The organism is Arthrobacter sp. PvP023 (genome assembly GCF_017832975.1).
Lineage (GTDB): Bacteria > Actinomycetota > Actinomycetes > Actinomycetales > Micrococcaceae > Arthrobacter.
Genome location: NZ_JAFIBI010000001.1, coordinates 3,542,282 through 3,599,952, shown reverse-complemented (window position 1 = coordinate 3,599,952; position 57,671 = coordinate 3,542,282). Strand labels below are relative to the sequence as shown.

Genomic DNA, 57,671 nt, shown 5'->3' with positions numbered 1-57,671 from the left:
TGGGAGTGAAGTTCGACGTCGACGGCGGCGATTTCGCCCCTGTGATGCGCGCGGACCTGAAGCACATCAACGACCGCCTGCTCGGCTTGGCGCGGAAGCAGTCCGAGGACATCCGCGCCGGCCTGGAACACCAGGGCGTGCGCATCCTGATCGGCTCCGGCAAGCTGCTGGACAGCCACACCATTGAGGTCCTCACTGTGGACGGCACCGAAACGGTGGAAGCGGACACCATCCTGCTTGCGGTGGGCGCCCACCCGCGTGAACTTCCCACCGCCCGGCCTGACGGCGACCGGATCCTGAACTGGGCGCAGATCTACAACATGGACGAGCTCCCCGAAGAACTCATCGTGGTGGGTTCCGGTGTGACCGGTGCGGAATTCGCCTCCGCCTACAACGGCCTGGGCTCTAAGGTCACCCTGATTTCCAGCCGCGACCGCGTGCTGCCGGGCTCTGACACCGACGCCGCCGAGGTCCTGGAGGGCGTCTTTGAACGCCGCGGCGTGAAAGTGCTCTCCCGTTCACGCGCTGAAACAGTGGAACGCACGGAGGACGGCGTGGTGGTCACCCTGGGCGACGGCTCCCAGGTCACCGGCAGCCACTGCCTGGTCTGTGTCGGGTCCATTCCCAACACGGCCGGTATCGGCCTTGAGGAAGCCGGCGTGGCACTCACCGAGAGCGGCCACATCAAGGTGGACGGCGTCTCCCGCACCACGGCTCCGAACATCTACGCCGCCGGCGACTGCACCGGCGTCCTTGCGCTCGCCTCCGTCGCTGCCATGCAGGGCCGCATCGCGGTGGCCCACTTCATGGGCGACAGCGTGACCCCGCTCAAGCTGCACCAGGTGGCTTCGAATATCTTCACCTCGCCCGAGATCGCCAACGTCGGCGTGTCCGAGGCCGAGATCGACTCCGGAAAGTACCAGGGCGACGTGGTGAAGCTGTCGCTGCGCAGCAACGCCCGGGCCAAGATGCGCAACCACCGGGACGGCTTCGTCAAGATCTTCGCCCGCAAGGGCTCCGGCACGGTGATCGGCGGTGTGGTGGTGGGCCCGAACGCGTCCGAGCTGATCTTCGCGATCTCCATCGCGGTCACGCAGAAACTGCACGTCGACGACGTCGCCAGCACCTTCACGGTGTACCCGTCACTCAGCGGTTCCATCTCGGAAGCGGCACGGCGCCTGCACGTTCATATGTAACGTCAGGCGGGCAAGGCGCCCACGTGCTCAGTGGACACCGCGGCGCGGGTCATCCGGGCCGCCACAAGGAACAGCAGGCCGGTGATCAGCGGGATCACGCTGACGGCGGAGAGGGACACCACCCCGGCGAGGTTCCCCAGGGCCGAGAAGGCTATCGGGCCCAGGCCGAGGGCCAGCAATAGCCAGCCCGCCGTGGCTGTTCGTTTCAGGCCCAGGACGGCTGCAGGGAACGCGAGGACCAGCACGGCCACGGCCCGGACCGGGCCGTTGGCGTTCTCGAACTCGCGCCACGACACGGAATCCAGGGCGAACCATATCCCCGCCACGACCAGCAACGCGGTCAGCAGGGCCAGTACCGGTGTGGCCCACGAAGGACGGAGCCAGGCAAGCACGGCCAGGACGGCCAGGGCAACGGCCCACCACAAAACCAGCATGATTCCCTCGGCGCCGCCGGGATCAGTCAGGGCATAGCCGCTGACGAACAGGCCGGCGAGGACCGTGAAGGCCGTCATGATGGCGGCTGCCGTCCACACCAGTGCCCGGGCGCGGACGGAACGGTCCGGCCGCCGCAGGGAGACGATGCCCATGACGGCGGCAGCAACGATGAGCGCGGCCGCGGCCAGGAAGATCGTGACGCTGAACATGGCAACCCCTCGGATCCACGGACTCTGGCTTCCATGACACCCCGGGGCCGTGCGAGGGACAAGGGGCATAAGTCCCTTGGAGGGGTCAGCGGCGAAGCCATGCTTCCCGGCGCACCGGGCGAGCCGCCATCACATTACGTCAGGCGGCTGCTGCCGCCTGGAAGTGTTTTTCGATGATGTCCTTGATGTCGGAGTGGCAGCCGCCGCAGCCCGTGCCCGCGCGGGTGGCGCCGGAAACCTCAGCCACGGTGGAGCAGCCGTCAGCAACAGCGTCTTGGATCTTGGTGCCGCTGACCCCGGCGCACCGGCAGACGGTGCGGGCGGGGTCGCTGCTTCCCGGGGCTGCCAGCTGGTCCGGTCCGTCAAGGCGCAGCAGGAGCGACCTGTCGGCGGGGAGCTCGTCGCCGCGCTCGAACAGGGACACCAGCTCCGCCGCAGTGCGGGGCATGCCCACGGCCACGAGGCCCTCCAGGACTCCGCCGCGCGTTGTCATCTTGATGTAGCGGCCGTGTTCCGGATCCGCCCACTGCGCGATCTGCAGGCGCGGACGGCCGTTCACCGCACCGGCCGTCAAAACCTCGTCGTCCCACGGATCGGCGGCATTGTCGCCGGCCACGGCCATGTTCAGGCCGCGGGCCTTGAGGACGATAACACCCGGCTTTTCCATCGGCAGCTCGGGCAGGGAATCCGCCACGTCCGCCGGCCCGGCGTCGCCGGAACCTTCGCCGAATCCCGCAGGGGACCCCTCGGCGAGGAGCGTCAGGTACTCGGCGAGCCACTCCGCCTGCCGCCAGCCCGGGCCCACCAGGCCGGAGGGGCCGGGCGCGGTGCGGCACTCACTGCAGGCCGGATCCGGGCAGCGGACTTCGGCGCAGTCTCCGATCGCGAAAATGTGGGGCTCGTGGTGTGCCCGCAGCTTGTGGTCCACCAGGATGCCCGCGCCGGTGGACAGCCCGCAGCCTTCGGCCAGTTCCACGCGCGGCCGGACGCCGCAGGACAGCACCAGCAGGTCGCCGTCGATCGCTGAACCGTCATCCAGCAGCAGGGCGGAGAAGCCGCCGTCGGGAGCGTTGTGTTCAATCCCGGTGGAGCGCGCGTTGCCGGCCATCCGGACGCCGCAGTTGCGCAGGCTGGCGGCCAGCACCGCTCCGCCGCCGCGGTCGATGTTCCGGCCCAGCGGGTGCGGTCCGTTGTGGACCACGGTCACCGTGGCACCCTCTTCGGCGGCGGCCAGGGCTGTCTCGAGTCCCAGGACGCCGCCGCCCAGCACCACAACGCGCTTGCCGCCGGAAACAGCCTGGCGGAGCACCTCGGCGTCGCGCAGGTCGCGCAGCGCGGTCACGCCGGCGGGCAATACCGGGTGGGCCGGGTCCGGGTTGAGGCCGGTCAGGTTGGGGATGACCGGACGCGAACCGGTGGCAAACACCAGCCGGTCATAGCGGGGCTTGGTGCCGTCCGTGAGGATCACCTGCTGGCGGGCGCGGTCCACCCGGCGGACGCGGACGCCGAGCCGGACGTCCACGCCGTCGGCGATCAGCGCGGCGGCGTCGGACAGCGCCAGCGCGCCCGCGGTGGTGCGCCCGACGCCGAGGTCGGCCACCAGCACGCGGTTGTAGGCGGCGTCCGCCTCCTCGCCGATCACGGTCAGGCGGGCCAGTCCGCTACGGACCGCGGGCAGCAGCTCATCGACCAGCCGTGCGGCAACCGGACCAAAGCCAACAATTACTATCTGCTCACTCATGAGGCCTCCGATGTCTGAAGAACGCTGTGCTGAAGTCCGTTGGCGGCCGCCCGGACCCAGACTTTGTTGGATTTGAACTCCGGCATCCCGGAGATGGGATCGGTAGCGGCCTCCGTCAGCCGGTTGGCGCTCTCGAGCTCCGGGAAGTGGAACGGCAGGAAGACAGTCTCGGGCCGGATGGCGGTGCTGAGTTCCGCCCGGCACAGTACTTCGCCGCGCTCGTTGGCCACGGATACGAACGCGCCGTCGGTGATGCCCATGGACGCCGCGGCCGCGGGGTGGATCTGCAGCTTTGCCTCCGGCTGGGACTCCAGCAGCTCGGACACGCGTCGGGTCTGCGACCCGGACTGGTAATGCTCCAGCAGGCGGCCGGTAATGAGCGTCATGGTCTTGGCGCCTGAGGCTGTGTTGTCCCGGGCGGGGTTCGCTGCCGGAGTGCGACGGCGGCGGGGCGCCACCGGCGTCATGACCGCCTTGCCGTCGGCATGGGCAAAACCATCCAGGAACAGCCGCGGCGTGCCGGTGCTTCCCACGGGGTAGGGCCAGTAGGCGGCCTCGCCGCGGTCCAGCATCGCGTAGTCGATGCCGGAGTAGTCAGCGAGCCCGCCGGCGGAAGCCAGGCGCAGTTCCTCGAAGACCGTCTCGGGATCCTCGCTGTAGGTGGAAGGGGCGTCGAGCGCTTCGGCGAGCCGTGCCATGATCCAGAGTTCGCTGCGGGCTCCGGCCGGCGGCTGCAGGGCACGGCGGCGGCGCAGCACGCGCCCCTCAAGGTTGGTCAGCGTGCCTTCCTCCTCCGCCCACTGAAGGACCGGCAGGATGAGGTCTGCTTCGGCGGCCGTTTCGGAGACGAAGAAATCGCAGACCACCAGGAAGTCCAGGCTGCGGAGGCCCGCAATGACTGCGTTTGCATCGGGGGAGGCCACCGCGATGTTGGAGGCGTGCACGAAGAGGCAGCGGACGCCGTCGGGCTGTCCGAGGGACTTCAGGAGCTGGACGGCGGGGAGTCCGGGCCCGGGAATCAACGATTCCGGCACGCCCCACACCTTGGCCACGTGCGCGCGGGCCGCGGGGTCGGTGATCTTCCGGTAGCCGGGGAGCTGATCGGCCTTCTGGCCGTGTTCGCGGCCGCCCTGGCCGTTGCCCTGGCCGGTGAGGGTGCCGTAGCCGCTGCGGGCGGAACCCGGCAGTCCGAGCAGCAGGCTCAGGTTGATGGCGGCGGTGGCGGTGTCCGTCCCGTCGACGTGTTGCTCCACGCCGCGGCCCGTCAGGATGTAGCTTCCACCCTGCGCAGCGCCGTGGGCCAGCCTGCGCGCCGTTTCGCGGATAAGGTCGGCGGGAACCCCGGTCAGGGACTGGACCCGCTCGGGCCAGAAGGCGTTGACGCTGCGGACCAGGGCGTCGAAGCCGCTGGTGCGCGCCTGGATGAAATCGGTGTCGGCCAAGCCTTCGTGGATCACTACGTGGGAGAGACCCAGCAGCAGGGCGAGGTCGGTGCCCGGCAGCGGCTGCAGGTGCAGGCCGCCGCCGTCGGAGGTGAACGCGGCAGTGGCTGAACGGCGGGGGTCCACCACAATCAGCCCGCCGGCGTCGCGTACTCCCTGCAGGTGCTGCACGAAGGGCGGCATGGTCTCGGCCACGTTGGAGCCGAGCATCAGGATGGTGCTGGCGTTGTCGAGGTCTTCGAGCGGGAACGGCAGTCCGCGGTCGACGCCGAATGCCCTCATGCCGGCGGCGGCCGCGGAGGACATGCAGAACCGGCCGTTGTAGTCGATCCGGGACGTGCCCAGGGCGAGGCGGGCGAACTTGCCCAGCATGTAGGCCTTTTCGTTGGTCAGGCCGCCGCCGCCGAAAACGCCGACGGCGTCCGCGCCGTAGCGGGACCTGGTCTGCTTGACGGCTGCGGTGATGAGCTTCAGAGCGTCATCCCAGCTCACGGGACGATGGACTCCGTCGGAGCCCTTCAGCATGGGCTCGGTGACGCGCCCGGGGTGGCTCAGCAGGGACGCGGACGTCCAGCCCTTGCGGCAGAGGCCGCCGCGGTTGGTGGGGAAGTCGCGTCCGGATACCTCCAGGACAGGTTGAGCCGGCACGGGGTCTGACCCCGGCTGGACAGCCGGGGTCAGAGCCGCTGGGGACTTCAGCGTCATGGCGCACTGCAAGGCGCAGTAGGGGCAGTGCGTGTCGGCGCTTGTGGTCATGTTAGACGTGTCCCATCGCATTTCGGTTGGCGTTGCGGATGTAGCAGGCCCAGCAGACCGCGAGCATCAGGACGTATGCCCCGACGAAGCCGTAGAAGGCGGGGGTGTACGAACCGCTTGCCTGGTTGGAGGCGTTCAGCACCTGGGGGATAACGAACCCGCCGTAGGCGCCGATAGCCGAGATCAGGCCCAGGGCCGAGGAGGCCAGGCGCTGGGTTGCCACCGAGCTGGCGCCGTTGCGGGCTGCCCTGCTGTTGGTGGCGAAGATGATGGGGATCATCCGGTAGGTGGCGCCGTTTCCGAAGCCGCTTGCGGTGAAGAGCATCAGGAAGAGCACCAGGAAGAGCCAGAAGTTCTTCAGCGGCAGGGTCCAGATCATGGTCAGCGTGATGACGGCCATGGAGGCGAAGGCGGCAACGGTCATGCGGGCGCCGCCCATTCGGTCAGCCATGCGTCCGCCGTAGGGGCGGGCCAGTGAACCCACCAAAGGTCCGAGGAAGGCGAGGGACAGTGCCACCGTGCCCACTCCGATGGAGGAGAAAGCGGGGAAGTAGTCCTTGATCAGCTTGGGGAACACCCCGGCGAAGCCGATGAACGAACCGAAGGTGCCGATGTACAGCAGGGCCATGATCCACAGGTGCGGTTCCTTGAGCGCTGCGATCGAGCCTGCCACGTCACCCTTGGCGCTGGTGAGGTTGTCCATGTATTTGAAGGCGCCGAACGCTGCGAGCAGGATCAGCGGAACCCACATCAGGCCTGCGACCGGAAGGTTGACGGTTCCGGCCGCCAGGAGCGTGATGGCGATCGGGACAGCGAGCTGTGCGACGGCGGCACCCATGTTGCCGCCGGCGGCGTTCAGGCCCAGGGCCCAGCCCTTTTCGCGGGCCGGGTAGAAGAACGTGATGTTGGCCATGGAGCTCGCGAAGTTGCCGCCGCCGAAGCCGGCCAGGGCAGCGACCAGGAGCATGACGCCGAACGGTGTCGCCGGGTTGGAGACACACAGCGCCAGCCCAATGGAGGGGATCAGGAGCAGCAGGGCCGAGACGATGGTCCAGTTGCGGCCGCCGAACTTGGGGACCATGAACGTGTAGGGGATGCGGAGGGTGGCACCCACCAGGCTGGGCATGGAGATCAGCCAGAAGATTTCGGACGTGGAGAAAGTGAAGCCTGCTGCGGGGAGCTGGACCACCACGATGGACCAGAGCTGCCAGACGACAAAGCCGAGGAATTCGGCGAAGATGGACCAGTTCAGATTGCGCCGGGCGATGGAACGGCCCTGGGACTCCCACTGCTCCTTGTTCTCGGCATCCCAGTTGGCGATCCAGCGGCCGGGGCGGACTTCAAGGGCGGGGGCGTGAACGGTGCGGGTAGTTCCGGGCTGTGCGCCGGCCTCTGCCGTGCGGTCAACAGTCACGGTGTACCTCCTTCGGGGGGTTTGTTGTTCTTCAAAGGTAGGGATGGCGCGTTTCGTCAACCGTCGCCGTTTGTTAACGTGCTGTGAAGTTTGCCTATCGGGGCATTTGTGACGGCGTGAGGCGCCGCTTTGTGAGACAAATCGAAACGTCCGCATACTGGACCCTTTGTCCAGTCGCTGGACGGCGGGAACTATTATTGAGAGATACGTATCCCTTAGCCGGGCAGTCTTTTGGGGCACCCGCCCGGTTTCTCACGAAAGCGTTACTACATGTCATCCACTGCCACCTCACCGCAGCCGGGGTCAGCCAAGCAGGTTAACTCGCGCGGGCGCGTGATCGTCGCCAGCCTCATCGGGACCACCGTTGAGTTCTACGACTTCTACGTCTACGCAACTGCCGCTGTGCTCGTATTCCCCAAACTGTTCTTCCCGGGACAGAATGAGACCACCCAGCTGCTGAGCTCCTTCGCCGTGTTCGGTGTGGCGTTTATCGCCCGGCCGCTCGGTTCCGTGGTCTTCGGCCACTTCGGGGACAAATTCGGCCGCAAGGGCACCCTGGTGGCATCGCTGCTGACCATGGGCATCGCAACGTTCCTGATCGGCTGCCTCCCCACGGCGCTGGTACCGGGCTGGGGCTTCTGGGCGCCGGCACTCCTGGTGGTCATGCGCTTCGCCCAGGGCCTGGCCCTCGGCGGAGAATGGAGCGGCGCGGCCCTCCTGGCCACCGAGAACGCACCCGCCAACAAGCGGGCCATCTACGGCACGTTCCCGCAGCTGGGTGCGCCCATCGGCTTCATCATTGCCAACGTGATCTTCCTCGTGGCCAGCTACCAGCTCTCCCCGCAGGCGTTTGAAGCCTGGGGCTGGCGAGTGCCGTTCCTGCTCAGCGCCGTCATGGTGATCATCGGGCTCTACGTCCGCCTCAAGCTGATTGAAACGCCGGCCTTCACCAAGGTCCTGGAATCCAACGAAGTGGCCAAGCTTCCCATCGGCCGTGTCTTCAAGACCAGCTGGCGCCCGCTCATCCTGGGTACGTTCATCATGCTGGCCACGTACGTGCTGTTCTACCTGATGACTACGTTCACCCTCACCTATGGAACGCGCCCCGCCACGCTGGACGCCGCGAGGGCCGCTGCCGAGAAGGCCGGAAAGCCGATGACCGAGGCCGCAGCCGCGGCGTTCGTCCCCGGCCTGGGCTACACGCGCAACGACTTCCTCTGGATGCTGATTGCCGGCGTCGTGTTTTTCGGCATTTTCACCCTTGTGTCCGGCCCGCTGGCAGAGAAGTACGGCCGCCGCAAGATGCTCCTCGCAGTCACCGCGGGAATCTTCGTCTTCGGACTGCTGTTCGTCCCCCTGTTCAGCGGCGGCTTCGTGGGCACCATGGCCCTGCTGATCCTCGGCTTCACCCTGATGGGGCTGACCTTCGGACCCATGGGTGCGCTGCTGCCCGAACTGTTCCCCACCAACGTCCGCTACACGGGGTCCGCCGTGAGCTACAACGTCTCCAGCATCCTGGGTGCGGCCGTGGCCCCCTTCATCGCGGTGTGGCTGTGGGAAATGGCTAAGGGCAGCCCCGTGCTGGTGGGCGTGTACCTCAGCGTCATGGCCGTGCTGACGCTTGTGGCACTCTTCCTGAGCAAGGAAACGCGGGACCTGGACTACGAGAACAACGTAGCCTGACCCGGTAATCCGACACTGGAAATGCCCGGCACCCTTCACGGGGGTGCCGGGCATTTGTCATTTGTGGCCGCTACCTTGCGTAGCGCTCGACGAAGTTGCTGAGGATTTTCATCGGCTCCGCCGCAATGAACTGCCGGGCGTTCTCCATCAGCGCCTCCGCCGACTCCGGCGGGAAGTAGCCGGCGTGGCGGTAGATATCGATCCGGGTGACCAGCCCGTCGGCGTCGAGCTCCGGGTGGAACTGTGTGGCGTACAGGTTGGCCTTGATCCGGAACATGTGCACCGGGCAAGCCGCGGAACTGGCCAGGAGAACGGCGTGGGAGGGGAGGACACTGACGGCTTCCTTGTGGCCGGTAAACGCCGTGAAGCTTTCCGGCAGTCCGCGCAGGAGGGGATCCTGCAGGCCTTCCGCTGTCAGCTTGATGGTGGTGCCGCCCAGGCCTTCACCGTAGGTCCGGTCAATGACCGCGCCCTGGTGCAGGCCCAGCGTACCGACCCCGTAGCAGGCGCCGAGGAACGGGAAATCCGCCGGCACAATGCGGTCCAGCAGCAGGCGCAGGTCACGCTCCACCCGGTGCTGGGCCGGGCTTTTGTGGTCCGCCGGGTCGCTGGAGGTGAAGGGGCTGCCGCCTACGATCACCCCGGAGTAATCGGAGAGGTCCAGGTCCGGCATGGGCCCGGCTTCCATTCGGATGCGGCGCAACTGTGCGGGCTCAAGTCCGCAATAGCGCAGGTAGGCCTCGTATTCTTCCTCGGCAGCCTTGTCCTCGGCGCGTGAGGCAAGCAGTAGAAATGGCTTCACACGCTAAGTCTGCATGGAGCCGCCCCCGGGCGCCATGGGCGCGCCGGGGGCGGCGGGCATTGCTGTGCCGGCGGGCCGGGAAGGAGCCGGCGGAGGCTTAGTCCTCGATCGTGGCGATCACGGCACCGGCGGAGACCGTCTCGCCCGCGATGGCGACCAGGCCGGTAATGGTGCCCGCACGGTGGGCCGTGAGCGGCTGCTCCATCTTCATCGCTTCGAGTACGACGACGAGATCACCTTCGGCGACAATGTCGCCTTCCACAACTGCCACCTTCACGATGGTCCCCTGCATGGGGGAGGTCAGCGAGTTGCCGCCCGCAGCAGCCGCCGGTCCGCCGGAGCGGGAACGCTTCTTGGCCTTGGCCGGTTTGCCCGAGCCGCCGCCGGTGCTGAACGAGCCGAGTGACGCCGGAAGGACCACCTCAAGGCGTTTGCCGCCCACCTCGACGACAACGCGCTGGCGATCCCCGGCGTCGGCAGCCTCACCTTCGGCGCCGTCAGGCGTCCACGCCGGAATGTCGTTGACGAACGCCGTCTCGATCCAGCGGGTGTGGACCTTGAACGGGCCCTCGGCCGGGGCGAAGTCGGGGTTGGTGACCACTGCGAGGTCGAAGGGAATGACGGTGGGGATGCCCTCGACCACCATCTCCTCCAGGGCCCGGCGGGAGCGCTGCAGTGCCTGCTCACGGGTGGCCCCGGTGACGATCAGCTTGGAGAGCATCGAGTCGAAGTTGCCGCTGATGACGTCGCCCTGCTCTACGCCGGAGTCAACCCTGATGCCGGGGCCGGTGGGGTTCTTCAACGTGGTGATGGTGCCCGGGGCGGGCATGAAGTTGCGGCCGGGGTCTTCGCCGGTGATGCGGAATTCGATGGAGTGTCCGCGCACCTCGGGATCGTCGTAGCCCAGCTTTTCGCCGCGGGCCAGCCGGAACTGTTCGCGGACGAGGTCGATTCCGGTGACTTCCTCGGAGACACAGTGCTCCACCTGGAGGCGGGTGTTGACCTCAAGGAACGAGATGGTGCCGTCCTGGCCCACCAGGAACTCGCACGTTCCGGCGCCGAGGTAGCCGGCCTCCTTGAGGATGGCCTTGGACGACTCGTAGAGGCGGCGGTTCTGCTCTTCGGTCAGGAAGGGAGCGGGCGCCTCCTCCACCAGCTTCTGGTTGCGGCGTTGCAGAGAGCAGTCGCGGGTGGAGACCACCACGACGTTGCCGTACGCGTCCGCCAGGCACTGGGTTTCGACGTGCCGCGGGGCGTCCAGGAAGCGCTCGATGAAGCATTCTCCGCGCCCGAACGCAGCGACGGCCTCGCGGACGGCCGATTCGAACAGTTCCGGAATCTCCTCGCGCGTGCGGGCCACCTTGATGCCGCGTCCACCGCCGCCGAAAGCCGCCTTGATGGCCACCGGCAGGCCGAACTTGTCCACGAACTCGAGGATCTCTTCTGCGGATTCCACGGGGTCGGCGGTGCCGGGGACCTGCGGTGCGCCCACCTTTTCGGCGATGTGCCGTGCCTGGACCTTGTCGCCGAGGGCGGAGATTGCCTCCGGGGAGGGGCCGATCCAGGTGATGCCCGCACCGATGACCATGGCGGCGAACTGTGCGTTTTCGGCCAGGAAGCCGTAGCCCGGGTGGATGGCGTCGGCGCCGCTCTGGTGCGCCACTTCGATGAGCTTTTCCATCACCAGGTAGGACTCGGCAGCGGTGTTGCCGCCCAGTGCGTAGGCCTCATCCGCCAGGCGCACGTGCAGGGCGTCGCGGTCCGGGTCGGCGTAGACGGCCACCGAGGTGATGCCTTCGTCCCGGGCGGCTCGGATGATGCGCACGGCGATTTCACCGCGGTTGGCGATGAGGACTTTGCTCAGCCGCTTGGAGCTCGTCAGGGCGGCACCTGCGTGGCTTGGGGCGGTGGACTGCTCTGGACTTGCGGACTGCTCCGAATTTGCTGACAAGGCGTCTCCTTCTTTCCTTCAGGGAGCCTAGCGCGATTTTGAGGGTTCCGCCGATATTACTTGCGGATTCCGCGTGTAAAGCTCCTGTCCTTTGTAGGGATGCTACAAAGAGCTGCGAATTGCCTCACTCCGAGCGGACATCGGCGGGGTCAATGGCGCCGCCGGTCCACAGTTCGGTGATGCCTACCTGCGCCTGGCCCAGCAGCCCGCGAAGGGTGGAAATGGAAAGTCCGACGACGGTGTGGGGGTCGCCGTCGACCTTCCGGATGAAGGCACCGCCGTAGCCGTCGATCGTGAATGAGCCGGCGCACTGGAGCGGCTCGCCTGTGGCGATGTACGCGTCGATTTCTTCGACGCTCATGTCCATGAAATGGACTTCGGCGGAGGTCACGGAGCCCAGCGTGGCGCCGGAGCCATTGGAGCCGCCGTCGTCGGGCTCGGTATCGCGGCAGTCCACCAGCCAGTGGCCCGTGTGCAGCACGCCCATGGCGCCGCTCATCCGCAGCATTCGCTCCCTGGCGACCTCGGCCGTGTACGGCTTGCCGTGCGCCTCGCCGTCGAACTCGAAGACGGAATCGCAGCCGAGCACCAGTGCGCCGTCTGCCTCCGGCAGCGAGGCGACGGCCTCCGCCTTGGCGCGCGCCAGCAGCAGGGCGGTGTCGTGCGGATCCGTGACGCCGTAGCGGGCCTGGACGGCATCTTCATCCACGTCCGATACCAGGATCTCGTGCCGGATGCCGGCGTGGCTCAGCAGTTTGGTGCGTGCGGGGGACTGGGAGGCAAGAATGAGGCGGGTCACCGCTCCAGCCTAGTTCCCCCTGAGTCTCATTGTCGCGGGGTCTTTTCGCTCAGGATTTCTCGCTCGGGCTTATTGTCGGAGGTCGGCGGGATAGTTGGTTCATGGACGGGAACCAGGGATCGGAAGCGGCACGGACAATGGCCGGACGTGATGGAGACAACCTCCGCGGCGTGGTAGCGATGTGCTTGCACGCGCTTCAACAGATTAAGGTGCCTGAGGGCGGTGCCGAGCAGATCGAATTCTGTCGGCGGCTGGAGGAGCTGGGCGCCGCATTGGCTCCTGTCATAACGCGTCTTGAGGTGGCGGCTGTCCTAAGTCGTGCGCCGATAGCTACGACCGGAGTGGGCACGTCCCCAATGGCACACGAAGCGGGCGACCGGCTCCTGTTTGCCCTCATTAATGTCGTAGCCCAAAGGGACACTTGAGCCATGGAAGGATATCCCGGGCCGGAAGCGGCGCTGGCAGCACGCCAGGGTGATTTCCGCTGTGCTTGCAGTTGCGGTCAACGGCCGGTTGCGGAAGATGCGGTCATTGACCTGAATGGTGGCATGCCTGAGGAGGACGGCGCTCGCTTGATTGATGAGATTCGGGCGTTGGAGGACAGGAAATCTGCGTTGTCTGCCCGTCAGGCCCGGCTGACTGTCGCATTTGACCGGCAGCAGCGCCGCCAACAGTCTGACGCCGGAGTACCCGCAGACCAATGCGGGGCAGGCGTCGGAGCGCAGATCGCGCTCGCCCGTCGCGAATCCCCGTCCAAGGGAGACAGGTTGCTGGGCCTGGCCAAGGCTATGGTGACCGAGATGCCCCGAACCCTCGCCGCGCTGGAGACCGGGCAACTGAATGAGTGGCGCGCAACGTTACTGGTCAAGGAGACGGCGTGCCTGTCGGCGGAGGACCGCTGCGCCGTGGACGAGGAACTCGCGCCCGACACTGCCGCCTTTGACGGGGTAGGTGACCGGGGAATCATCGCTGCCGTCCGAGCCGCGGCTTACCGCCGTGACCCCCGTTCTGTCACCCAGCGGGCCAGCCACGCCGCAGCCGAGCGTCACGTCAGCCTCCGCCCGGCTCCGGACACCATGTGCTATCTGACCGCCCTGCTGCCCGTCTCGGCCGGTGTCGCCGTTCATGCTGCTCTTGTCCGTAACGCGGAGTCTGTCCGCAGCGGCGGAGATCCTCGCTCCCGCGGACAAATCATGGCCGATGACCTGGTCGAACGCGTGACCGGGACGCCGGGCGGCTTTACAGGCATCGAAATCCAGCTCGTCATGACTGATCGGACCCTCTTTCAAGGTGACAGCGAACCGGCACGCCTTCCCGGCTACGGTGTGGTCCCAGGCGGCTGGGCCAGAAGCATCATTGACCGTGGCGGAGCTGCGCCTTCTATCCGGGATCAAGTCTTCAACACTTGGATCCGTCGTCTGTACACGGCCCCTGCCACGGGCGAGCTGGTGGCGATGGATTCCCGCGCCCGGCTTTTCCCCGCGGGACTCCGCCGCTTCATCGAGGCACGCGACGACACCTGCCGCACGCCCTACTGCGACGCACCCGTCCGCCACCTGGACCACATCGTCCGCTGGCACGGCGGCGGAGCTACAACACTGGACAACGGCGCCGGGCTCTGCGAAGCCTGCAACCACACCAAGGAAGCGCCGGGCTGGACGGCTCACCCTTTGACCGGACCACATGTTCCCGGCGGGACCAGGCATGCCATCCGACTGACAACCCCAACCGGCCACAGCTACCAATCCACTGCACCGCCGTTGCCGGGAACTCAACGCTGGAGCCCGGCCTTGGACTCCGGCCGCCTGGAAGCAGTACGTCAGCGGAAAGAACTCCGCCACCACGCCAAGATTCGCAGGCGTGCCCTCCGCTATGCTCCATTCGCGGCGTAGCCGGGTCACGGACAGCAGAAATTAACTGCAGAAAAGGGACCGCCCGCCGATCAAGTGATCGGCGGGCGGCCCCTAAGGACTCCGAAGCGCTCTGTCAGCGTGCGCCGACCTCTTCCGCTTCTGTTACGACTGCGGTCTCATCCTTCCGGAGTTTCGTGCCCTCGACGTCGACGTCCGGCAGGATGCGGTCCAGCCAGCGCGGCAGCCACCATGCCTTTTCGCCGAGCAGGTACATCACAGCCGGGACGATCGTCATACGGACCACAAAGGCATCAATCAGCACGCCGAATGCCATGGCGAAGCCGAGCGGCCGGACCATGTTCAGGTGCGAGAAGATGAAGCCGGCGAATACGCTGACCATGATGATGGCGGCCGCGGTGACCACGGCAGAGGCATGGCTGAAGCCGCTCCGGACGGCGTGCTTTGCCGACTCCCCGTGCATGAACGATTCACGCATGCCCGAGGTAATGAACACCTGGTAGTCCATGGCGAGTCCGAACAGGACACCGATCAGGATGATGGGCAGGAAGCTGAGCACAGCGCCCGGATTTTCGACGCCGAACACCATCCCGAGCCAGCCCCACTGGTAAACGGCAACGACCGCCCCGAACGCAGCGGCAAGCGAGAGCAGGAAGCCGCCGGTGGCCAGCAGCGGCACCCAGATGGAACGGAACACGAGCAGCAGCAGGATCAACGAGAGACCCACCACGATCGCCAGGTACGGCGGCAGCGCGTCGCCGAGTTTGGCGGACACATCGACGTTGCCGGCGGTTTGTCCGGTGAGGCCGATGCTGACGCCGGTGGAGTCCTTGATCTGGTCCTTTTCGGCGCGCAGTTCGGAGACCACCTGGACGGTGCTCGCACTGGCCGGGCCTTCATTCGGGATGACCTGGAACACTGCGGTACGGCGGTCCTCGCTCAGGGCCAGGGGAACGGCGGCCGTGACGTTCCCGGTCTCGCGCAGGATGTCCGCGACGTCGAACTGCTTGGCCTGAGCGTCGGCTTCGCTGAGTCCCTCGGGGAGGTCGCCCACTACGATGATCGGGCCGGTCATGCCCTCGCCGAAGCTCCGCTTGGTGACGTCGTAGGCCTTGAATGCCTGTGAGGCGACCGGTTCGGAACTTGCGTCCGGCAAAGCAAGCCGAAGCTGGGCGGCGGGCAGGGCCACCACACCGAGCAGGACCACTCCGGCCAGCAGGGCCAGCCACGGGTGGTTGGTGACGATGCCGCCCCAGCCGTGACTGCTGCGGTATTCGTCCTTGGCGCGGTCCTCGGTTTCGTGGCCGGGAGCGGCGTTGTGCCTGGCCGCCTTGGCCCAGGCCCGCTTGGAGATCAGTTTCCGGCCCACGAGGGAGAGTACAGCCGGCGTCAGGGTCAGGGCCACGACGACGGCGACGCCCACTGTTGCGGCGGCCGAGAGACCCATCACGGCCAGGAACGGAAGGCCCGGGACAACGAGGGCCGCGAGGGCGATGATGACGGTCAGGCCGGCGAAGAGCACGGCATTGCCGGACGTGCCCGTGGCCAGCGCCACGGATTCCTCGGGGTCCATTCCGGAGAGCAGCTGGGAGCGGTGCCGGTTGACGATAAACAGGGAGTAGTCGATTCCGACGGCGAGGCCGAGCATCAGCGCGAGCATCGGGGAGATGGAGCTCATGTCCACGGCCCCGCTCAGGGCGAAGGTGGCGCCCACGCCGACGGCGACGCCGACGACGGCCATAAGCAGCGGAAGCCCGGCAGCGATCAAAGTTCCGAGCATGATGATCAGGACCAGGGCTGCCACGGCGATGCCGATGATCTCGGCTGTGCCAAAGAGTTCGGAGATGTCTTCGCTGATTTCCTTGCTGGGCAGCGCGGTGACGTTGGCGGCGGACACCTCCTTGACGATGTCCTGGACTTCCTGGCGGACCTCGGGGTTGAGGCCGTTGATCGACGTCTTGAACTGGACCTGCGCGATCGCGGCCTTGCCGTCCTCGGAGACGAAGCGGAGGCCGTTCGAGGCCTCGAGCTGGCGCGTACCAAGGGCCAGCTTTGCCTCGCCGGCTTCCAGTTCCTTTGTGCCGGCGTCGAGCTTTGCCTGGCCTTCGGCGAGCGCTGCCTTCTGTTGGCCGAGCTGCGCCTCGATCGCGGCGGGCGGCATTCCCGCGGCCACCATCTGCTGTTCGGCAGCTTCCAGCCGGGCCTTCCCAGCGGCGAGCTCGGCCGCGGACTGCTCCAGCCGGGTCTTGCCGGCAGCAGACTGTTCCTTGCCTGCGGTGAGGTCCGCGGCGGCTTTGTCCAGCTGTGCCTGGGTTGCGAACGGGTCGACGGTGCCCTGGACGTCGGGGAGGGTCTTGAGCTTGGTCAGCGCAGCGGTGACGGCGTCCTTCCCGGCCTGGCTGAATTGTGCGTCGTTGGCTTCGAACACAACGCTCGCCGAGCCGCCGGAGGACGAGGGGAGCTCGTTCTTGAGCTTGTCCGCCATCCGCTGCGTCTCGGTTCCCGGGATCTGGAAGTTGTTGGACAGGGTGCCGTGGAAGGATGCAGCCGCGCCACCGACGGCCAGCATGACGGCGAGCCACACGGAGATGACAAGCCAGCGGTGCCGGTAGGAGAACTTGCCGAGGCGGTAAAGCAAAAGTGCCATGTCAGAGCCGATCTGCGAAAGGGGTGGCGGTGGAGTTGTTGGCCATGGTGCTGGCCCGGGGCCTTGCGGGGCGGGCGAATCCGGAGCCCAGCAGGCTCATGGAATCGATCAGGAGCTGCCTGAGGATGGAAAGGGACTCCGGGGTCAGGGATCCGCCGCATCGGGCGAACCAGACGTCCATTGCAGCCTTACCGCAGGAGATGAGGGAACCGGCCAGCGCGCGCAGATAGAGTTCGTCGAATTCGGCGCCGGGAGTTTGGGCGAACCGTTCACGGGCAGCGTCGATGATTTCCGCGGTGCAGTGGTCCCATGCTTCCAGTTCGCTGCGGTTGAGCTGCGGATTGGACTGCGCCAGGGTGTACAGCTCGGCCATGGGGGCCACGGTCATGGGGTCGGCAAGCTGAATCAGGGCCGCCCGTGCCGACTTTAGGATGGGCTCGTCGGCTGGCCGCAGCCGGAACTGCGCCAAGGCGTGGTCCAGGAAACCGTGGGTCACCGCTGCCAGGGCCGCTTCCGTGCTGCTGAAGTAGTTGAAGAAAGTGCGCCGGGAAATGGCGGCGGCATCGGCAATGTCCTCGACCGTGAAGTTACCCGGGCCCTTGCTCCGCAAGAGCTGGAGGGCGGCATCGGTAATGGCCTGGCGTGTTGCGGCCTTGTTGAGTTCACGGCGCGACGGTGTTGCGGGCGCGGCGTTGGCGCTGGAAGCCTGGCCGGGGGCGGTCTGGGTAGGTGGCACGGCATTACACTACGTGCATTTTTACACTCTGTGCAAGTTTGTTGTGGAGTCCGATTCACAGCTTCCTGACAGCTGGATGACAGCATTTACTTAACCGGGTGCCGCATTCTTGGGGAAGGTAGGCGAACTGTAGCTACCAACGGAAGCAGCAATGTTGCTGCGGCAGATCGAGGAGACGTGCCATGTCAAGCAGGAAGAAGTTGGGCCTCGGCCTGGGCGCCGCTGCCCTGGTTGTCGGGGCCGGGATCGGCGTCAGCGGGATTGCGTCGGCGGCAACCACGCCCACGCCGTCGCCCAGTGCGTCGGCCACTACGAATGCGGACGGCCACGACCGCGGGCACAAGGGCGGCCGGCACGGACACGGAGGGGGCGTGCAGGCATCGGAGTTAGCTGCCAAGCTCGGTGTCGACGAGGCCAAGGTCACCGAGGCGCTCAGGGCGTTCCGTGAGGCGAACAAGCCGGCCACTCGTCCCGCAGAGGGAACGAAGCCGGACAGGGAGGCCATGGAATCGGCCCTGGCCAAGTCCCTCGCGGAGTCACTCGGCATTGAGGAATCCAAGGTCACTGCCGCACTTGAGGAGCTGCGCACGGAGGCGCAGTCTGAGCGCGCTGCGGCCCTCAAAACGCGGCTGGATAAGGCAGTCGCGGAAGGCAAGCTCACCCAGGCGGAGGCGGACGCTGTCGCCAAGGCCGTAAAGAACGGCGTGATCGGCGGCGGGGGCCACTAAGGCGTACCGGCGGCCGAACATACCCAAACGCCGCAGCCCCCCGGGAAGATCCCGGGGGGCTGCGGCGTTTTAAGCCAAGCCTGGTGTCAGGCTTTCGTGTCGGTCAATTCGCGGCCGTCCACTGCAGCCGCCGTCGGATCGGCAACCACCTCGGTGGAGTCGTCTGCGAACGGGTCTCCGTTACGCGGTGCGTTGTAGAGCGACTCGTCCAGGATGCCCTGGCGCTTGGCAACGATCGTGGGGACGAGCGCCTGCCCGGCGACATTGACCGCCGTGCGGCCCATGTCCAGGATCGGATCGATCGCCAGCAGGAGGCCGACGCCGGCCAGCGGCAGTCCCAGCGTGGAGAGCGTCAGGGTCAGCATGACGACGGCGCCGGTGGTGCCGGCAGTCGCTGCCGAGCCCAGCACAGAGACGAGTGCGATCAGCAGGTACTGGCTGAAGTCCAGCTGGATGCCAAAGAACTGGGCCACGAAGATCGCCGAGATGGCCGGGTAGATCGCGGCGCAACCGTCCATCTTGGTGGTGGCGCCCAGCGGCACGGCGAAAGAGGCGTAGGCCCGGGGGACGCCCAGGCTGCGCTCGGTGACGCGCTGGGTCAGCGGCAGCGTGCCCACGGAAGAGCGGGAAACGAAGGCCAGCTGCACAGCGGGCCAGACACCGGAGAAATACTGCTTGACAGACAACCCGTGGGTGCGGACCAGGACCGGGTACACCACGAACAGCACCAGGGCCAGGCCGACGTAGATGGCAAAGGTGAACTTGCCCAGCGACCCGATGGTGTCCCATCCGTAGACGGCCACGGCGTTGCCAATGAGCCCTACGGTGCCCAGCGGGGCGATCCGGATGATCCACCACAGCACCTTCTGGATGACGGCGAGGGCGGAAGCGTTAAGGGTCAGGAACGGCTCCGCTGCCTTGCCCACCTTCAGGGCGGCCACGCCGACGGCGATCGCGATCACCAGGATCTGGAGGACGTTGAAGCTGACCGCGGTGGTCACGGCGCCTGATTCAGCAACGGTGGAGCTGGCACCCAGGCCCAGGAAGTTCTTGGGGAAAAGCCCCACCAGGAACGCCCACCAGTCGCCGGATTTGCCGGAGTACTTGGCCTCCTGGGTGATGCCGGTGCTGGCGCCGGGCTGCAGGAGCACACCCAGGCCGATGCCGATCAGCACTGCGATCAGGGACGTGATGGCGAACCACAGGAGCGTGTTCCACGCCAGCTTTGCGGCGTTGGACACCTGGCGCAGGTTCGAGATCGAGCTGACAACCGCGGTGAAGATGAGTGGGACGACGGCGGTCTGCAGCAGCGAGACGTAGCTCGAGCCGATGGTCTGCAGGGTGGCGCCGAGGGCATTGGGGCTCGCCTTGGTGCTGCCCGTGTACTTGGCCAGGAGGCCGAGGCCCAGGCCCACGATCAGGGCGGCGATGATCTGGAAGCCGAACGAACCGGCCCATTTGGGCAGCCGGAAGCCGGTGTTTCCTGCGGGGGAGGGGGTGCTGGTTTGAGTGCTCACCCGAACACGCTAGGACCGGTTCACTTATCACGACGAACGGATGTTGAGAAATGTTACGGGAATAGATTCCAAGGGTAGCCGGAAAATCCCTAGAAAATGGCGTAGGTAGGCACTTTTGTGAAGTTATTCCCGGGGTCGGTGTGGCAAACGTCTCGCCTTCACAATGAGTTTTTGTCCAGATAACGCGACTTCCAGGGCGGTTTGCTCGCGTTATCTGGACAAAAACTGGACAGGCGGAAGGCACTTACCCCAGCAGCGCCCGCTTGAGGGTGTCGAGCCCCACGGAGCCGATGTTCAGGGCCTTGGTGTGGAAGGCCTTCAGGTCGAAACCGGGGCGGGCTTCCAGCTCGGCGCGGATCTGTTCCCAGAGGCGCTGGCCCACCTTGTAGGACGGCGCCTGGCCCGGCCACCCCAGGTAGCGGGCGAACTCGAAATTGAGCTGTCCCTCACTGATCGCCAGGTTCTCTTTCAGGAAGCCGTACCCCTTGTCCGGCGTCCAGGTGCCGCCGCCCCAGCGTTCCGGAACCTCCAGCTCCAGGTGCACGCCGACGTCGAACACCACGCGCGCCGCACGCATGCGCTGCATGTCCAGCATGCCCATGTGGTCGCCCGGGTCCTTGAGGTAACCCAGTTCCTGCATCAGTTTCTCGGCGTACAGTGCCCAGCCTTCACCGTGGCCGGACGTCCAGCAGACGTTGCGGCGCCACTTGTTGAGCAACTCCCGGCGGTAGACGGCCGTAGCGATCTGGAGGTGGTGTCCGGGTACGCCTTCGTGGAACACCGTGGTGGTCTCTGCCCACGTGGTGAACGTGTCCTCGCCCGCCGGTACGGACCACCACATCCGGCCCGGCCTGCTGAAGTCGTCGGAAGGGCCGGTGTAGTAGATGCCGCCTTCGTCCGTGGGGGCGATCAGGCATTCGAGCGTCTTCATGATGTCCGGGATCTCGAAGTGGACACCGGCGAGATCCGCCACGGCCTTGTCCGAGAGGTCCTGCATCCAGGCCTTAAGGGCGTCGGTGCCTTTGAGTTGCCGGGCGGGATCGCTGTTCAGGATCTCCTTGGCTTCCGCCACGGACGCGCCGGGCCGGATCTCGTTGGCCACGCGTTCCTGTTCGGCGATGAGCCGCTCGAGTTCCTGGACGCCCCAGGCGTACGTCTCGTCGAGGTCCACCGTCGCGCCGAGGAATGCCCGGGATGCCAGTGCGTAGCGGTCCCGGCCCACCGCGTCCTTGGCAGGTGCCACGGGAAGCAGCTCGGCGGACAGGAAGTCGGCCAGTTTCACGTAGGCTGCGCTGGCCGCGGCAGCGCCGTCGTCGAGTTTTGCCTGCAGTTCCGCGGAAAGCGGGCCGTCCTTGGTCTTTGCGCCGGCGGCCATCTTCGCGAAGAAGCCGTCCCCGGCGGCGTATTTGGTGGCCTGCTCGATGACGATGGCCACCTGCCGGGCAGCGGAGACCTTGCCCTGCTCCTTGGCGGAACGCAGCGACTCGATATAACCGTCGATCGCTCCGGGGACGCTGTGGGCACGGCCGGCGATGTGCTCCCAGTGTTCGGCGGTGTCGGTGGGCATCAGGTCGAAAATCGAGCGGATGTTCTGCGCCGGCGATTCAATGTTGTTCAGCTCGGCGGCGTCCCAGCCCGATGCGTGGATTTCCAACTGCAGTCCCAGCCGTTCGCGCATGGCGTCGAGCGTTACGGCGTCCACCTCGTCCACCGGCTCCAGGCCGTCAAGTGCGCTGAGCGCCTCCCTGGCCGCAGCCATGAATCCTTCGATGCCGGCCGGCGAGAAGTCCTGGAACTCGGTCTCGTGGCCCGGTACGCCCAGCACTGTGGCGAAGCTCGGATTGAGCCGTATCAGGGTGTCCGTGTAGCCGTCGGCGACGGCGTCGATGGCTGTATGGGGGCGCGCGGAGGCGGCGGATTCGGTAGTCACCCCACGAGACTAACGGGGCAAACCCGGTTATGAAAGACTCACTGAACTTTTCGGTGTGTCAGCGGACCGCCGCTGCGGCGGCCACCCCGGCTCCGCCTCAGCCGCGGCTGCGCTTCCAGGCTCCCGGCCCGGGGGCGGGGGCCAGGCGCAGCTGCTGCCGCCGCACCCAGTGGCGGACACTGGGCTTCGCCTTGCCTTCCGGCTCGGCGCTGCCGAGGGAGAGCACGACGGCGGTCAGCGCCGCGAGCTCGACGTCTGTCGGTTCGCCCTTCACCACGGAGAACAGCGGCTCGGCGGCCTCGGCGCCGTTTCCGCCGGGGGTCTGCCCGGGCTCAACCGCCGCCTTCGCGGCCGGCTCCACGTCCGGGCTCACAGCGGAATGTTTCCGTGCTTCTTGGCGGGAAGGCTGGCGCGCTTGTCCCGCAGGGCACGCAGGCCCTTGATGATCTGCACCCGGGTCTCCGAGGGTGCAATAACGGCATCCACATAGCCAAGCTGGGCCGCCTGGTAGGGGTTAAGGAGCTCTTCCTCGTACTGCCGGATGACCTCTGCGCGCTTGGCCTCGACGTCGCCGCCGGCTTCCGCAACAGCGGCAAGCTCACGGCGGTACAGGATGTTGACGGCGCCCTGCGCGCCCATGACGCCGATCTGGGCCGTGGGCCAGGCCAGGTTAAGGTCGGCGCCAAGCTTTTTGGATCCCATCACGATGTAGGCCCCGCCGTATGCCTTGCGGGTGATGACCGTGAGCTTGGGGACGGTGGCCTCAGCGTAGGCATACAGGAGCTTGGCACCGCGGCGGATGATTCCCTGGAATTCCTGGTCCTTGCCCGGCAGGAAGCCCGGCACGTCCACCAGCGTGATGATGGGGATATTAAAGGCGTCGCAGTGGCGGACGAAGCGCGCGGCCTTTTCCGATGCCGAGATGTCCAGGGTGCCGGCAAACTGCATGGGCTGGTTGGCCACGACGCCTACGGTGTGCCCTTCGATCCGGCCGTAGCCGATCATTACGTTCGGAGCGTACAGGGCCTGCATCTCAAGGAAATGGCCGTCGTCCACGATCTGCTCAACGACCTTGCGCATGTCATAGGGCTGGTTGGCGGAATCCGGAATGAGCGTGTCCAGGGCCAGGTCGTCGTCGTCGACCTCCAGGTCCTGCTGGTGTTCCAGGACCGGGGCCTCGGCGAGGTTGTTGGAGGGCAGGAAGTCCAGGAGTTCGCGGACGAACTCGATGGCGTCCGCCTCGTCCGAGGCGAGGTAGGTGGACGTTCCCGTGTTGGCGTTGTGCTGCCGCGCGCCGCCCAGGGTTTCCATGTCCACGTCCTCGCCGGTGACGGTCTTGATCACGTCCGGTCCGGTGATGAACATGTGAGAGGTCTTGTCCACCATGACCACGTAGTCGGTCAGGGCGGGGGAGTAGGCTGCTCCGCCGGCGGAGGGGCCCATGATGAGGGAGATCTGCGGGACCACGCCGGACGCATGGACGTTGTTGCGGAAGATGTCCGCGAACATGGCCAAGGAGGCGACGCCTTCCTGGATGCGTGCGCCGCCGCCGTCGAGGATGCCTACCACCGGGCAACCGTTGCGGAGCGCGAATTCCTGCACCTTGACGATCTTCTCGCCATTTACTTGGCTGAGGGAGCCTCCGTAGACCGAGAAGTCCTGGCTGTACACGGCCACGGGGCGGCCGTCCACCGTGCCGTATCCGGACACCAGGCCGTCGCCGAGGGGCTTCTTCTTCTCCATGCCGAAGGCAGTGGAGCGGTGGACGGCCAGGGCGTCGAATTCCACGAAGGAATCCGCGTCCAGGAGGAGGTCGATGCGTTCGCGCGCAGTGTTCTTGCCGCGGGCGTGCTGCTTTTCGATGGCCTCGGGCCCGGATGGCTGCTCGGCACGCGCCTGGCGGTCGCGGAAGTCGGCAATCTTTCCCGCTGTCGTGGTCAGATCGTGGCTCATCAAGTGTCTCCGGCTCTGTAGCTGATGGTCGCTGGCACTGTGTCGCAACGGCGCTTAAGTAGCTTCCGCACAAAAACAGGACCCTGTTGGCTAGTCTAGTGACGCTATTGGCCCGGACCGCTGTAGAAAACCTACAATTTTCTGCCCTTGGGAGGCAGCGACCAGTATGTTACTCGCCGGTAACATGCTTCGGCTAGAGTGTCCTTATGACTTCAAGCAACGATGCTTCGGGCACCGCCGCAGGGCCGTACCAGGCCGCCGGTTCCCTTCAGGGCCGCACCATTTTGATGTCGGGCGGCAGCCGCGGCATCGGCCTGGCCATTGCCCTCCGCGCCGCACGCGACGGCGCCAACATAGCGCTGATGGCTAAGACCGGCCAGCCGCACGCGAAACTGGAAGGTACGGTCTTCAGCGCCGCGGAACAGTTGCTCGCGGCAGGCGGCCAGGCGCTCCCGATCGTGGGCGACGTGCGCAATGACGACGACGTCGCCGGGGCGGTTGCCGCCGCCGTCGAACGGTTTGGCGGGATCGACATCGTGATCAACAATGCCTCCGCGATCGATCTGTCCAAGACCGACGCCGTGGACATGAAGCGCTACGACCTGATGCAGGACATCAACGTCCGCGGCACGTTCCTGCTCTCCAAGCTCGCGCTTCCTGCCCTGCGCCGGTCGGCGTCCGCCCACATCCTCACCCTGTCACCGCCGCTGAACCTGGATCCCAAATGGGCCGGCATGCATCTTGCCTACACCATGGCCAAATACGGAATGAGCCTCACCACCCTCGGCCTGGCCGAGGAACTGAAGGAAGCCGGGATCAACGTCAACTCGCTCTGGCCCTGCACCCTGATCGATACCGCAGCCATCCGCAACATGCCCGGCGGCGAGAACATGGTGAAGGCCGCCCGCGGACCGGAGATCATGGCGGATGCGGCGCATGCGGTGCTGACGGGAGGCAACCTGCATGGCGGTGGCGGCTCGCCGAGCGGCAATTTCTACACGGATGAACAGGTGCTCGCCGCGGCGGGGGTGGCCGATTTTTCGCCGTACAGCCTGGGCGCGCCGGAGGATCGGCTGGTCCCTGACATTTTCCTCTGAGAACACTCCGGGCCGCCGCCGGAGCCGCGCCAACTCGGTAGGATTCAACTATGGACGCCCCACAGCCTGCCGACGGCCAGGACCCGAACAATACGCAGTCTTCCGAGACCGGCCCGGAGCGGCAGAACACTGACGTGCCTTCCGTTGCTCAGCCGGACGCTGTTCCCCGCGTCGGCCTCAACAGGGCCGAGTTGGGCAATGCGGAATTCCTCTCCGCCAACGGCATAGCGCAGCTCACGGTGGTGGACTCGACAGGCTCCACCAACGCGGACCTCCTGCAGGGGGTGACTGTGGATCCCCGCGCCTGGCCGGACCTTTCAGTGCTGACGGCCGAGCACCAGACCGCGGCCCGCGGCCGGCTGGACCGCCACTGGGAGGCGCCGCCCCTGAGCTCCGTTTCCGTGTCGATCGTTCTCCGCCCGGTTAATGCCGAAGGACGGCCGCTGCCCACGAACAGCTACTCCTGGTTCTCGCTCCTGGCCGCGCTTGCCCTGCGTGAGGCGCTCCTGGAAACGGCAGGCATCCCGGCCGAAATCAAATGGCCCAACGACGTCATGGTGCGCGGCCGGAAGATCGCCGGCATCCTGGCGCAGCTTGGACCCATGGGGGACGGCTCTGTTCCGCCGGTGATTCTGGGCACGGGCCTCAATGTGACCCTGACTGCCGGGGAACTCCCCGTTCCCACTGCCACGTCCGTGCTGCTGGAGAATGCCCGGACTGTCGACCGGACGGCACTCCTCAAGAGTTATCTTTCGCGCTTTGCCGCGCTCTACCGGAACTTCTGCAACGCGGACGGCGACCCCGCTGCCGGGATGGCCGGCGGACCCTCGCTGCACAAGCGGGTCGAGTCGGTCATGAGCACCCTCGGCAAGCAAGTGCGCGCGCAGCTGCCGGGGGATCACGAGATCATTGGCCATGCCTCCCGCCTGGACGAGTACGGCTCCCTCCTGGTGGTCGATTCAGCCAGGCACGAACACGTTGTGACGGCCGGTGACGTCGTCCACCTCCGGCCGTGGACCCCGCCGGGCGCAGGCAGCGGAACAGGAACCGAAACGGGTACCGGCGCCGCCGAAAGCGGATATGCGTAAAGACCTCCTGCCGGGTGAACAGGTCATCACTGTGACCCGGCCGCAGCCCCGGAAGCTTTTCTTTCCGGGGCTGCTGTTCATCGTTGCCCCCGCCCTGGGTGCCTTTGCCAGTGCCTGGATCGTGAAAGGCGAACCGGCCAGGCTGGTTCCGCTGATCACTGAAGAATGGACGATCTGGCTCGTCGCAGTGTGCGTCGGGGCTGTTGCGTGGATACTGTTGGGGTACTGCCTGCCTCGCGTGCTGAGGTGGCACGCAACGCAGTACGTGCTGACCAGCCGGCGGATAGTTGCCCGTTACGGCATGTTGCGCAGGCGGGATATGCAGATCCCGCTCGCTTCCGTGCATCACATCGGCGTCAGCCAGTCACTCTGGCAGCGCATATTGCGGTCCGGGAATATATCGTTGGATACCGGGCAGGGTGCCGATGCCGTCATCCCGGATGTGCCGGAGGCAGTGAAGTTCCGCAACTTCGTCCTCGATGCCATCGATGACTTGCCGCCCGGCGCGGTCTTCGAGGCGGACCGGGCGCAGCAATTGGCCGGGGACGCGCAGTACTACCGGCCGCGGGACATGGGAGAGCAGTGGGATCCGAGAGAAGGTGGAAGAGATGAGCGTTGAGAATCCCGGACCCGTGGACGAGGCCGAGCGGTCCGAGATGCCCTCACCACCGGACGCAGTAGTGGAAACCGCCACCCTTGAAGCCGCTGTGCTGGAAACGGCTGCGCTGGACACAGTGTCGGTGGAGGCGCCCGTGCTCGAGACCTCCGTTGCCGGGGACTCCGCCGACACGCCGGTGGCAACACACCGGCCGATACCCCACGACCCCGCCCCGTACGATCCGGCTCCGGGGGGCCGGCCGGCGGGAACATCCCCGTCAGAGGCACCCGCCACCGGGACACTCTCCGCCGAACGGCTCGCAGCCAAGGCACTCGAAGCCAGGCTCCTTGGCGGTGAGCGCAAGCTCCGCCGCCGTGAGGTGGCAGCCGGTGCCGGACTGTCCCTGCTGTCCGCCCGTAAGTTGTGGCGCGCCCTGGGCTTCCCGAACCTCGGAGACGAGGACGTCGCCTTCACCGAGCGCGACCAGGCAGCTCTGTCCACCGTGGTGGACCTGGTCCGCGCGGGGAAGCTCACCGAAGAGGCGGCCATCTCGGTGACCCGCGCCATCGGGCAGATGACTGACCGGATGGTGGTGTGGCAAATCGAAGCCCTGGTGGAGGACATGGTCCACCGGCAGGGCGTGTCGGACGCCGTGGCCCGCAAGCGGCTGGTCAACCAGCTTCCGTCCCTCGTGGACGCCCTCGAGGAAATGCTCGTTTACTCCTGGCGCCGGCAGCTCAACGCGGGTGTCCAGCGACTCGCCGTGCGGGCCGAAGCCGGACTGCAGGCGAGTGAAGAGGGCCGCGAAGGCGATGAGGATGACGCGCCGTTGCCCCTTGCGAGGGCAGTCGGCTTTGCGGACCTGGTCTCCTACACCAGCCTTTCCAGGCGCATGAACGAGAAGACGCTCGCCCAGCTGGTTCAGCGTTTTGAAAACAAGTGCGCCGAAATCATCTCGGTAGGCGGCGGCCGGCTGGTGAAAACAGTGGGCGACGAAGTTCTCTATATTGCCGAGACGCCCGCGGCGGGCGCCGAAATTTCCCTCGCCCTGTCGCAGGCCTTTACCGAGGACGAGATCCTGCCCCAGGCCAGGGTTGCCATGGTGTGGGGGCGCATCCTTTCGCGCCTGGGCGACATCTACGGGCCCACCGTTAATCTCGCCGCCCGGTTGACCGCACTGGCCGACCCCGGCACGGTGCTGGTGGACTCGATGACCGCCGCAGCCCTGGAACAGGACGAGCGGTTTGTGCTGGTGCCGCAGAAAGCCGAGGAGGTCCGCGGCTTCGGCGAAATCCACCCGGTCCTGCTCCAGCGCGGAAGCGGCCGGGGCCTCGTCTTAGACTGAGTGCCCGGACCCGGGGTTTCTACATTTGATGGTCTTATGACATAGTCGGATTGACCCGGCTACGTTTCCAGTGGGTCTTAGCGTGCCCGGAATGCATTTCTCGTGGGGGAAGACCAGTAATGAAACGGCCATCTCGATCCGTGACGCCCAACGCGGAACCGACGCCGAACCATCGGCGTGCACGGATTCTTCGAGGCACCGCTTTTGCGGTGGCGGGTGCTGCTTTGGTGGCTGGTGCGATTATTTATCCGGGGTTCAAGACCACTGAGGTGGAGTTGAACGACGGCGGTGTGTGGGTGGTCAGTAAGACCAAGAACGCTGTTGGGCGGTTGAATTATCCGTCGCGGGTGCTGGATGGTGCGGTGACGCCGGCGAGTACTACGTTCGATATCCTGCAGAACTCCGGGAACGTTTTCGTTGATGATGAGACCGGCTCGACTCTGAATCAGGTCTCGCCGGCGAATATGCAGCTGGGCGGGGATAAGCAGTTGCCGGGGTCGGCTGATGTCAGTTTCGGTTCTGCCGTGATTTCGGTGACGGATGCGGCCAAGGGCAAGGTGTGGGCTCTGTCGCCGTCAACGGTCAACGGCTTCGATGAGGAAGCTACTGAACCGGCCGTGGTCGGTTCGGAGGGCCTGGTGTCCGCTGTCGGGACGGATGACCGGATTTACAGTGCGGATCCGAAGACGGGTGTTGTGACTGTGACGGCTGTTGATGCCAATGGTGAGACGACGTCGTCCGAGTCGGGCACGTGGGACGGTCTGAAGGGTGCGGGTGATCTGCAGCTGGCTGTGGTGGGGGATAAGCCGGTGGTCCTGGATGCGGGGCGGGGGAAGTTGTTCCTGCCGGGCGGTCGTGGGCTGGATCTGGAGAACGCGCGGGATGCGAAGTTGCAGCAGTCCGGTCCGGCGTCGGATGTGGTTGCGGTGGCGACGCAGAAGGCGTTGTTGAAGCAGCCGTTGGATGGTTCGTCGGCGAAGACGGTGTCCTTTGATGGTGAGGGTGTTCCGGCGGCTCCGGTGCAGCTGGGCGGGTGTGTTCATGCGGCGTGGTCGGGGGCGAACAAGTATGTCCGTGATTGTGTGAATGATGCTGATGACAAGAACGTTGAGGTGCCGAAGGCGAGTGCGTCGCCGTCGTATGTGTTCCGGGTGAACCGGGACCTGGTGGTGTTGAACGATGTGAACTCGGGCAATGTGTGGCTGGTGAACCAGAACATGCAGCTGGTCAACAACTGGGACGACGTGATCCCGCCGCAGCAGACCTCGGACGACGCGGACAAGGACTCCGCCGATGAAGTGCAGCAGACCGTCCTGCCGGACCGCACAAAACCTAACAGCGCGCCGGTTGCCAAACCTGACACCTTCGGAGTCCGCGCGGGCAAAACCGCCATCCTCCCCGTCCTGGACAATGACACCGACCCCGACGGCGACATCCTCACGGTCCGCGCCCCGGACCCCATCAACTCCGGGGTCCTGGCCCCGATCTACGGTTCCACCGGTTTCCAGGTCAGCGTGCCGGCGGACAAGACCGGCTCCGAGACATTCAAATACTCCGTGGACGACGGCCGCGGCCTCAGCGCCTCCTCGGATGTCACCCTCCACATCATCCCGCCGGGGGAGAACTCGGCCCCCCGCCGGAAGCCGACCCGGAACACCTCCCTGGTGGTGCAGGCCGGCAAGCTCGTCAGCCAGAACATCCTGACCGACTGGATCGACCCTGACGGCGATGACCTGTACGTCGTCAGCGCCTCCAGCAGCGATCCCCAGGACCAGGTCAAAGCCCGGCCGGACGGACTGCTCAGCTTCCAGGACGGCGGCTCCGAGCCCGGCCGCAAAGTAGTCACGGTTACGGTCTCGGACGGCCAGTCCACTGCCGAGGACAAGGTCACCGTGGATGTGCGGGCCCCGGGAGCGCTTCCGCCGATCGCCAACGCCGACCACATCGTCGCCGTCGCGGGCGTGGACACGGTCATTGCGCCGCTGAAGAACGATTCGGACTCGCAGGGCGGAGCGCTCCGGCTCGCCCAGGTCACTCCCGACGGAAACTCCACTGCCACCATGGGAGCGGACCAGCAGACCTTCACCTTCACCTCCACTGCCGAGGGCGCCCACTATGTGACCTATCTCGTGACCAACGGCCCGGCCAGCGCACAGCAGCTGGTCCGCGTGGACGTCGTTCCCGGCAACGGCGACGGCGCCCCCGTCGCCGTCCGGGACACCGCCCTGCTGCCCAGCGGCGGCAGTGTGCTGGTGGACGTCCTCGGCAACGATTCGGACCCCTCGGGCGGCGTGCTGGTGGTCCGATCCGTCACAGCCGCCGAGGGCCAGCCGGTCAGCGCATCGGTGCTGAACCACTCGGTCATCAGGATCACCGACATTCGGGCAGAGGGGCAGCTTAACGTCAAGTACACGATTTCCAACGGCAAGGCGTCAGCGAGCGGAGACATCGCGGTGCTGGTGGTTCCAGCACCGGCCAAGCTCCAGGCCCCGCAGGCCAAACCTGACGAGGTATCGGTCCGGGCGGGCGACGTTGTCACCATTCCGGTGCTGGAGAACGACACCGACCCCAACGGCGGCAAGCTCACCCTTGAACCCGAACTGGCGCAGAAACCCGACGACGCCGACGGCCGCATGTTCCGTTCCGGCGGCACCCTGCGCTTCATCGCCGGGGACGTTCCCAAGACGGTCTATGCGATCTACAAGGTCACTAATGAATCCGGGCAGTCGGACTCCCAGCAGGTCACCATCCGCATCCGTGCCCGCGACGACGAACGGAACACCCGTCCCGAGCCGAAGAACCTGACCGCACGCGTGGTCGCCGGCATGGTGGTACGGATTCCCGTGCCGCTGGACGGGATCGATTCCGACGGCGACTCCGTCCAGCTGATCGGCGTGGACAAGGCCCCGGCGATGGGAACTGCGGTGGTCAAAGACGGCTATCTCGAGTTCACCGCCACCGGAACGGCCGCCGGCACTGACACGTTCACCTACCGTGTCCGGGACCGGATCGGCGCCGAAAACACCGGCACCGTAATAGTCGGAATTGCCCCGCCGGAGGCCAATAACCAGAAGCCCATTGCCGTGGACGACGCCGTGGATGTCCGCCCCGGGCGCCAGATCGCCGTCGACGCGCTCAGCAACGACTCGGACCCTGACGGGGACCCCATCGGCCTGGTGGCCAACGGCTTCGAGGCGCGCCCCGAACTCCGGGTCGAGAGCGCCGACGGGGGCAAAGTGCTGCTCACGGCACCCGGCGCCGCCGGCAACGAGAGCGTCAGCTACAAGATCCAGGACGACAAGAAGGCCCAAGGGAGTGCCGTGATCCGGGTACGGGTCAGTCCCGATGCCGCGCTCAAGTCCCCGGTCGCGCAGGACGATGTGGTCACTCCGGCCGAGACGCTGGGCAAATCCGCCGTCGACGTCCCGGTTCTCAAGAACGACTCGGACCCCGACGGCGTCGCCGCCGATCTCAAGGTCACCCTGCCGGACGGCAACCCCAACGCGCGCGTCGGAGGTGACGGCAGTGTCGTCGTGTCCCTCGTCCCGAATGACCAGCTGGTTCCGTACACCGTCACCGACGTCGACGGCCAAAGCGCGACGGCGGTCGTCTGGGTTCCCGGACAGGGAGAGCAGTACCCCACCCTGGCCCGCACCGACGTCCTGGAAGTGATGGCAGGGAAGGAAGCCGCCATCGACCTGGGCGAGTATGTCCGCGTCCGGGACGGACGCACCGCCCGGATCACCCAAGCGGACAAGGTCCGCGTGCAGGGTGCGGACACCGGGAACGTGATCGCCGGCAACGGAAATGCGCTGCGCTACGCTGCGCTCAAGGACTACGTGGGACCCGGCTCCATCACCTTTGAAGTGACTGACGGTTCCGGTCCGGACGATCCCCAGGGTCTGAAGTCCACCCTGACCGTCATCACCCGGGTGGTTCCGGATCCCAACGCCAACCACGAGCCCACCTTCAGCGGAACCGACCTCGAGGTGCCGCTGGCCGAAACTGCCAGCCTGGAGCTGGGCAACCTGGCAAAGGACGTTGACGACGGGGACCAGGAGAAACTTGCCTTCGAGCTGGACGGCACACTGCCGGAAGGTTTCAAGGCAGCCATTGAGGGGCAGACGCTCAAGCTCAGCGCTGACTCCGGCGTGGCCGCAGGCCGCAAGGGGATCATCCCGCTGAAGGTGACCGACGGCCGCTCCGGCCCGGTCAGGGCCGCGGTGACGGCCACTGTCGTCGCCTCGAGCCGACCACTGCCAACCGCCAACGAGGATGTCATCGACAAAGCCAATGCCGGCCGGACCGAGACCATCAACGTCCTCGCCAACGACTTCAATCCTTTCGGTGAAACCCCGCTGAAGATCATCTCTGCCACGGTCGAAACCGGTTCTGCTGCCGGTGCTCCTGCCGTCAACGGGGACTCGATCACAGTCACTCCCGCCGATGGCTCCAAGGGAGTCATGGTGATTCGCTACACCGTGCTGGACAAGACCGGGGACCCCTCCCGACAGGCGAGCGGCCGTGTGCGCATCACGGTCCGGGACAAGCCGGATGCCCCCTCGGCACCGACCGCCACGGATGTTCGCAGCCGCACTGCCGTGCTCAAGTGGGCTCCGCCGTCGGACAACGGCGCATCGATCACCAAATACACCGTTCGGTCCAACGGCTTCAGTCAGGACTGCCCCACCACCACCTGCACACTCAGCGGCCTGACCAACGACGTCAAGTACGTCTTCACTGTCACCGCCACCAACGAAGTCGGCGAATCGGAATCGTCCGCGGCATCCAACGAGATCAGGCCGGACGAGAAACCCTCGCCTCCGGAGGCACCCACGGTGAAAGCCGGCGACAAGAATATGGTTATTGCCTGGCCTGCGGCGAAGACCGAGGGCTCAGCCGTCAAGGGCTACAATCTGGAGATTTCGCCGCCGCCGGCCAACGGGGTTGCCGTGAAGAACGGGGTCACCGGTTTGAACTACACCTGGCCGGGACTGACCAACGGCGTGCGATACAAGGTCCGCGCCCAGGCCGTCAACGAGCTTGGCCCCTCCGACTGGGGCATCTACTCGTCCGAAGACAACCCTGCCGGGGTGCCCGCGGCTCCGGCCGCGCCGACGTCTGCCGTGGCCTCAGCGGTCGGAACCACGAACCAGTTGCGCGTTAACTGGTCGGAACCCGACACCAATGGTGATCCGATCAGGAACTACTTCGTCACGATGAGCGGAGGCGGCGGAGCGCCGCAGACCCAGACGATTGCGGGCACAGTGCGCACTGCAAACTTCACGGCAAACAACTCCGAAGCTGAGTACACCTTTACGGTGCAGGCCGAAAACAAAGCGGGAAAGGGGGCCGTCAGCCCGCCTTCCGCGCCGCGGCGCGCCACCGGCAAACTCGGCCAGGTCTCCGGGGTCAGCGTTACCCCGGCAGACACCGGGGGAGCAGGGCGGAAGGTGACCATCAACTTCAAAGAGCTGACCGCTGCCGAACGCAACGGCTCTGCCTACGGTGAAGTCAGCTACAGCTACAACGCCAGCACCGGCCAAGGCGGCCCCATCAAGCCCGGGCAAACCGTGGGAGGCTTCACGAATGGTGACGCCACGTCCATCACCGTGGTGGCCAACTCCACCGTGGCACCAAGCTCCGACGCCAGTACCGCAGCCAGGGCCACGCCATACGGAGCGCCGGGCACGCCGTCGGCGTCGGGCCAGAACGGCGGCCAGAACCAGAAGTCCCTTAGCTTCAGCTGGTCCTCACCGTCGACGGCGACGAACGACGTCGCTAACACACGGATCAATATCGACGGCCGGGGCTGGGAAACTGTCGCGGCGTCCGGAACACGGACGGTGAACACCGGCGGCTTTGACGAACGGCACTCGATTCAGGTGCAAACCAGCAACTCCGTCGGCACCGGCGGGCCCGTTGCCGAAGCCACGGCCCAGTCCGGCCCGGCCAAGACAAATTGGGATGCCGCGGTCAACGGTTACCGCACGTGCACTGACGCGCCTGCCTCAGGGCAAACCTCGTGGCGGTCACCGACGAACGCGGAACATACCTGCGACGGTGTCATCCGTGGCTATCCCTGGATCTACGGCTCCGGCCCGTCCTTCACGGTCAACTGCTTCATGTGGCGCACTGTGCCTGACGCCCGCGGGACCTATAAGTGGTACCGCATCAATACCCATCCTGACGGCCGCTTCGTGGGCCGCGCCATCCAGGTCGGCAATACCACCCTGGGTGAACCCGAAAGTCACGGAATTCCGCAATGTTCATGACGGGCGTAACCGCAGGTCAGGCGGTTGGGGAGTGCTCCCCATCGCGGTCCCGCGGCGGGTTGGGTAGGCTATCGCGGGAAACAGAGAGCCCGGTACCGGGTCTTTGGAAACGCTGCCCTGGGGGCGGCTGCGATTTTGAGGGATTTGAGAACTTGTGACTACTCTGTTCGGCAAGCTGGGTCTCAGGGATCGCCGCAGAAAGTTGGTTTCGGGCACCGCTTTTGCGGTGGCGGGTGCTGCTTTGGTGGCTGGTGCGATTATTTATCCGGGGTTCAAGACCACTGAGGTGGAGTTGAACGACGGCGGTGTGTGGGTGGTCAGTAAGACCAAGAATGCTGTTGGGCGGTTGAATTATCCGTCGCGGGTGCTGGATGGTGCGGTGACGCCGGCGAGTACTACGTTCGATATCCTGCAGAACTCCGGGAACGTTTTCGTTGATGATGAGACCGGCTCGACTCTGAATCAGGTCTCGCCGGCGAATATGCAGCTGGGCGGGGATAAGCAGTTGCCGGGGTCGGCTGATGTCAGTTTCGGTTCTGCCGTGATTTCGGTGACGGATGCGGCCAAGGGCAAGGTGTGGGCTCTGTCGCCGTCAACGGTCAACGGCTTCGATGAGGAAGCTACTGAACCGGCCGTGGTCGGTTCGGAGGGCCTGGTGTCCGCTGTCGGGACGGATGACCGGATTTACAGTGCGGATCCGAAGACGGGTGTTGTGACTGTGACGGCTGTTGATGCCAATGGTGAGACGACGTCGTCCGAGTCGGGCACGTGGGACGGTCTGAAGGGTGCGGGTGATCTGCAGCTGGCTGTGGTGGGGGATAAGCCGGTGGTCCTGGATGCGGGGCGGGGGAAGTTGTTCCTGCCGGGCGGTCGTGGGCTGGATCTGGAGAACGCGCGGGATGCGAAGTTGCAGCAGTCCGGTCCGGCGTCGGATGTGGTTGCGGTGGCGACGCAGAAGGCGTTGTTGAAGCAGCCGTTGGATGGTTCGTCGGCGAAGACGGTGTCCTTTGATGGTGAGGGTGTTCCGGCGGCTCCGGTGCAGCTGGGCGGGTGTGTTCATGCGGCGTGGTCGGGGGCGAACAAGTATGTCCGTGATTGTGTGAATGATGCTGATGACAAGAACGTTGAGGTGCCGAAGGCGAGTGCGTCGCCGTCGTATGTGTTCCGGGTGAACCGGGACCTGGTGGTGTTGAACGATGTGAACTCGGGCAATGTGTGGCTGGTGAACCAGAACATGCAGCTGGTCAACAACTGGGACGACGTCGTCCCGCCCAAGAACCAGTCCAACGACCAGGACCAGGAGTCCGCGGACAACAACACGATCAACATCCTGCCGGACCGCACAAAGCCCAACCGCCCGCCGGAAACCAAACCCGACACTGTCGGCGTGCGGCCCGGGCGCACCACCATCCTCAGCGTGCTGGATAACGACTCCGATCCCGACGGCGACGTCCTGACGGCATCCGTGGGCGGTTCCGGGCCGACGTCGGGCACATTGCAAAGCATCTACGGCGGCACGGCCTTCCAGATCACGGTACCGGCCGACGCCAAGCCCGGCTCTGAAACGTTCAGCTACAACGCGGCGGACGGACGCGGGCTCTCCGCCGGCGGGCAGGTTTCCCTGAACATCGTCGGCGCTGACGAGAACAAGCCACCCGTCTTCAAGCGGGGCGACCCCACCACCATGCTGGTGGAGCAGGGCAAAACCGTCAGCCAGAACATCCTGACCGACTGGACCGACCCCGACGGCGACGACCTCGTGCTGCTGGACGCCAAGGCGGACAATGAGCAGGACCAGGTCAAGGTGCGCCGCGACGGGCTGCTTACCTACCAGGATTCCGGGGCTGCACCCGGCAAGAAGACCGTCACGGTGTCCGTGTGGGACGGCCGTGACACCACCACCGGGCAGGTGGTGGTGAACGTGCAGCCGCCGGGCGCCCTGACGCCGGTGGTCAACGCAGACCACGTCACCGCCGTCGTCGGCCAGGACCTCGTGATCGCACCGCTGAAGAACGACGTCGACCCCAACGGCGGAGCCCTCCGGCTCGCCCAGGTGGAAGCGTCCGGCCCGGCCGAACTCGGCCCCGTGACCGACGGCGGCACGTTTACGTTCCGCAGCGAGACCGCCGGTCCCGTCTACCTCACATACATCGCCAGCAATGGTCCGCAGAGCAGCCAGGGACTCATCCGTGTGGATGTGGAATCAGGCAAGGACACCGGCGACCCCGTCGCAGTCCATGACGTTGCCCTGATGCCCACGGGCGGCAGCGTGCTCCTCGACCCGCTGGCCAACGACTCCGATCCCTCCGGCGGGGTGCTGGTGCTCCAGTCGGTCCAGCTTCCGGAGAACACCACGGCCTCGGTCAGCGTGATCGACCACAGCGTGCTGCGTATCACCGACGTGCTGGGCACCAAGGACCCCTTCCTGTTCCAGTACACGATGTCCAACGGCAGGAAATCCGCCACCGGCAGCGTCTCCGTGGTCCCGGTGCCGGCGCCCGCCGTCGTGGAAGCACCCCAGCCGAAACCGGACGAGGTGAACGTCCGCGTCAACGACGTCGTCACCATTCCCGTGCTGGGCAATGACACCCATCCGCAGGGCCAGAAACTGACGGTGGATCCGGTGCTGCCGCAGGCAGTGGCGGAAGCGGACGGCAAGAGCTTCGTTTCCGAAAACACGCTGCGGTTCATCGCCGGACCGCAGCCCAAGACGGTCCGGGCCATCTATAACGCCGTGGACCCGCAGGGCCAGAAGAGCGCCGCGGCCGTCACCATCCACATCCTGCCGCTGGAAGGCGCCGAGAACTCCAGGCCGCAGCCAAAGAACCTGACGGCCCGGGTGGTGGCCGCCGGGTCGGTCCGCATTCCGGTGGACCTGGACGGCATCGATCCCGACGGCGACTCCGTCCAGTTGACCGGCATCGACAGCACCCCCAACATGGGTACTGCCACTGTCGGCAGCAACTTCATCGACTTCACCGCGGCGGGCGACGGCGCGGGCACTGACACCTTCCGTTACAAGGTGGTGGACCGGCAAGGCGCCGTCAATACCGGCACGGTCACCGTGGGCATCGCACCCCGCGGCGATGCGAACCAGAAACCCACTCCCGTTGACGACGACGTCCAGGTCCGTCCGGGCCGCCAGATTGCGGTGGACGCGATCGGGAACGACACCGACCCCGACGGCGACCCCATCGGCGTCGTTTCGGACGGAATCGAGGCGCCCGCAGAACTCCAGGCCACCGTGAGCAAGGCGAGCGGCCGCATCATCCTGCAGGCGCCGGCGAGCGAGGGGACGGTCAACGTCCGCTACACGGTGGTCGATGACCGCGGTGCCTCTGCCCAGGCCACCATCCGGGTGAACGTGCGGAACGACGTGCCGTTGAAGGCACCCATCGCGAGGGACGACCGCGTGACCTCCGCGCAGACACTGGGCAAGACCGCCGTGGACGTTCCCGTGCTGAAGAACGACGAAGACCCGGACGGTGTGGGCGAGAACCTGAAGATCGCCACGGATGCCACCACTGCCCGGCCGGGAACGGACGGCAACATGGTGGTGGAACTGACGGAGCAGCCCCAACTGATCCCCTACACGGTCGAGGACGTGGACGGCCAGAAGTCCACCGCCATCATCTGGGTGCCCGGCATCGGACAGCAGGTACCGACGCTTGCCAAGGACGATGTGCTCGAAGTCATCGCCGGACAGTCCGTGACGGTGGACCTGAAAGAGTGGGTCAAGGTCCGTGACGGACGGTCGCCCCGCATCACCCAGACTGACCGGATCAAGCTGATCGGCGCCGACGGCGGTGACCCTGTGGCCGGAAACGGCACGGCGATCAACTACGCGGCCGGGCAGGACTACGTGGGCCCGGGCTCCATCAGCTTCGAAGTCACCGACGGCAGCGGACCGGATGACCCGGCCGGCCTGAAATCGACCCTTAGTATCCGGACCAAAGTGCTGCCGGACCCGAACCGGAACAACCCGCCCACGCTGCTGGGAAGCTCCGTTGACGTGCCCAAGGGCGAGTCCGCGGAGATCGACCTGGGCCGGCTGACCTCGGACCCCGACCGCGATGACGTGGACAACATGAAGTACGAGCTGGCGGGGGACAGCCCGGCCGGTTTCAATGCCCGCATCGACGGCAAGACGCTTAAGACATCCGTGGACGGGGCCATGGCCACCGGCACCTCGGGCACCGTGCAGGTCAAAGCGAAGGATCCGCGGGGACTGGAAGCAACGGCTACCTTCCAGCTCGCCGTCACGGCCTCCAACCGGCCGAAGCCGGTGGCCAGCGACGACGTCGAGCCCAACGCGGCGGCGGGTAGGCCCGTGACCGTGAATGTTCTCGCCAACGACTCCAACCCGTTCCCCGAGACGCCGCTGAAGATTGTGCAGGCGTCCGTCGAAACCGGGCTCGGCAACGTGGAGGTCGCCGGCAGCAACGTCACCGTCACGCCTGCTTCAGGCTTCACCGGGACCCTGATTGTGGTCTACACGGTGGAGGATAAGACGGGGGAGACCTCCCGGCACGCCACTGCCAGGGTCCGGCTGACGGTCAAAGACAAGCCGCTGCCTCCGGCCACGCCGCAGGCCCAAAGCGTGGGCGACCAGACCGCGCTGCTAAACTGGACGGCACCGGCGGACCGCGGCTCGCCCATCACCAAGTACACGGTGTACGGTGAGGGCGGCTTCCAGCAGGCCTGCCCGGCCAACAGTTGCACGCTCACAGGCCTGACCAACAACACGAAGTACCACTTCCAGGTCACTGCCACGAACGAGTTCGGTGAATCCGAGCGGTCACCGGCGTCAGCCGAGGTCCGCCCGGACGTCAAACCCGACACCCCCGTTGCGCCTGCGCTCAAGTTCGGCGACAAACAGCTCTCCGTAACGTGGACAGCCCCGGCCAGCAAGGGTTCGCCGGTCAAGTCCTACGACCTGGAGATCTCTCCGGCCCCGGCCGGGCAGAACGCCCAGATCCAGAACCTGACCTCGCTCAGCTACGTCTGGAAGGGGCTGCAGAACGGGGTCGCCTACAAGGTCCGGGTCCTGGCACGCAATGATGCCAAGGAGCCGTCCGAGTGGAGTGCCTACTCCGCCGCGGAAACCCCCGCCGGCGTCCCGGTCACCCCGGCCGCGCCGAGCGCGACGGCGGCGCAGTCCGTCGGAACGCAGAGCCAGCTCAGGGTGACCTGGACGGCCCCGAACAACAACGGCGACGCCATCTCTGCCTACACGCTGACCACCTTGAGGGGCGGTGCCGTCGTGACCACCCAGCAGGTGTCCGGGACGTCGCAGAACGTCACGGTGGACAACTCCGAGTCGGGGTACACCTTCACCGTGTCGGCCACCAACAAGGCGGGCACCTCCGGCACGAGTGCGCAGTCCGCGGCCGTCCGGGCGGTGGGCAAGCCGGACATGGTGGGCCAACCGACCGCGACGTTGAAGGACACTGGCGGCGACGGCGGGAAGATCGATGTCAGGTTCCCCGTCCTGACCGATGCCCAGCGGAACGGATCGACTCCCGGTGAGATCACCTACAAGTACCGGCTGACATCGGGCGGCGGCAGCGGCAACATCGCCGCCGGCGGCGGAACGGTCGCGGCAGCCAACGGCACCGATACCGCCGTCGTCGTGTGGGCTGTCTCGTCCCGAAGTTCCACCGCAGGCGATGCAAGCCCGCCATCAAACGTGGTGAACCCCTACGGGCTCGCCTTCGCGCCGACCGTGACGGGCAGCAACAGCAGCGGGGTAGGAGACAGGACCGTTTCCTGGAACTGGAACCAGCCCAGCGGCAACGGCCGTGCCGTGACGGGCTACCAGTACAGCCTGGACGGCGGCGGATGGGTCAACACCGACCAGCGGTCCTTCTCCAAGAGTGTGGGCTTCAGCGAGACCCACACGCTGCGGGTCCGCGCCATCAGCGCCAACCAGCCCGGGCGCATCGGCAGCGATACCTCGCGGAGCGGAGCGGAACCACCGCCCCCGGCCCCGACATCGTGGGACATCCGGGCTACTCCGGTCCGCACCTGCACGGAGCCGAACAGCAGCACCAACAGCTACCGGAATTCCAACCCGGACCAATGCCTTAGCCCGGGCCGCTGGTTCGACACGGGCTACACCGCGCAGGCGGACTACTACGTGGTGTGGAGCGGCCGGGTCTGGTACCACCTCACCTCGGGAGCGGCCGGCGGCAACTTCGCGCGCGGCGACACCACGTCGCTAGGCACCAACCCGCCGGGAGGCATGCCGCGGCGGTAGGGCGCGGTCATGACGGCGCCACCAACAACAATTAGACTAATCGCTGGACTAAGCGGGCAATGGCCCGAAGATTCACCCGAACCCGGAAGAGGATTCACCCATGACCATGACAACTGAGCAGGCCGACTGGTTTGCAGGAACGTTCGAGAAGCTCGTTGCCAATGTAGGACAGGCTGTGCTGGGCAAGTCCCACGTCATCCGCCTGACCTTCATGGCCATGCTCGCCGAAGGGCACGTCCTCTTCGAGGATGCGCCGGGCACCGGAAAGACATCGCTGGCCCGGGCCCTCGCGGCGACGGTGCAAGGTTCCAACAACCGCATCCAGTTCACTCCGGACCTTCTGCCGTCGGATGTCACGGGCGTGACGATCTATGACCAGAAGACGCAGAAGTTCGAGTTCCACAAGGGCCCCATCTTCAACAACATCGTGCTGGCGGACGAAATCAACCGGGCCTCGCCCAAGACGCAGTCCGCACTCCTGGAGGTCATGGAGGAATCGCGGGTCACGGTGGACGGCACCACCTACGAGGCCGGCCGGCCGTTCATGGTGATGGCCACCCAGAACCCGATCGAGCAGGCAGGCACCTACCGCCTGCCCGAAGCCCAGCTGGACCGCTTCCTCATCAAGACGTCCATCGGCTACCCGGATCACGCGTCCACAGTGCAGCTGCTGGGTGGCGCCAACCTCAAGGACCGGTCCAAGGAGCTCTCCGCGGTCATCACCACCCACGCCATCGCCGACATGGCCGACCTCGCCGCCACCACCCACGTGGACACCGCTGTGCTGGAGTACATCTCCCGGCTGTGCGAGGAGACCCGCAACGCCCCGGAGACCCGGCTCGGCGTCTCGGTCCGAGGTGCCCTCGCCATGGTCAGGGCGGCAAAGGTCTGGGCCGCAAGCCAGGGCCGCAACTTCGTCCTGCCGGATGATGTCAAGGACCTCGCCAGCGTGGTCTGGACCCACCGCTTTGTGATGGACCCGGAAGCGGAATTCTCCGGCGCTACCGCGGAGGCCGTGCTGGCCCGTGTTCTGACGGACGTCGCTGCCCCGCAGCAGCGCGCCGCCGTCTAAATGGTGCCCCTGCAACATTCCGGCACATTCACCGCGCGAACAAAGGCACAGATATGTCCAGCAGCACTCCGTTGACCCGGCTTGCTGAACGCCTGAAAAGGCCGTTTTCAGGTGACGGGAAAGCTGCCCGTCTGCACCCCGCCGCCATGTGGTCAGAGGCCGTCAGTACGGCCGGCCTCGCACTGGCGCCCGCCTGGTCCAAGGTCCGGGAACTCTGGCTGAAGTACGTGTGGCCGGTTCTTTCGGTCGTGAGCGTCCTGGGTTGGTCCGTCCTGGCCGCGTCCATCCTGCTGTGGAGCGTCGGTCAGTCCTACGGCTGGCAGGAGGCGAAGTCGGCTGCCGTGGCGGCCTTCGTCCTCTTCGTCCTTGCCGTCGGGTTCATCCTGGGACGCTCCTCCTACGGGGTGGTATTGGACCTCGCCAGGACAAGGGTGGCCGTGGGGGACAGCGCCGTCGGGAGCATCGCGGTTTCCAATACCTCGGCACGCCCCCTTCTGCCTGCTGCGCTGGAGCTCCCCGTGGGAGCCGCCACCGCAGTGTTCCACCTGCCGCGGATGAAACCGCAGCAGGTGCACGAGGACCTGTTCACCATCCCCACGGCCCGCCGGGCCGTCATTGTGGTGGGCCCGGTGCGCTCCGTCCGGGCCGACCCCCTGCACCTGCTGCGGCGGCAGGTGCTCTGGACTGAGCCGGAAGACCTCTACGTGCACCCGCGGACCGTTGCCTTGGCCGGTTCCGCCGCAGGCTTCATCCGCGACCTGGAGGGCATGCCCACCACCGACCTATCCAGCGCCGACGTTTCGTTCCACGCCCTTCGCGACTACGTACCGGGCGACGACCGCCGCCACATCCACTGGAAGACCACCGCACGGACCAACAAGCTCATGGTGCGCCAGTTTGAAGAGACCCGCCGCGCCCACCTCGCCATTTCGCTGTCCGTCAACACTGACGAGTACGACTCCGAACAGGAATTTGAGATGGCCATTTCGGCCGCCGCGTCCATCGGGCGCCAGGCCATCCGGGAACAGCGCGAACTCGATGTCCTCACCCAGAAGGGTCCCCTCCGGTGTGAAACCGGCCGGAACATGCTCGACGACATGACCCGGATCGTGGGCACGCCGATGCGCAAGACCGCCGTCGACCTTGCCCGGACGCTGGCGGACACGGTCCCCAACGCTTCGGTGGTTTTCTTCGTGGTGGGCAGCCGCGTCACACCTGCCCAGCTTCGTTCGGCAGCCGCGTCGGTGCCGCCGGGAGTGCGTAGCCTCGCCGTCCGCCTCCAGACCGGGGCCGCGCCGGCACGTGCCAACATCGCGGACCTGACAGTCCTGACGCTGGGGGACCTGTCCGACCTCGCCATCATCCTCAGAAAGGCGGCTGCATGAGCTACGCGCCCGCATTCCGCCCGCGCAGGCAGCCCGCGCAATCACAACCGTCCGCTTTCAGCGACGGCCAGCCGGCCTGGCATTTCGCGCTCGACGCCGGCGCCCTGGTTGTCCTGCTGGGGCTGGGGGTCCTCGGCTTCAGCCTGAGCTTCGGCGGCGACCCCTACTATCTGATCGCCGGATTCGGCGGCATCCTGCTGGGCCTTGGCATTGCCGCGGCTAACGCCCACTTCAGGCTCGGCACGCTCATCACCGCCGCCGCCGTGCTCGGTTCCTACCTGGTTCTTGGAACACTGCTCGCCGTGCCGGACGCGGCCATCGCCGGCTTTGTCCCGACGCTCGAGTCACTGCGGACCCTTCTGCTTGGCGTCGTCTTCGCCTGGAAGGACATGCTCACCGTGGGTGTTCCGGTAGGCACCGCTGGCGGGATGCTCATTGTCCCGTTCCTCAGTGCCCTCCTCACCTCGCTGGCCGCGGGACTCACGGCCTGGCGGCTGAAGAGCCCGTACTGGCCGCTCCTGCCCGTCCTGGTTCTCTTCGTGACCGGCATCGCGTTCAGCACCAACGCCGGCTTCCTCAACGTGGAGCGGGGCATCTCCCTCACGGTGGTGGCCGTGGTGTGGGCAACCTTCCGCCGCGACGCGCACCGGCGCAGCGACACCCGCAAGGTGTCCGTTAACCGCCCTGAGGCCGATGCCGCAACCGCCCGACGCGCCAAAGTGCGCAGGCTCGGTTCCGCCGCCGGCGTCATTGCCGCCTGCGTTGCCATCACGGCTGTGGCTTCGCCCCTGGTCACCGCTGGCGATGACCGTACGGTGCTTCGAAACGTGATCGTTCCGCCGTTCGACCCCAAGGACTACATCACCCCGCTGGCGAGCTTCCGCAACTTCGTCAAGGACAAGAAGGACGACAACCTGTTCGTGGTGAAGGGCCTCCCGCGGGACGGACGCGTCCGGCTCGCCGCCCTGGACGCCTTCAACGGCACCAACTACAACATGGACCCGGACAGCTCCGGCAACTTCAGCAAGGTGGGGGATGCCAAGTCCCTGAACACCCTGGCTGGCTCCGACGGTATTGTGCCCAGCAACGATTACACCCTGGACATCACCATCGAGGACTACCAGGGGTACTTCCTGCCGGGCGGCCGCCGCACCACCGGGATCAGCTTCACCGGCGAATCGTCCGGAGCCGCGTCCGGGCTCTATTTCAACTCCGGAACGGACACTGCGGTTACCACCAGGGGCCTCGCGAAAGGCGATGCGTACAGTGTCCAGGTGTCCGATCCCGCCAAGCTCGAACATGGCCAGCTGACGCAGTACGACTTTGCCAAGGTGGCACTCCCGGATGCAGCTGAAGTGCCGCCCGTGGTCGGCTCGCAGGCCAACGATTTGTCAGCAGACGCCCCGACGGCAATCGACCGCGTCCGGCAGATCGAGGCCCATTTCCAGAAGAAGGGCGCGTTCAGCAACGGCCTGATCGACGAAGGCCAGCTGCCCAGCGTCTCAGGGCACGGCTCGGCACGCATCCGCAGCCTGCTGACCGCCAAGCAGATGCTGGGCGACGACGAACAGTACGCGGTGGCCATGTCCCTGATGCTCCGGCACCTGGGAATCCCGTCACGCGTGGTGATGGGCTTCTACCCGGACCCCAAAGGCCCGGAAAATGGTGCCGGCGAAGTCAAAATCACCGGCAAGGACGTCCACGCCTGGGTTGAGGTCGCTTTCGACCGCGTCGGCTGGGTGTCTTTCGACCCCACGCCGCCCAAGGACAACGTCCCGATTCCGCCGGACCCGGAGAACAAGTCCAAGCCCAAGCCGCAGGTCCTGCAGCCGCCGCCTCCGCCGCAGGAGCCTGCAGACCTGCCGCCGGACTCGTCCCCGGACGCACTGGACGCTGACCAGAAGAAGAACAATCCCTGGCTGTTCTGGGGACCTATCCTCGCGGCGATTGGAATTGCCCTGATCCCCATCGGCATCCTGGCGCTGCCGCTGTTGCTCATCGCGCTGCTTAAGAGCCGGCGCCGCAAGGCCCGGTTCTCCGACGGGCACCCCGCCCAGCGTGTCGGCGGCGGCTGGAACGAAGTGGTCAGCCTCGCAACGGACATGGGAGCCGCCATCGATACCCGGTCCACACGCCGGGAGTCCGCCGTCGTCCTGGGTGAGGCTTTTCCGGGAACGGCGGGCACCACCACCCTGCTGGCCCGCCGCGCTGATGCCTCCATTTTCGGTGCCGGCCAGCCGAGCGAAGCGGAGGTCCGGGAGTACTGGACCATTGTGGACGGCTCGCTGAAGGAGATGACAGCAACGGTCGGTTTTTGGAGACGGCAGGCTGCCCGCTTCTCGCCGCGCTCCCTCCTGTCCGACGGCCGGACCGCACTCAGCCTCCGAGGCCGCAGGCTTGGCCGGAGGGCAAAGGCTGATCCCGCAGGTAGGGTGGTTGACGGTCCGTCTCCGGCGCCCGGCCAGGCTGCCGGCCAGCCGGATGTCCCGGCTCCCGGACCGGGGCCGGCACCATCGGGGCCGGCACCGGCACCATCCGGACCGGAGAATGAACACACCGTGCTGAGGCGCGATCTGAGAGAGAACCGCAACGAACAATGACGCATGACGCCGAGCGCTGCCAGCGCTGCCAGCAGTTGATCCGTCCCGGAGCGACGTTCTGCCCTGCCTGTGGTGCCCCGCTGAGCAACCGGGCCGCCCGCAATGACCGCAACATCGACCACTCGCAGCGGGAGCTGATGGAGCGGGCCGCCGCGCACGGCAGCCCGATCCCCGGTAGTATCCCCGTAGTGCAGGCCCGGACGGAAGCGGCCGGGCCCGGTGCCATAGGCGTCGGAGCCGGCGCCTATGGACAAACAGCCCAGGCACATGGCGGGCACGTACAAGGGGGAGGTACCGGAATGGGTGGCAAGCTGGACGTGGTTCCTGCGGCGGCCGGACGACGCCTGGGCGCCGCGGTGCTCGACTGGGTGGGACCGGCCGTGCTTCTCGTCGTGATGTTCACCGTGGGATTCGCCAGCATCACCCGCACCCAGAGCGGCGGCTTCATCATCTACGACACGGGGATGCTGGTCCTGCTGGGCGGCATCGCCGTCGGCATCACCGTGGTTTATATCCTGGTGCTGCTCGGAATTGAGGGCCGCTCCGGCACGACGATCGGCAACCGGCTGATGGGAATCCGCAGCACGGACCAGGACGGCTACGCCCCGGGTGCCGGCGCCCTGTTCCTGCGCGGCCTCATCACCGGGGCAGGGATCCTCCTGACGGTTGTGGCAGCTGTGATCGTGGTGATTTTCAAGTGGTTCGAGGCGGCCCTGTGGATCCTCGCACCCCTGGCCCTGCTGGGTGTCGCGTGGGCCTTCATCGTGGTGGTGTCCAACTCCTGGGACAAGAACGGCAAGCTCAGGGGCTGGCACGATACCGCAGCCAAGACCCTCATGTTTGATGTCAACGCCGGCCGGAACCCCCTGACCACCGGGGGAATCCAGGGCCCCTATAGTTTCGCGCCGCTGGACCTGCCCCCCGTGCAGCAGGTCTCCTCGCCTGTTGCGGGTGCGGCCGCAAGGCCGCCCCAGGCCGTGCCCGTGCACGCTCCGGAGCCGCAGCAGGGGTTCAACCAGCCTGTCGCCATCCCGCAGCCGCCCCTGAACCCGAACCAGTGGCAGCCGCCTGCCGTGCCCCAGCCGCTGGCAGGCCCCGCCGCATCTGCCCCCGCCCCGTCTGCGGCGCCCGCCCCGGTCCGGGCGCAGCCGGCGCCGGAGCCCGTTCCGACCAGGACCCTGCCGGACCCGGCCGTTCAGAACCCGTCAGTTCAGATGCCCTCGCAGGGGTGGGCCCTCCACCCCGACGACGACCACGACCGGACGCAGATGCGCGGGCAGACCGTGCCGGCGCCGGTGGCCGTGCTGCGGATCAGGCTGGACGACGGCCGCGACTTCGAGCTGGATCAGTCGGTACTCATCGGCCGGAATCCGGGCGGCCTTCCGGGCGAACACGTTGCGCAGCTGCTGGCTGTGGCCGATCCCGGCCGTTCCATCTCCAAGACCCACCTGCACCTTCGTGCGGACAACGGGGGAGTCTGGGTCACCGACCGCAACTCAACCAACGGCAGCGCCGTCACCACTCCGGACGGCATCCGAACTGTTTTGCAGGCCGGGGAACCCGCCTACGTACGCCCAGGGTCCACCGTGCACTTCGGTGACCGCACCTTCCACCTAGGACAGGCATGAATCCCCAGCCGGCAGCCGCCACCTCCGCAACGGGCAGGGAGCCCGGACTCCAACTGAGCTGCGGCTACGGTACCGACCGTGGCCTCCGCCGGGAACTCAATGAGGACTCCTTCATTGCGTCCGATCCCGTGTTCGCCGTCGCGGACGGCATGGGAGGCCACGAAGCGGGCGAAATCGCCAGCGGAATCTGCGTCCGGACACTCGCCGGAATGCCTCAGCTGGCCACGGGGGAGAGGACAGCCACGGCCGCTGTCGTCCAGCAGTACCTAGTCAGCGCCGACGAACGGATCCGCACCGCCACCGGGTCCCGGGCCGGCACCACCCTCTCCGGAGTAGTGGTTGTCGAGCAGATGGGTGCGCCGTACTGGCTGGTCATGAACATCGGCGACTCCAGGACCTACCGGCTGAGCCAGGGCGAGTTCGCGCAGGTCACGGTTGACCATTCCGAAGTCCAGGAGCTTGTGGACGCCGGTGAGATCACCAGGGAACAGGCCGCGGTGCACCCCCGCCGGCACGTGGTGACCCGCGCCCTGGGCACCGGTGACGAGACGGAAGCGGACTACTGGCTGCTGCCCGTCGAGGAAGGCGACCGCATAATGATCTGCTCCGACGGGCTGAACGCCGAGCTCACGGACGATCACATGTTCCGCATCCTGAGCACCGTCGGCCACCCCCAGGACGCCGTCGACGCGCTGATCCAGGCCGCGCTGCGCAGCGGCGGGCGGGACAACGTCACCGTGATCGTTGTGGACGCCAAGAACGTAATGAACGACGCCGGAACGGACACCGCGCCCCGGCCCGCCGCGGGCGTCGAAGATGAGGACACCCTGCCCCGCGCCCAGGCGCTGGACAGTACCGAAGTCCAGGACATCACTGAAGTGGATACCGAAGAGCTTCCCGAGGCTCCCGGTGACGTCCTGCCCGCGGACGCGCCGGACCCCGCGAGTGACTCCGTGACCAACACGGAGGGCCGCCACGATGGTCTCAAGTAGCTACACCCCGGGAACCTGGCTTGGCGTGGTCCGGGCGGGGACCGCTGTGTTGCTACCGCCCGCCACGCCACCCGCGCTCGTGGACTCGCTCTGGGAGCTTTTGGGCGGCGAGCCTGAGGTCCACGAAGTACTTCACGCGGTGACCAGCGCCTCCTCCGGCTCGCTGGCGCAGATTCCCTGGTTCGGCATTGTGGACTTCCGGGAATCCCTTCGGGTCTTCCTCCGCGGCGACATCGAGCTGACGGCACACCTCGCCGCAGGCGAAGTGGAATTGAACGGCAGCGACGTCACCACGTGGACCGAGCGGCGCCTCAGCGAACCGGAATGGTACACAGTGTCCGTTGCGGGTAACGGGGCCGGTGCAGCTGAACTCCCGCTCGGGGAGGGGGTTGTCCTGCTGCAGAGCCTCACGGCGGGCCGTGTTCCCGGCGACCGGCCGTCCAGGCCGGCATCTCCCGTCATTGAGGTGCCCGTGACGGAGCTGCCCGCGCCACGGGAGCAGGACTCCGTCCGGCTCCCGGTCATGCTGCCCGTCGAGGTCCCCGCATCCGAACCGGTCCCCGACGTGCCCGTTGAAGCCGTGCCCGTCGAAGCCGTCGCTGCCGAAAGCGGTGCATCGGCTGAACACGGTGCATCCGCCGAAACCGTGATGGGCGTACCCGACGAAGACTTCGAAAATGCCGATGACGAAGCCACTGTGCTGCCGGATGACACAGGTTCGGATGACTCAGGATCGGACGAGGCAGGTGCCGACGAGGCAGGTTCGGACGTGCCCGGCGCCGCCGCTCCTGCTGAATCGCAGGATCCGGTTCCCGCAAACGAGCTGACGGGCAGTTACGACCACCTGTGGGAAAAGACCGTGGTGCGGCGCATTGAGGACGCCGCGGTGCGGGACGAGCCCGAGGACGAGCCTTCCGTGGCCGACGCTGCGGCTGTGGCCGCGGAGGCGGACAGCCCGGAAGGTACCGTCGACGGCGTCGGCGATCAGCAGCCGGCGGCAGCGCAGGAGCAGCAGCAGCCTGCCCCCGTCCAGCCGCTCATCCCTGCGGGCCAGGGCGGCCTGATCGACTCCGTTCCCTGGCACACCGGTGGCGACAAGCCCGCCCGGCCCTCCGGGCCGCCGTCGTTCGTTCCGGCTTCCTCGGGTGTCGGATCCCATGACATCCCGGACCGGGGCAGCCCGGCCGCATTGCCGCCGGCACTCGAAGGCGACCACGACGGCCAAACGATCATGAAGAGCGACCTCGCCGGGCTCGGGACCGCACCTCAGGTGCAAGCCCCGGCCGGCGGAAACGAACCGGCCACCGGGCCCATGGTCCTGGCCCGCGTCTGCCCGCAGGGCCATGCCAACCCGCCTACGCATTCACAGTGCGCCGGCTGCGGCATGGCGCTTGCGTCCGACGCCGTGCAGGTCCGGAGGCCGAGGCTGGGGCGCGTCCGGGTATCGACCGGTGAACTGATCGACCTGGACCAGTCCTTGGTGATCGGCCGCCAGCCGTCGGTCTCCAGGGTGCAGGGCGGAGGCATGCCGCGGCTCGTCCAGGTGGCCAGTCCCAGCGGTGACATCTCCCGGTCCCATGTTGAGGTCCGCCTCGAAGGCTGGCACGTGATGCTGTGCGACCTCAAGGCCACGAACGGAACCGTCCTGGTTCGGGAGGGGCAACCGCCCCGGCGCCTCGCCCAGAACGAAATGGCCATCCTTCTTGACGGTGATATTGCAGAACTCGGCGATGACGTGTCGCTGCGGTTCGAGGAGATTCTATGAGCACCAAGCGGCCCGTAGCCCCGCCGCCCGCCATTCCAGGATTCACGTATGTCAGCCTGCTGGGTTCGGGCGGCTTCTCCGACGTCTACCTGTATGAACAGGACAGGCCGCGCCGCAAGGTGGCCGTCAAGGTGCTTCTCTCCGACCTGAAGACAGAGGGTGCCCGGCGCCGCTTCGAATCCGAAGCGAACCTGATGGCGCAGCTGTCCTCGCACCCTTACATCGTCACCATCTTCGAGGCCGAGGTCACCGAAGACGGCCACTCCTACCTGGCCATGGAGTACTGCTCCCGGCCCAGCCTGGACGTCCGATACCGCCGCCAGCGGTTCAGCGTGGACGAGGTCCTTGCTGTCGGGATCCAGGTGGCCTCCGCCGTCGAGACCGCCCACCGCGCCGGCATTGCCCACCGCGACATCAAACCGGCCAACATCCTGGTGACCGATTACAACCGTCCGGCGCTGACGGACTTCGGCATCTCCGGCACCCTCGGCAGCGATACCGATGAGGACGCCGGGATGTCCATTCCCTGGTCGCCGCCCGAACAGTTCCGGGACGGTCCGGTGGACGGCGTGATGGTGGACGTCTGGGCGCTCGGGGCCACGCTGTACACACTTCTGGCCGGACGGTCGCCGTTCGTCCTGCCGGGTGCCGACAATTCGCAGCGTGAACTGATTTCCCGGATCACCAACTCACCGGTGCCCCGGCTGGGGCGTGCGGACGTTCCCGAATCGCTGGAACTCGCGCTGGCCACGGCGATGGCCAAGTCGGCAGCCTCGCGCTACTCTTCGGCCCATGCCTTCGCGCTGGCCCTGCAGCGGATCCAGGCCGAACTGAATCTCTCAGTCACGCCCTTCGAGGTCCTTGAGGAGGCACACGGCGAGGAACAGCATCCGGACGACGGCTTCGAAGAAACCCGGGTCCGCAGCATCGCCTCGGTGGACCCCGACCAGACAGGGAACGCTCCGACGTTCCCGGCCAGGACACGACCCGCTGCCTTTACTCCCGTCGTGCCGGCCGCACCGCCGGCAGGGCCGGCTCCCGGGCCTGTCCCCGGACCGGGCGCCCGTCCGGACCAACACGATGACTGGTCGCAGGGCACCATGCTGCGGGGGAGCGTCGCGTCGGGGCTGCGGCCCGGCGGTCGCCGCGATGCGGCCGACGACGCGACCGTCCACCGTGGTGCTCCCGGCCGCCCTGCAGGGTGGCAGGGCGCCCCTGCGGGCCGGAACGACCGGGGCGAGGAGCACGTGGCCGCCACGGTCAACAGGCCGCAGGCGCTGCAGGAGGCCACGGCCGAGGACCCGGCCGACCACAGCAAACGGAACCTCTGGCTGGCCGTGGCGGGCGGCGCCGTGCTCGTCGTCGCCGTCGTGGTGGGGTTGGTGCTGGGTGCATCCCGGCCGGAACCGGTGGTTGAGCCCACCGGACAGGTTTCCAAGCCGCCGGCGGATGCGATCGGGGACGGCACGGTTCCGGACGTCACGAACATCAAGGCCGTCACGGAAGCAGGCAAAGTCCGGTTCACGTGGACCAACCCGCAGCCCAAACCGGGCGACACGTACAAGTGGCAACTGACTAATTACGGTCAGGAGGAGGGGCCCTTCCAATCCAGCAAAGAGGCCCAGGCCGAAGTGGCTTATGGCAAAGCGGATTTCTTCTGCATCAAGGTCATGATTGTCCGCAGTGACGGGTCCGCATCTCCGATGACCAGCCGGGACGCATACTCATGCATGCCGTCGTGACCGGCAGTCCTGAAGTTAAGCATTGACCTTTGAGGAGGCACGGAAAATGGGGGATCTAGCAGTAGATTTCTGTGGCGAATGGTATGAGCCGTCGGACGAGGACGTCTTCAACATCGGACGCGAAGGCGACCTGGAAGTGGACGACAACCCGTACCTGCACCGGCGGTTCCTCCAGATCGCCCGGTACGACGGCATCTGGTGGCTCAGCAACGTGGGGAGCATGCTCTCAGCAACGGTGGCGGACGGCACTGGCGGGATGCAGGCCTGGCTTTCACCCGGGGCCAGGATTCCGATCGTCTTCAGCCACACCAACGTGATCTTCACCGCCGGCCCCACCACCTACGAGTTCGCCGTGCACCTGAAGACCCCCTCCTTCCGCCAGGAGGCCCCCGACGACGAAAGCGGCGGGGACACCACCATCGGGCCGGTGGTTTTCACTGACTCGCAGAAGGCGCTCATCGTTGCCCTCGCCGAGCCCATGCTCCGCCGCGACGGCACCGGGTTCAGCGCCATCCCGTCATCGGCGGATGCCGCCAGAACGCTCGGCTGGGCGCTGACCCGGTTCAACAGGAAGCTGGACAATGTGTGCGACAAACTTGACCGCGTCGGCGTTGCGGGGCTGCGCGGCGGCGGCGGAAAACTGGCCACCAACCGCCGTGCCAGGCTTGTTGAGCACGCCGTGACGTCGCACCTGGTGACCGCCGCGGACCTGCACCTGATCGACAAGATGAGGGGGGCCGACGAAGGATGAAAATCCGACTGACGCTGCGCCGGGAACCCGCCGACGCCAAAGACCTCGCCGTAACCGTTGACGGCCTCGCAACGGTGGCGGACATCGCCACCCAGCTGTGGGCTGCCGATCTTGAACGGCGGGGCACCCAGCCGCCGGAGAACCTGTCGCTCTGCATCGACGAGGCATTCGTCGCCGGCGGAATGCGCGGCAACATCCTCAACCGCACGGACAATTTGTTGGAATCCGGGCTCAGGCCCGGGTCCATCGTTTCGCTGACGCAGGTCAGCGAGCAGTTCGGGGCTCCGGGTGCGAACCGCGGACCCGCAGCCGCGACCCTCCGCGTCCTGTCCGGGCCCGACGTCGGGCAGGAATTTTCGCTGCCCTCCGGCACCAGCTACATCGGTCGGGACCGGGACGTCGACATCCGGCTGTCGGACCCCATGACCTCCAAACGGCATGCCCGCATCACCGTGGGGGAAACCGTTGAAATCGTGGACACGAATTCCGCCAACGGGCTGATCATGGACGGGTTGCCGGTCACCCGGGCAACACTGAACTCCTCGGACACCGTGACCCTGGGCGACACCACCGTTTCGGTCGTCGGGCTGGGCCACCACGGGGGTGCACCGACGTCGCCGCTGGTGGACTTCAACCGCTCGCCGCGCGTGGTGCCGCGTTTCGCCCCGCCCAAGCGCGTACTCCCGGCCGGCCCCAAACGCCAGGAGCACCACCCCTTCCCTTACATCATGCTGATGGCGCCGCTGATGATGGGCGCCATTTTGTTTGCCGTCACGGGCAACGTGCTCTCGGTCCTGTTCATGATGATGATGCCGCTCTTCATCATCGGCCACTACGTGGACCAAAAGATGCAAGGCAAGCGGGAACGCAAAGAGCAGCTCAAGCAGTTCCGCGAGGCGATGGCGGCGTTCCGCAAGGACATCACCGAGCTGCAGCACATCGAGCGGTCGGTGCGCCTCCAGGAGGCTCCGTCCGTCAGCGACACCGTGGATTCCATCTACAAGCTGGGACCGTTGCTTTGGACCCACCGGCCCGAGCACAGCGGATTCCTCGGCCTGCGCTTCGGGCTGGGCACGGCGCCGTCGCGCATTTCGTTCGACGAGCCGTCCAGCAATGAGACCGAAGCTGAATATATGCAGGAAATCCAGGCCTGCCTCAAACAGTTCCAGGACATCGAGGGTGTGCCGATCGTGTCCCAGCTCCGCTCCGCCGGCGCATTCGGGCTCGCCGGCGCCCGCGGCCTCGTAGACGACGTGGCCCGCGGCATGGTCCTGCAGACCGTGGGCCTGCATTCCCCGGCCGAAGTGGTGGTTACGGCAATCACATCGGCCAAATCGAGGGAACGCTGGAACTGGCTCCAGTGGCTGCCGCACGTCGGCTCGGGACACAGCCCGCTCAGCGGCGACCACCTGGCTGCGGGACCTGCCGGCGGATCTTCCCTCCTGGCCCGGCTGGAGGACCTCATCGACCAGCGCGAGGCGGGCGCGCAGTCTCCCCGTCCCGTGCCGCGGGCAGGCCTCGACGGAGAGAAGGGCGACATCCCCGGTCCCGTGCTGCCCTCCGTGCTGTTGATCGTGGAAGACGACGCACCGGTGGACCGCGGCCGCCTGACACGGCTCGTGGAACGCGGGCCGGATTCGGGCGTCCACGTCATGTGGGTAGCCACCAGCGTCCAGTCACTTCCGGCCGCGTGCCGCGACTTCATGGTGGTGGACGGCGACCACGGGACCACCACCGGCCAGGTCCGGCTGGGCCGCCACACCTACCCGGTCAGCTGCGAAAGCCTCGACGCCGACCTGGCCACCCAGCTTGCCAGGATGCTGTCACCGGTCATTGATGTGGGCAAACCCGTGGATGACGACTCCGACCTTCCCCGTGCGGTGTCCTACGTGAGCCTCATCGGCAAGGACTTCATGGACAACCCCCAGGCGGTCGCGGACCGGTGGAAGGAAAACAACTCGGTCCACGCGACCGCCGTCGCAAACCGCAAGGACAACGGCACGCTCCGGGCCCTGGTGGGATCCAAGGGCATCGAACCGCTGTACCTGGACCTGAAGAACGAAGGCCCGCACGCCCTGGTGGGTGGCACCACCGGCGCCGGCAAGTCGGAATTCCTGCAGTCCTGGGTCATGGGCATGGCTGCGGCCTACAGCCCGGACCGGGTGAGCTTCCTGTTCGTCGACTACAAGGGCGGTGCCGCCTTCGCCGACTGCCTGCACCTGCCCCACACCGTGGGACTGGTGACCGACCTCTCGCAGCACCTGGTGCGCCGCGCCCTGACGTCGCTGCGGGCTGAACTGCATTACCGGGAGCATCTGCTCAACCGGAAGAAGGCCAAGGACCTCCTGGGCCTGCAGCGCGAGGCGGATCCCGAGGCTCCGCCGTACCTCATCATCATCGTGGACGAGTTCGCTGCCCTTGCCACGGAGGTCCCGGAGTTCGTGGACGGCGTCGTCGACGTGGCAGCCCGCGGCCGGTCCCTGGGCCTGCACCTGATCCTTGCCACCCAGCGGCCCGCCGGCGTCATCAAGGAAAGCCTGCGTGCCAACACCAACCTCCGTGTTGCCCTCCGGATGGCGGACGAGGACGATGCCACGGACATTCTCGGTGTGCCCACCGCGGCGTACTTCGACCCCTCCATCCCCGGCCGCGGCGCGGCGAAAACCGGCCCCGGCCGGATCCAGGGCTTCCAGACCGGCTACGCAGGCGGCTGGACCACGGACAAACCGCAGGCGCCCCAGATCGACATCGTGGAAATGGCCTTCGGCTCGGGACCCGGCTGGGCCGCGCCGGCGCCTGAGAAGCCGGTGCGGGAGGAGCCCGCAGGGCCGAACGACATTGCCCGGATGACAGCCAACATCATCAAAGCCGCGGAAGTGCTGTCCATCGCGCCGCCCCGCAAACCGTGGCTCAACGAGCTGGCGAAGACTTACGATTTCTCCAAGCTTCCCAACCCCAGGACCGATGAACGCCTTCTCCTGGGCGTGGCCGACGACCCGGCACACCAGGACCAGCCCACCGTCTTCTATGAACCCGACAGGGACGGCAACATGGCCATCTACGGGACGGGCGGCTCAGGTAAGTCGGCCGCCCTGCGCGGCATCGCCATCGCCGCGGCAGTGACTCCTCGCGGTGGCCCCGTGCATGTCTACGGCATCGACTGCGGTTCGTCGGGACTGAAGATGCTCGACGGACTCCCGCACGTCGGGGAGATCATCAACGGCGACGACGTCGAACGTGTCGGCAGGCTGCTGCGGTGGCTGCGCGATGTTGCCGACGACCGCGCTGCCCGCTACGCCGAAGTCCGGGCCGCCACCATCGTGGAATACCGGAAACTGGCCAATGACCCGGATGAGAAGCGGATCTTCATCCTGGTGGACGGCATGTCCAACTTCCGGGAGGCCTACGAATACAGCCGGCTGTCAGCGCTCTGGGACATCTTCCTTCAGCTGGCAACGGACGGCCGGCCGCTGGGCATCCACCTGGTGGTCACCGGGGACCGGCCCAACTCAGTACCTGCTTCGCTGCTGGCTTCGATTCAGCGCCGCCTGGTCCTGCGGCTCTCATCCGAGGACGACTACATTTCGCTGGACGTGCCCAAGGACGTCCTGAGCCAGGCCTCGCCCCCGGGCCGCGGACTGTTGGGAGGGCACGAGGTCCAGCTTGCCGTCCTCGGAGGCGACTCGAACCTGGCGCTGCAGGCCCGCGAGGTGCACAAGCTCAGCGAGGCCATGCTGCGCCAGGGCGTGGAAAAGGCACCGCAGATCGAACGCCTGCCCGAGCAGGTGGACCTGGACATCCTTCCCGCGGGAAGCCGGGACCTGCCGGTTATCGGCGTCGACGACGAGACGCTCCAGCCGGCCGAGATCATGGCCAAGGGACCGCTGCTCGTCGCGGGCCCGCCGGGTGCCGGCCGAACGGTTGCGCTGGTCACCATGGCCTACGCGCTGCGCCGGTCCAACCCCGGCACCGAACTGATCTACATCGGCTCGCGCCGGTCCGCCGTCGCATCGCTGAAGGTCTGGAACCGTGCCCTCGTGGGAGCCGAAGACGTCGAAGCGGCAATTGACGGGCTGGTGGACTACTCCTCGGAGAACCCCGGCCGGCTGGCCATCTTCATCGAGGGCCTGACCGAGTTCACGGACACGGGCGCCGAGTCCGGCATCGAGCAGCTGGTCACCACCTCCATCAAGGCTGACCAGTGGGTGGTGGGGGAGTCTGAGACGTCCACCTGGTCCTCCGCCTGGTCACTGTCGCAGCCGTTCAAGTCCGGACGGCGCGGACTGCTGATCAACCCCGGCGACATCGAAGGCGACAGCTTGCTGAGCACCTCGCTCGGCAAGATCAGTTCCGATTTCATTCCGGGCCGCGGCTACATCGTGGGACGGGGCAAGGTCCGCAAACTGCAAATTGCCCTGCCGCCGGAAAACCGCAGCCAGGCCGATCCGGACCTCAACCGGGTGGGAGCCGCACGGTGACTGTGCCGATGGGCAGTGCTGCATGGGGAGCGGTGCCCATCGACAGTGCCGGGGCCGCGGGATAGTTTCTAGGTAATGGATCTTCCGGATGAGCCGGGGGCCGCTGGGGATGCCGATCGGATCGGGTCCGTTGACTGAAGGAGAAAACTAATGGCTATTTGGGGTGCAGACATTGCTCAGCTCAAGGCGCTCGGGACCAAGCTTCAGGCTGGTTCGTCCGAGATCGAGAAGGCCAAGTCGCAGCTGACGAAGGCTCTTGACAGCACCGACTGGAAGGGCCCGGACGCGGAGAAGTTCCGCAGCGAATGGTCCGGCCGCCACGTAACGGACCTGGCCCGGGTGGCCCGGGCACTGGAAGAGGCCGGCAAGCAGGCCAGCAAGAACGCTGCCCAGCAGGAAGAGGCTTCCCGCTAGGGAACGCCTGCCGCCGGCAACGCCGAAACGGATGCCCCGGACGCATAAAGCGCCCGGGGCATCCGTGCGCCTGGAGCCAGACATTGTCGGAGATCTAGGGCAGGATAGGTCTGTGAGCACAGGGAACACGGCAGCAGATACTGATACGCAAAGCATGACCGGGGCAGGCACCCGCGAGGCGGACACCGCCCGTGAACAGGTGCCCTCCGGTGCGGTGCGCGAGGAATATGAGAACCTGGTGGAAGAGGTACGCAAGCACCGCTTCGCGTACTACCAGGAGGACGCGCCCATCATTTCGGACGCTGAGTTCGACGAGCTCTTCCGGCGCCTCGAAACAATCGAGGCAATGCACCCGGAACTCGTGGCCAACGA

Annotated in this window: 34 protein-coding genes (2 of these 34 running past the window's edge); 21 read left to right on the top strand and 13 right to left on the bottom strand. The window is 66.6% G+C overall.

The genetic code is table 11. From position 1 onward, the window contains the following. A protein-coding gene (locus JOE31_RS16465) for an NAD(P)H-quinone dehydrogenase (RefSeq protein ID WP_209746432.1) crosses the window boundary here: on the top strand, positions 1–1,196 show its 3' portion. It extends 220 nt beyond the left edge of the window; the window shows 1,196 of its 1,416 coding nt (coding positions 221–1,416); the start codon falls outside the window, past its left edge; its stop codon occupies positions 1,194–1,196. Between the two features lie 2 nt (positions 1,197–1,198). Here JOE31_RS16465 and JOE31_RS16460 read toward each other — a convergent pair whose 3' ends face one another. The 4 genes from JOE31_RS16460 to JOE31_RS16445 all read right to left on the bottom strand — a co-directional run bounded on the left by JOE31_RS16460 (position 1,199) and on the right by JOE31_RS16445 (position 7,193). Next, the gene (locus JOE31_RS16460; protein ID WP_209746430.1) at positions 1,199–1,840 is read right to left on the bottom strand and encodes a hypothetical protein; all 642 of its coding nucleotides are present in this window, start codon (positions 1,838–1,840) and stop codon (positions 1,199–1,201) included. Between the two features lie 139 nt (positions 1,841–1,979). Continuing rightward, positions 1,980–3,581, bottom strand: coding sequence for an FAD-dependent oxidoreductase (locus tag JOE31_RS16455; RefSeq protein ID WP_209746428.1), 1,602 nt, complete (start codon positions 3,579–3,581; stop codon positions 1,980–1,982). Beyond that, entirely contained in the window at positions 3,578–5,779 is a 2,202-nt protein-coding gene (locus tag JOE31_RS16450) for a molybdopterin oxidoreductase family protein (RefSeq protein WP_209746426.1), read from the bottom strand. The genes JOE31_RS16455 and JOE31_RS16450 overlap by 4 nt, the downstream gene beginning before the upstream one ends. A gap of 1 nt (position 5,780) precedes the next feature. Next, positions 5,781–7,193, bottom strand: a complete 1,413-nt coding sequence (locus JOE31_RS16445) for an MFS transporter (RefSeq protein ID WP_209746424.1) — start codon at positions 7,191–7,193, stop codon at positions 5,781–5,783. Between the two features lie 270 nt (positions 7,194–7,463). On the opposite strand from JOE31_RS16445, the gene JOE31_RS16440 reads away from it, so the two are divergent. Next, positions 7,464–8,876, top strand: a complete 1,413-nt coding sequence (locus tag JOE31_RS16440; protein ID WP_209746422.1) for an MFS transporter — start codon at positions 7,464–7,466, stop codon at positions 8,874–8,876. 70 nt (positions 8,877–8,946) lie between these two features. Here the strand turns inward: JOE31_RS16440 and JOE31_RS16435 are convergent, their stop codons facing one another. The 3 genes from JOE31_RS16435 to JOE31_RS16425 form a co-directional block, all read right to left on the bottom strand. Beyond that, positions 8,947–9,678 carry a glutamine amidotransferase gene (locus JOE31_RS16435; protein WP_209746420.1) on the bottom strand — a complete coding sequence of 244 codons (732 nt, stop codon included), beginning with the start codon at positions 9,676–9,678 and terminating at the stop codon, positions 8,947–8,949. 97 nt (positions 9,679–9,775) lie between these two features. Continuing rightward, positions 9,776–11,629, bottom strand: coding sequence for a biotin carboxylase N-terminal domain-containing protein (locus tag JOE31_RS16430; protein WP_374100855.1), 1,854 nt, complete (start codon positions 11,627–11,629; stop codon positions 9,776–9,778). Between the two features lie 124 nt (positions 11,630–11,753). Continuing rightward, the gene (locus JOE31_RS16425) at positions 11,754–12,428 is read right to left on the bottom strand and encodes a nucleoside triphosphate pyrophosphatase (RefSeq protein WP_209746418.1); all 675 of its coding nucleotides are present in this window, start codon (positions 12,426–12,428) and stop codon (positions 11,754–11,756) included. A gap of 428 nt (positions 12,429–12,856) precedes the next feature. On the opposite strand from JOE31_RS16425, the gene JOE31_RS16420 reads away from it, so the two are divergent. After that, positions 12,857–14,320, top strand: coding sequence for an HNH endonuclease signature motif containing protein (locus JOE31_RS16420; protein WP_209746416.1), 1,464 nt, complete (start codon positions 12,857–12,859; stop codon positions 14,318–14,320). Positions 14,321–14,414: 94 nt separating this feature from the next. On the opposite strand, the gene JOE31_RS16415 is transcribed toward JOE31_RS16420, so the two are convergent. After that, positions 14,415–16,946: an MMPL family transporter gene (locus JOE31_RS16415; protein WP_209746414.1), complete on the bottom strand. Its 2,532-nt coding sequence runs from the start codon at positions 16,944–16,946 to the stop codon at positions 14,415–14,417. Position 16,947: 1 nt separating this feature from the next. Further along, positions 16,948–17,682 carry a TetR/AcrR family transcriptional regulator gene (locus tag JOE31_RS16410; protein WP_209746412.1) on the bottom strand — a complete coding sequence of 245 codons (735 nt, stop codon included), beginning with the start codon at positions 17,680–17,682 and terminating at the stop codon, positions 16,948–16,950. 182 nt (positions 17,683–17,864) lie between these two features. Between JOE31_RS16410 and JOE31_RS16405 the strand changes: the two genes are divergently transcribed. Next, on the top strand, positions 17,865–18,410 hold the full coding sequence (locus JOE31_RS16405; protein ID WP_209746411.1) for a hypothetical protein: 546 nt from the start codon (positions 17,865–17,867) through the stop codon (positions 18,408–18,410). Between the two features lie 86 nt (positions 18,411–18,496). Here JOE31_RS16405 and JOE31_RS16400 read toward each other — a convergent pair whose 3' ends face one another. From JOE31_RS16400 to JOE31_RS16385, 4 genes are all read right to left on the bottom strand, one after another. Next, on the bottom strand, positions 18,497–19,927 hold the full coding sequence (locus JOE31_RS16400; RefSeq protein ID WP_209746409.1) for a dicarboxylate/amino acid:cation symporter: 1,431 nt from the start codon (positions 19,925–19,927) through the stop codon (positions 18,497–18,499). 244 nt (positions 19,928–20,171) lie between these two features. After that, positions 20,172–21,857 carry a DUF885 domain-containing protein gene (locus JOE31_RS16395; protein WP_209746407.1) on the bottom strand — a complete coding sequence of 562 codons (1,686 nt, stop codon included), beginning with the start codon at positions 21,855–21,857 and terminating at the stop codon, positions 20,172–20,174. A gap of 97 nt (positions 21,858–21,954) precedes the next feature. Beyond that, positions 21,955–22,218, bottom strand: coding sequence for an acyl-CoA carboxylase subunit epsilon (locus JOE31_RS16390; protein WP_374100885.1), 264 nt, complete (start codon positions 22,216–22,218; stop codon positions 21,955–21,957). An 8-nt stretch (positions 22,219–22,226) separates the two neighbouring features. After that, a complete protein-coding gene (locus tag JOE31_RS16385; RefSeq protein WP_209746405.1) occupies positions 22,227–23,810 on the bottom strand; it encodes an acyl-CoA carboxylase subunit beta in 1,584 nt (527 codons plus the stop codon). 206 nt (positions 23,811–24,016) lie between these two features. Between JOE31_RS16385 and JOE31_RS16380 the strand changes: the two genes are divergently transcribed. From JOE31_RS16380 to ligA, 17 genes are all read left to right on the top strand, one after another. After that, positions 24,017–24,907, top strand: coding sequence for an NAD(P)-dependent oxidoreductase (locus tag JOE31_RS16380; protein WP_209746403.1), 891 nt, complete (start codon positions 24,017–24,019; stop codon positions 24,905–24,907). A 50-nt stretch (positions 24,908–24,957) separates the two neighbouring features. Further along, entirely contained in the window at positions 24,958–25,995 is a 1,038-nt protein-coding gene (locus JOE31_RS16375) for a biotin--[acetyl-CoA-carboxylase] ligase (protein ID WP_245199221.1), read from the top strand. Next, positions 25,988–26,614: a PH domain-containing protein gene (locus tag JOE31_RS16370; protein ID WP_209746401.1), complete on the top strand. Its 627-nt coding sequence runs from the start codon at positions 25,988–25,990 to the stop codon at positions 26,612–26,614. The genes JOE31_RS16375 and JOE31_RS16370 overlap by 8 nt, the downstream gene beginning before the upstream one ends. Before the next feature lie 37 nt (positions 26,615–26,651). Further along, positions 26,652–27,938: an adenylate/guanylate cyclase domain-containing protein gene (locus JOE31_RS16365; protein WP_209748519.1), complete on the top strand. Its 1,287-nt coding sequence runs from the start codon at positions 26,652–26,654 to the stop codon at positions 27,936–27,938. A gap of 119 nt (positions 27,939–28,057) precedes the next feature. Further along, positions 28,058–34,213: an Ig-like domain-containing protein gene (locus JOE31_RS16360; protein WP_209746399.1), complete on the top strand. Its 6,156-nt coding sequence runs from the start codon at positions 28,058–28,060 to the stop codon at positions 34,211–34,213. Between the two features lie 154 nt (positions 34,214–34,367). Then, positions 34,368–40,472, top strand: a complete 6,105-nt coding sequence (locus tag JOE31_RS16355) for an Ig-like domain-containing protein (RefSeq protein ID WP_209746397.1) — start codon at positions 34,368–34,370, stop codon at positions 40,470–40,472. Positions 40,473–40,572: 100 nt separating this feature from the next. Beyond that, entirely contained in the window at positions 40,573–41,544 is a 972-nt protein-coding gene (locus JOE31_RS16350) for a MoxR family ATPase (RefSeq protein ID WP_209746396.1), read from the top strand. 53 nt (positions 41,545–41,597) lie between these two features. Continuing rightward, positions 41,598–42,929: a DUF58 domain-containing protein gene (locus tag JOE31_RS16345; protein WP_209746394.1), complete on the top strand. Its 1,332-nt coding sequence runs from the start codon at positions 41,598–41,600 to the stop codon at positions 42,927–42,929. Beyond that, positions 42,926–45,529 carry a transglutaminase domain-containing protein gene (locus tag JOE31_RS16340; protein WP_209746392.1) on the top strand — a complete coding sequence of 868 codons (2,604 nt, stop codon included), beginning with the start codon at positions 42,926–42,928 and terminating at the stop codon, positions 45,527–45,529. The genes JOE31_RS16345 and JOE31_RS16340 overlap by 4 nt, the downstream gene beginning before the upstream one ends. Next, positions 45,526–47,157: an RDD family protein gene (locus JOE31_RS16335; protein WP_209746390.1), complete on the top strand. Its 1,632-nt coding sequence runs from the start codon at positions 45,526–45,528 to the stop codon at positions 47,155–47,157. The genes JOE31_RS16340 and JOE31_RS16335 overlap by 4 nt, the downstream gene beginning before the upstream one ends. Beyond that, complete coding sequence (locus JOE31_RS16330; protein ID WP_209746388.1) at positions 47,154–48,149, top strand: PP2C family serine/threonine-protein phosphatase; 996 nt, start codon at positions 47,154–47,156, stop codon at positions 48,147–48,149. Before JOE31_RS16335 ends, JOE31_RS16330 begins: the two co-directional genes overlap by 4 nt. After that, positions 48,136–49,914, top strand: a complete 1,779-nt coding sequence (locus JOE31_RS16325; protein WP_209746386.1) for an FHA domain-containing protein — start codon at positions 48,136–48,138, stop codon at positions 49,912–49,914. The genes JOE31_RS16330 and JOE31_RS16325 overlap by 14 nt, the downstream gene beginning before the upstream one ends. Further along, positions 49,911–51,656, top strand: coding sequence for a serine/threonine-protein kinase (locus JOE31_RS16320; protein WP_209746384.1), 1,746 nt, complete (start codon positions 49,911–49,913; stop codon positions 51,654–51,656). Before JOE31_RS16325 ends, JOE31_RS16320 begins: the two co-directional genes overlap by 4 nt. Before the next feature lie 46 nt (positions 51,657–51,702). Then, on the top strand, positions 51,703–52,407 hold the full coding sequence (locus tag JOE31_RS16315; protein WP_209746382.1) for a hypothetical protein: 705 nt from the start codon (positions 51,703–51,705) through the stop codon (positions 52,405–52,407). After that, positions 52,404–56,885, top strand: a complete 4,482-nt coding sequence (locus JOE31_RS16310) for an FtsK/SpoIIIE domain-containing protein (protein ID WP_209746380.1) — start codon at positions 52,404–52,406, stop codon at positions 56,883–56,885. The genes JOE31_RS16315 and JOE31_RS16310 overlap by 4 nt, the downstream gene beginning before the upstream one ends. A 150-nt stretch (positions 56,886–57,035) precedes the next feature. Next, positions 57,036–57,299, top strand: coding sequence for a hypothetical protein (locus JOE31_RS16305; protein ID WP_011691158.1), 264 nt, complete (start codon positions 57,036–57,038; stop codon positions 57,297–57,299). 154 nt (positions 57,300–57,453) lie between these two features. Beyond that, positions 57,454–57,671: the start of an NAD-dependent DNA ligase LigA gene (gene ligA / locus JOE31_RS16300; RefSeq protein WP_209748517.1), read on the top strand. 2,089 nt of this gene lie beyond the right edge of the window; 218 of the gene's 2,307 nt are visible here — the first part of the coding sequence; the start codon lies at positions 57,454–57,456; the stop codon falls past the right edge of the window.

Bases quoted from the DNA above. Each gene is read 5' to 3' on its own strand.
- JOE31_RS16460 (WP_209746430.1), bottom strand. From the start codon at position 1,840: ATGTTCAGCGTCACGATCTTCCTGGCCGCGGCCGCGCTCATCGTTGCT.
- JOE31_RS16455 (WP_209746428.1), bottom strand. From the start codon at position 3,581: ATGAGTGAGCAGATAGTAATTGTTGGCTTTGGTCCGGTTGCCGCACGG.
- JOE31_RS16450 (WP_209746426.1), bottom strand. From the start codon at position 5,779: ATGACCACAAGCGCCGACACGCACTGCCCCTACTGCGCCTTGCAGTGC.
- JOE31_RS16440 (WP_209746422.1), top strand. From the start codon at position 7,464: ATGTCATCCACTGCCACCTCACCGCAGCCGGGGTCAGCCAAGCAGGTT.
- JOE31_RS16420 (WP_209746416.1), top strand. From the start codon at position 12,857: ATGGAAGGATATCCCGGGCCGGAAGCGGCGCTGGCAGCACGCCAGGGT.
- JOE31_RS16415 (WP_209746414.1), bottom strand. From the start codon at position 16,946: ATGGCACTTTTGCTTTACCGCCTCGGCAAGTTCTCCTACCGGCACCGC.
- JOE31_RS16405 (WP_209746411.1), top strand. From the start codon at position 17,865: ATGTCAAGCAGGAAGAAGTTGGGCCTCGGCCTGGGCGCCGCTGCCCTG.
- JOE31_RS16385 (WP_209746405.1), bottom strand. From the start codon at position 23,810: ATGAGCCACGATCTGACCACGACAGCGGGAAAGATTGCCGACTTCCGC.
- JOE31_RS16380 (WP_209746403.1), top strand. From the start codon at position 24,017: ATGACTTCAAGCAACGATGCTTCGGGCACCGCCGCAGGGCCGTACCAG.
- JOE31_RS16375 (WP_245199221.1), top strand. From the start codon at position 24,958: ATGGACGCCCCACAGCCTGCCGACGGCCAGGACCCGAACAATACGCAG.
- JOE31_RS16370 (WP_209746401.1), top strand. From the start codon at position 25,988: ATGCGTAAAGACCTCCTGCCGGGTGAACAGGTCATCACTGTGACCCGG.
- JOE31_RS16365 (WP_209748519.1), top strand. From the start codon at position 26,652: ATGCCCTCACCACCGGACGCAGTAGTGGAAACCGCCACCCTTGAAGCC.
- JOE31_RS16360 (WP_209746399.1), top strand. From the start codon at position 28,058: ATGAAACGGCCATCTCGATCCGTGACGCCCAACGCGGAACCGACGCCG.
- JOE31_RS16350 (WP_209746396.1), top strand. From the start codon at position 40,573: ATGACCATGACAACTGAGCAGGCCGACTGGTTTGCAGGAACGTTCGAG.
- JOE31_RS16345 (WP_209746394.1), top strand. From the start codon at position 41,598: ATGTCCAGCAGCACTCCGTTGACCCGGCTTGCTGAACGCCTGAAAAGG.
- JOE31_RS16340 (WP_209746392.1), top strand. From the start codon at position 42,926: ATGAGCTACGCGCCCGCATTCCGCCCGCGCAGGCAGCCCGCGCAATCA.
- JOE31_RS16335 (WP_209746390.1), top strand. From the start codon at position 45,526: ATGACGCATGACGCCGAGCGCTGCCAGCGCTGCCAGCAGTTGATCCGT.
- JOE31_RS16330 (WP_209746388.1), top strand. From the start codon at position 47,154: ATGAATCCCCAGCCGGCAGCCGCCACCTCCGCAACGGGCAGGGAGCCC.
- JOE31_RS16325 (WP_209746386.1), top strand. From the start codon at position 48,136: ATGGTCTCAAGTAGCTACACCCCGGGAACCTGGCTTGGCGTGGTCCGG.
- JOE31_RS16320 (WP_209746384.1), top strand. From the start codon at position 49,911: ATGAGCACCAAGCGGCCCGTAGCCCCGCCGCCCGCCATTCCAGGATTC.
- JOE31_RS16315 (WP_209746382.1), top strand. From the start codon at position 51,703: ATGGGGGATCTAGCAGTAGATTTCTGTGGCGAATGGTATGAGCCGTCG.
- JOE31_RS16310 (WP_209746380.1), top strand. From the start codon at position 52,404: ATGAAAATCCGACTGACGCTGCGCCGGGAACCCGCCGACGCCAAAGAC.
- JOE31_RS16305 (WP_011691158.1), top strand. From the start codon at position 57,036: ATGGCTATTTGGGGTGCAGACATTGCTCAGCTCAAGGCGCTCGGGACC.